We start from the raw sequence: 57,671 nt of genomic DNA, 5'->3' as shown, positions 1-57,671 counted from the left end.
ATGGACAACAGCTTTCGCAGCCGACCGCCGGCCTTCAACTTCAATCGGCCGCGCCGGTCCAGCGTCCAGCCGCCGCGCCAGCGGTCCTGATCCTCGTACCGGCGCGGATATCCCAGTCCCGGACGGGTTTCCACATTGTTGAACCAGGCGTACTCCATGCCGCCGCGATTGGTCCAGGTCTGTTTGCACGTCACCGAGCAGGTGTGACACCCGATGCACTTGTCCAGATTCATCACCATTGCCAGCTGCGCCATCGGTTTCATCGGTACTGCACCTCCTGGGAGCGGCGGCGGATCACGGTCACCTCGTCACGTTGATTGCCGGTCGGCCCGAAATAGTTGAACCCCCAGCACAATTGGGCGTAACCGCCGATGAGGTGGGTCGGTTTGAGCAGCAGCCGGGTCAGCGAGTTGTGTATCCCGCCGCGACGTCCGGTGCGCTCGGTGCGCGGGACGTTCACCGTGCGCTCCTGCGCGTGATGCATGTAGACGGTGCCCGCGGGCATCCGATGCGAGACGACCGCGCGGGCCACCACGACGCCGTTGCGGTTCACCGCCTCGATCCAGTCGTTGTCCGCCACCCCGATCGATTCGGCGTCCGGCGGCGACATCCAGATCACCTGTCCGCCACGCGAGAGCGAGAGCATGAACAGGTTGTCCTGGTATTCGGAGTGGATCGACCACTTGTTGTGCGGGGTGAGGTAGCGCACGGTGACCTGGCGCTGACCGTCGGGCCCGAGTTCGGGTTCGCCGAACAACCGGCTCATGTCCAGCGGCGGCCGATACACCGGCAGACACTCGCCGACCTCGGACATCCAGTCGTGGTCCAGGAAGAACTGCTGCCGTCCGGTCAGGGTGTGCCAGGGTCTGAGCTGCTCGACGTTCTGGGTGAAGGCGGTGTACCGGCGACCGCCGCTCTCACTCCCCGACCACTCCGGCGAGGTGATCACCGGGACGGGCGCGGACTGGGTGTCGGCGTAGTGCACCCGCTTGCCCTCGTGCTCGGCGGCCAGGTCGGCCATCGGCTGTCCGGTGCGGCGTTCGAGCGTGCGGAAACCCTGAGTTGCCAAGTGGCCGTTGGTGGTTCCGGACAGCGACAGAATGGCGTCGGCCGCGTGCACCGCGGTCTCGATGCGCGGGCGTCCCGCCGCCGGACCCGATTCGACCACGCCGTTGAGCGAACCCAGATAGGCGACCTCCGCGTCGGGTCGCAGGGCGATCCCCTTCACCGGCAGGCCGAGTTCCTCCACCAGCGGTCCCAGCGCCGCGAACTTGGCTCCGATCGCGGTGTAGTCACGTTCGACGACGGTGAGTGTCGGGAACGTGCGACCGGGCACCGGCGCGCATTCACCCCGCCGCCAGTCCCGCACCACGCCGCCCGGTTGCGCCATTTCCCCTGGGGTGTCGTGCTGTAGCGCCGTGGCCACCAGATCGTGCCGGACGCCGAGATGCTCGCGGGCCAGTTCGCTGAGCCGATCGGCCAGCGCGCGGAAGATCTCGAAATCGGTGCGCGCCTGCCAGGGCGGATCGACCGCGGGGGAGAACGAGTGCACGAACGGGTGCATATCGGTGGAGGACAGATCATGTTTCTCGTACCAGGTCGCCGCGGGCAGCGTGATATCCGACAACAACGTCGAGGAGGTCATCCGGAAGTCCAGGGAGACCAGCAGATCCAACTTTCCCTCCGGGGCCTCGTGGTGCCACCGCACATCTCGCGGACGCGATCGCCGGGGCGCCTCCTGCGCGGACAGCGAGGACTGGGTGCCCAGCAGATGTTTCGTGAAATATTCCGCGCCCTTGGCCGAGGAGCCGAGCAGATTGGCCCGCCACAGCATCAGCACGCGCGGCCAGTTGCGCGGGTCGTCCGGATCCTCGATGGCGAATTTCAAGGTGCCGGACAGGATTTCGTTGACGGCCCGGCCGACCGCGTGTTCCCCCTCGCCGAGTTCGAGCGGGTTGCGGTCGAAGGTCGGATAGGACGGCATCCAGCCCAGCCGGGTGGCCTGGGCCAGGCAGTCGATCGCGGTCATCCCCGCGAAACGTCCTGCGCCCAGCGGTGAGGCGAGGGTATCGGCGGTGAACCGGTCGTACCGCCACTGATCGGTGTGCACGAACCAGTGCCCGGTGCCGATGGCCTGGCGGGCCGGACGCGCCCAGTCGATCGCACCGGCGAGGGTGGCCCATCCGGTGAACGGCCGCACCTTCTCCTGGCCGACGTAATGCGCCCACCCGCCGCCGTTGCGGCCCTGACATCCGGTGAGCTGCAACAACGCCAGAAATGTTCGATAGATCGTCTCGGAGTGGAACCAGTGGTTGGTGCCCGCGCCCATCAGGATCATGCACCGGCCGCGCGATTTCTCCGCGGTGGCCGCGAATTCCCGGGCGATCCGGATACACGCCGCGGCCGGGACCGAGGTGTGTTCCTCCTGCCAGGCGGGAGTGCCGGGGCCGGCGGGATCGTCGTAGGACTCGGGCCAGTCGCCGGGCAACTCGCCGCGTCCGACGCCGTAGCCGGCCAGCAGCAGGTCGAAGACGGTGGTGACCAGCGGACCGTCCGGGCTCAGGCGGCGCGCGGGCACGCCGCGGCGCAGCACCTCGCCGCGACTCTGGGCGTCCGCGCCGCCGTCGGTGTCGAAGCGCGGCAACAACACCGGCACGCCGTCGCCGCGGCCGTACAGGGTCAGTACCGGGACTATCGAGCCCAGGTCCAGATTCCAATGTCCCGCACCGGATTCGGACCAGCGGAAGCCGAGCGATCCGGACGGTACCGCGGGTTCACCGGTATTCTCGTCCAGCACAACGGTTTTCCACTCCGCCTCCTCGCTGGTGTCGCCGATGTCGGCCGCGCGCACGAATTTGCCCGGCACCCAGGCATCCTCGTGTTCCTCGAGCATGACCAGGAAGGGCAGATCGGTGAACCGGCGCACGTAATCGGTGAAGAACGGGACCTGCCGATCCACGAAACATTCCCGCAGGATCACATGCCCCATCGCCATGGCCAGCGCGGCATCGGTGCCCGGATGCGGATGCAACCACTGATCGGCGAATTTCGCGTTGTCGGCGTAGTCCGGTGCCACCACGACGACCTTCTGACCGCGGTAGCGGGCCTCGGCCATCCAGTGCGCGTCCGGGGTTCGGGTGACCGGGACGTTCGAACCCCACATGATCAGATAGGCCGCGTCCCACCAGTCGCCCGATTCGGGGACGTCGGTCTGGTCGCCGAACACCTGTGGTGAGGCCACCGGGAGATCGGCGTACCAGTCGTAGAAGGACAGCATCGGTGCGCCGATCAACGCCATGAATCGCGCACCCGCCGCATGCGAGACCATCGACATGGCCGGAATCGGGGAGAATCCGGCGATCCGGTCCGGGCCGTACGTGGCGATCGTGTGCACATGTGCGGCGGCGATGATCTCCAGCGCCTCGTCCCACTGCGCGCGCACCAGCCCGCCCTTGCCGCGGGCCTGTTGATATTCCAGTCGCCGGGCCGCATCGGACTGGATCTCCGCCCAGGCCAGCACCGGATCCCCGGTGCGCTTCCTGGCCTTGCGATACATGTCCAGCAGGACGCCGCGGATGTACGGATAGCGCACGCGCGTCGGGGAATAGGTGTACCAGGAGAAGGACGCACCGCGCGGACAGCCACGCGGCTCGTACTCCGGGCGGTCCGGGCCCACCGACGGATAATCGGTCGCCTGCGTCTCCCAGGTGATGATGCCGTCCTTGACGTACACCTTCCAGCGGCAGGATCCGGTGCAGTTCACGCCGTGCGTGGAGTAGACGATCTTGTCGTGACTCCAGCGGTCGCGGTAGAAGACGTCGCCCTCGGTGCCGCCGCGATATACGACGCTGTGCAGATCGGGTGAGTTGTCGCCCCGATGGAAGTACTTGCCCGTCTCGAGAATCAGTGCGTCCGGTTCCGCCATGGTGTTGCGATCCTTTCGACCGTCGGGGCGGGCACCACCCCGACCGACTGTATCGTTCACGTGGCGAATATTTGGCAACTTTCCGGCGGCGGGCTGCGCGGCGGGCTGCGGATACCTCGTCGTCGCATGTCAGACTGGCGCGCGTGGATGAGTCGGACGACGACCGCGCCGCATCCCTGCGAAATCTGAAGCCCGCCTGGTTCGCCTCGGTGATGGCCACCGGCATCGTCGCGCGCGCAGTCTCGGGCGCCGGCTGGCAATGGGGCGGTGACGCACTGCTGATCATCGGCCTGCTGGCCTTCGCCGGACTGACGATCGCCATGATTGCCCGGGCGATTCGCCATCCGCGCGAGATGGCGGCCGACGCCGGGAATCCGTCGGTCGGATTCACCTATCTGACCTTCGTCGCCGGGGCCGGGGTGCTGTCCACCGGACTGAGCAGCCACGGCATGGCCGCCGCGGCACTGACTCTGCTGGCCGTGGCCACGATCGCCTGGCTCATTCTCTGCTATCTGATTCCGGCCGGATTCATGGTGCACCACAACACCGCCGTGGGGATGACCGGCGCGGACGGCACCTGGCTGCTGTGGGTGGTCGGCACCCAATCCCTCGCCGTGGCCGCCAGCGCCCTGCCCGCGCCGTGGGCGCACCGGTTCGCCACCCCCGCACTGCTGGCCTGGTCGATCGGCACCGTGCTGTACGGCATCGTGGCGGCGCTGGTGCTCGGCGCGCTGTTCGCCAAGGAGCTCACCCCCGCGACCCTGGTGCCGCCCTACTGGATCTTCATGGGCGCCACCGCGATCAGTGTCCTGGCCGCCGCAAAGCTCGTCGACCGCACATCCGATCACCTGGTCTCGCTGACCCACCCGGCGCTGATCGGCGCGGCTGTGGTGCTGTGGGCATTCGGCACCTGGCTGATTCCCGCACTGCTGATCGCCGGGGTCTGGCGATACGTGATCGAACATTTCCGCCGGGGATTCGATCCGGCGCTGTGGAGCATCGTGTTCCCGATCGGCATGTACGGCGTCGGGACCCGCGAATTCGGTCTGGCGGTGGGGGAATCGTGGATGGTCACGTTCGGGCGGGCCGAGGCGTGGGTGGCGTTGGCGGCGTGGGTCGTGGTCGCGAGCGCCACGGTCGGACAGTATGTGCCATTGTTTCGGCGGCGGGCCGTCCCGCAGGATTCTCTGTAATCGACATCAATCCAGGCGATCTCAGCGGATGTCGCCGAGATCGCTTGGGGTCGGGCCTGTTCCGAGGTGGACTTATGCGGCCGACATCACGCGTCGGCCGGGGCGAGGTCCTGTGGAGTCGGCGGGGGAGCGGTGCGGCGTTCCAGGGTGAACGAGACCGCGACCGAGGCGAGGGCGGCCAGGCCCAGGGCCAGGCCGATCCAGCCGATCGAGGGATAGCCCATGCCCGCGGTGATGGCCAGGCCGCCGAGCCAGGGGCCTGCGGTGATGCCGAGTACCGAGCCGATGCCGTAGAGCGCCGGGACGACGGGCACCCAGCGACTCAGAACTCCCCGGCGACGCCCAGAACCGTGCGACCCGAGTGCTGCCCCTCCCGGATGGCGCGCAGCACCGACTCGGCCTCGGTGATCGGGGCGTAGTTCTCCAGCTCGGACAGGTGCCCCGGTTTGAGGTCCTTGCCCAGGCGGGTCCACAGGGCGCGGCGCTGCTCGATCGGAAACTGCACCGAATCGATGCCGAGCAGCGCGACGCCGCGCAGGATGAAGGGCATGACCGTGGTGGGCAGGCCGGTACCGCCGGTGAGTCCGCTGACCGCGGCCGCGCCGCCGTATTCGATCGTGCTGAGTATGTAGGCGAGGGATTTGCCGCCGACGCTGTCCACGGCGGCGGCCCACTGCGCCTTGCCGAGCGGGCGGATCTTCGCCTCGGGATCCTCGGGCAGACGGCCGATCACCGACTTCGCGCCGAGTGCCGAAAGCCGCTCGCCCGCATCGGCTTTCCCGGTGGAGGCGACCACCTCGAAGCCGAGCCCGGCCAGGATGTCGACCGCGACGCTGCCGACGCCGCCGGTCGCGCCGGTGACCAGGACCGGACCGGTATCGGGGGTCAGGCCGCGATCCAGGAGCGCCTGCACACTCATCGCCGCGGTGAATCCGGCCGTGCCCAGCGCCGCGGCCTCGCGCGGGGTGAGGCTGTCGAGTCCGACCACCCATTCGGCCGGAACCCGGGCGTATTCGGCGAATCCGCCGTGGTGCGCGACGCCGATGTCGTAGCCGTGCGCGATCACCGGATCGCCTGGCGCGAACGCCGGATCCTCCGATGCGGACACCTCACCGATGATGTCGATTCCCGGGATGATCGGGTAGTTGCGCACCACCCCGCCGCCGGGCGTGATCGCCAGCCCGTCCTTGAAGTTCGCACTCGAATAGTGCACCTTGATCGTCACCGTGCCCGGCCCGAGGAAATCGTCGCCGACCTCCTCGCGCACCAGTGCGATCCCGTCGCCCGTCTCGTGTGCCACCATCGCCCAGAACGCCATGGGTCCGAGCATAGGGCGGCCACGCCCGTCGGGCGAGCATCGAAGGACAGCCGCACCCCTTCCCGTAGGACGCACTCCTTGCACCGGATAGACCCCGCAAACGGTGTGCGGAACCGGCGACAGCGCCACCGTGAAAGCACCCAAGAGGTCGCTGCTCAACGGGACGTCCACACGCGGACGCCGGACGAGCGATGGTCGCGGCGGCCCCTCGGGCTGCGAGTCCGCGCGAGGGTTCAGCGGGAATAGGAAGCGACGCCTACCGGACCGGCGCCCAGGCACAGATGCAAACCCGGTGTGGGAGCGCCGATTCGCAGCAGGGTGCCGCCGCCGATGACGCGGACGTAGACCGTGTTCAGGCCCCTGCGGACCGGGGCCACGATGGTCTCCCCGTGTTCCAGGGCGACGGTGATCTGTCCGTCGCGGCTGGCCAGGTAGTTGAGCTGAGCGGTCCAGGCGTTGTCGATCATCGGGCCGTCGAGCGGGATCGGGATCGGCTGTGCGCCGGATATCGCGTAGCCGCAACCGCGGACCGGACCGCGGTGGATTCCCCGGTTCCACCAGACCTGGGCGTCGACGATCCGGCCGTCATCGGTGATCATCCGCAGATGGGGCGTGGCGTGCGCGAACATCGTCGCGGGTGCGAGGGGGGACAGGGCCACGCTGATCCGGTTCAGCGGATATGCCAAGGGGTTCAGCACCTTCCACGGCACCTCCTGTTCGAGCAGGGGTGGGCCGCCCGCGGCCAGCTCGGATTTCACGGTGGTGAGATAGTCCCGGGTCGGGTTGACGGACCAGGATCGGCTGAAGGTGATCGTCGACCACAGACTGCTCACCACGAACGCCGCCACCAGAGCGACCACGATCGGCGGCCGCATCCCGGGCCGATCCGCCCGACGTCGCCCGGCTCGCAGCAGCAGGGCCCCGGCGACCGTCAGCGGAACGGCCAGATCCGCGAGGTAACGCAGCGATTGGGTCAGCTCGTCGGTGGTGTTCGGCCCGCCCCGGATCAGCGCCACCGGCAGCTGCGCGGCCAGCACGTAGACCACCACGGCCAGCCAGACCGGCCACACCCGGCGCCGGGTCCGGATCGAATACAGCACGACCGCGCCGACGATCAGCCAGGCGAGTACCACCGCCCAGGCGGGCGGCACCGCCCACGGCGTCGAGGGCACCCACCGCTCCCAACTCCACGGCCCGCCCACCAGCGCGGGCACGATGCCGCGCGATATCGCGTGATGCAGCAGCGCCCGCACCCCCGCCGGGGTGGTGCGCACCGCCGAGACGTGCGCCACCGTGAGATAGATTGCGCCCCAGCACATCAGCACCGCCGCGGAGCCGATCCACAACCGCGCGCCGCGCCGCGCGACCGTGCGGATCGCGCGATCGCCGCCGTCGACGTACCGGACCAGCCCCGCCACGACGAAGGCCACGAACGGCACGATCACCGACTTCTCGAAGAACAGCAGCGCCGCCACCAGCACCACACAGCCGGACACCGCGTACCGGGCCCGCCCGGTCCGGATCAGCAGCAGCGCATCCCCCACGAACCAGGCCAGCGCGATCTGCAGCGGCAGCGCGTTCAGCGCCGCGGACCACCAGGCGAACGCGGGCAACGTCAGGGGGCAGAACAGGTAGAACGCCAGCGGGATCAGAATCGTCCACCGAACGCGGCGAGCCACCCGGGCGCCACCCATCCCGTACTCGGGCGAGGTCAGCACCAGCAACATCCGCAACACCGCGGCCGAGGCGATCAGCTGCAACACCAGCATCGAGATCACCGGACCGGCCCACACATACGGTCCCAGCCGCGTGATCACCCAGGCGACGGCGAATGCCGCGGGCATGAAATGCCCGTCGTGGTCGTACAGCAGCAGATTCGCCGAGAACAGCGGAAACCGCCCCGCCCGGCCGGCGAGTATCAGATCGTCCCAGTAGAAGAAGCCCCGTCCGGCCACCCACCCGCGAACCGCCAGCTGCACCACGATGAGCCCGACAGCCGCCGCCAGCGGCCCGCGCACCCACCCTCGACGCACCGTATCGGTCACCTGCGATGTGGACACCGCCTCCGACGATCCGGCAGAAGCGACATCCATGGCAACCCACCCTAGTGGCGATTTCCGAATCCGTCGGTTGTGATCGATACCCACTACCGCGAGGCCGGATGCGTGCCCGCACGCGTCGTGCGGGCGCGCGGCTCAGTTGAACTTCGGGGCGCGTTTGTCCAGGAACGCGGCGATTCCCTCGGTGCCGTCGGCGTCATCGGCGACGGCGGAGATGAAGGAGGCTTCGCGAGCGAGCTGTTCCTCGAGCGTGTGGTCGGGGCTGACCAGCAGGAGTTTCTTGACATTGGCGTTGCTGTGCCGGGGGCCGGCGGCGAACTGGGCGGCCAGCTCCTCGACGGTGGCGGTGAGCTCGGCGTCCGGGACGACGCGGTGCAGCAGATTCCACTCCAGGGCCTCGGCCGCGGACAGGGTGCGGTTGAAGTACATCAGTTCCTGGGTGCGGCGCAGGCCGATCAGCCGGGGCAGGTAGTAGGAAGCGCCGCCGTCGGGGCTCAGGCCCGCCTTGGTGTAGGCCATGGTGAACGCGGCCGACTCGGCGGCGACCACCACGTCACCGGTCACCGCGAGGCTGAAGCCCGCACCTGCGGCGGTGCCGTTCACCGCGACGATCAGCAGCGCCTCCATCCGCGCGAAGGACGAGATCGCCGCGTGCAGATTGTCCGCCAGATGTTTGACGTAGGTTCCCGCGCCGCTCTCCTGCGCCGCCATCGCCTTCAGATCGCCGCCCGCGCAGAAGAACCGGCCCGAGCCGGTCAGCGTGACGACCTTCAGCTCGGGATCGTCGGCGATCAGGGATGCCACCTCCGCCAGCTCGCGGCCGAGAACATGATCGATTCCGTTGGCCGCCTTCGGCCGGTTCAGGGTGATCCGAGCGATATTTCCGGTGCGCTCGAACTCGATCGTCTGGTACTGGCTCATGAGGGCTCCCTCTCCATTGCGTCCACATCCAATGTGACATACGGCGCATACCGTGCGGAGAGTCGGGAGGGCTATTCCGGCAGCAGTTCCAGGCGGACACCGAGCAGGCGGATCGGCCGGTCCAACTCGAAGCGACCCAGGATCTCCAGCGCGGCCTGTCCGATCTCGGCCACATCGGTCGTCGGTTCGGGGAGTTTGCGCTGTTTGGTGCGGGTGTAGAAGGTGTTGGTGCGCACCGTGACTCCGACCCGCACGGTGACGCGTCCGGTCTCGGCGACCTCCTCGGCCACCGCGGTCGCCAGCCGCAGTACCGCGGCATCCAGCTCGGCGCGTTCGGTGAGGTCGTGCGGGAACGTCTCGGATTTGCTGTGGCCCACCGGAATTCGCGGCTCGGTGACCACGTCCGTATCGCCCGCACCGCGACCCAGCAGCCATAGATACGGTCCCGTGCTGGGACCGAATTCGGCGGCGAGCACCTGCCGGTCCGCCGCGGCGAGTTCGGCGACGGTGGTTATCCCCAGGTCGGCCAGCCGTTTGGCGATGCGCGAGCCGATACCCCACAGTGCGCTGGTCGGGCGGTGCGCCATCAGCTCGGACCAGTTCTCGGCGGTGAGCCGGAAAATTCCGGTTCGCGCATCGGAGACCTCCTGCGCCGAATCACCGCTCTTACCCACAGATTTGGCGAATCCGGTGGCGAGTTTCGCCCGAAGTTTGTTGTCCCCGATGCCGATTGCGCAGGTCAGATCCAATTCCTCGATGGCGCTGCGGATCTCGCGGGCCAACTGCTCGGGATCGTCGGTATCGGCGGCCAGGAAAGCCTCGTCCCAGCCGAGCACCTCCACCCGGACCGGGAAGGTGCGCAGCAGATCCATCACCTCCTCGGACGCCTCGGAGTAGGTGGCCATGTCCAGCGGGAGGAATATCGCGTCCGGGCATTTGCGGGCCGCGGTGCGCAACGGCATCCCCGCGTGCACCCCGTAGCCGCGCGCCGGATACGAGGCGCAGGTCACGACCTTGCGCGGTTCATCGGGATCACCGTTGCCGCCCACGATGACCGGACGGCCCCGCAGTTCCGGGTGACGGCGGAATTCCACCGCCGCCTGAAATTGATCCAGATCGACATGCAGCAACAAGCGCACCCCCGCCTCTCCGCGTCCTTTGCGTGTAGCTGGGTATTCACCCAGCCTAACGTCGTCGACCCCGGACGCAGCGGTATTGCCGCGGATCAGTATTCGTCGAGAACGCGCCGCCAGTCGGCGCCGTATTTCTGGCCGAGCACCAGGTCCTCCTCGGCGAGGGCGTGCCCCTGGTATTCGTCGAAGTCGTCCATGGACTGATGCTGCGCGTGGTGGATCCGGGCGCGATTGGTGACGATGCTCTGCAATCCGGCGCGCCTGATCCGGTATCCGTAGTCGTGGTCGGTGCCGTAGCCCATCACCATGTCCAGATCCCAGAATCCCAGCCGATCGATCGTCGAACGCTTGATGAGCGTCGCGGTCGGCTCGAGCAGGGGCTGGACGGCGGCGACCTCGTCCACGCGCTCCATGAATTGGTGCGTCGAATTGTGCTGCGGGGCGATCTGCGCGTAATCGTCCGAGGAGAACAGCACGTCGACGAGGTTGCGCAGGACGGCGTTCCCGTAATCGAAGCTCACATCGGAATTGAGCAGCCAGAACGCGTCGTAATCGTCACGGGCCGAGGCGATTCGGTATCCGGCGTACATTCCGTGCGCGAAGCCCAGGTTCCGCGGCAGTTCGTCGGTGGCGGACAGCGGTGGCTCGTCGGAGCCGTTGTCGATGACGTACACCCACTTCCGGCCGTAGGCGAGCCGGTGGTTCAGGTAGCCCGCGAGCTGGTTCGTCATCTCGGCGGTGTTGAAATTCAGGACGATGATCGCGATATTCGGCTCGTCGTCCGACTGCCGCGGCGGAACGGGCCGCAGGGTGCTGGGATCAATTCTCCCGCACGGGTTGCCCCCACCCGACGGGGTCGGCGCGGGCTGATCGTCCGGCGAGCCGGAATTCTCGTGGGCCCGCACCTCGTCGTCGGTGGCGAGTTTGTTCTCCAGGGCGAGCTGCCAGTAGCGCCGGAGAATCGGATGGTGGTGCAGTGCGCTCGCCTGTTTGCCGGAGGAGAGATGAGCGACCAGGAATCCCGGGTGGATACAGTGCCGACGTTGCAGGTAGGTGGGTATCTGGACGGACAGGGCGTGTTCGTCGTCCACCATGTTCGCGGACATGTAGGACAGGTCCCGGCCGAGCCAGGAGACGAAGTGCGTGGCCAGCCGGCCCGACCATTCGATCGGTGTCGGCGGAACCTGCTCGAACAGCTGCCGATTGTCGATGAAGTGGTGATGTAGCTCGGCCGCCAGGGTGGCGCTCTCCCAGAGCATGCCACCGAACCCTCCGGGCGGCAGTTCCAATTCCATCAGGCTCGGCGGAATCGCGCCGTGCTGCTGCTGGTGATGAGCGCACACATTGTTGTTGATCACGTTCGCGGACACCAGGAAATACTCCGGATGCGCGAGGCGGAATCGAAGGAAGTCCTCCAGCTTGTCGAGCTGGAGATACACGATGTCGTCGTCGCATTTCAGGAATACGGTGTCGGCATGGTGGTCGGCGCGGTCGGCGTAGAAGTGCAGCGCCTCGGCGAATCCGGCACGCCAGCGTTCGGTGCTGTGATAGAGGTATTCCTTCGTATCCGGCAGTCCGGTGAAACGCCATTCGCCGTCGGCGCCGTACCCGGTCTTCACGTGCACGTCGTATCCGTCGGTTGCGAGGTCGACATCGCATCGGAACATCGTGGCGCCGTCGATCGTCAGCGTCAGGCCCGACGGGTCGAGTGAGAGGCCGACGTCCCGGAATGTGTTCGCGGACAACACACCGGGGGTGAACACCTCGGTCAGCACCTCGTGCGGGTGTGCTCGATCGCCATCGTCCCGCACCAGGAGTTCGGCGGTGTCGACCTGCCGGAGCTGGGTGCGCTGGTTCTCCCACCCGCCGATCACGATCTCCAGGGACGGGGCGTGCTCCTGCCGGGCCCGCAGGCCGAGGTGCACGTCGTGACCGGCGCGCACCCGCGCACCCCACTGTCCTGCCGTCGGATCGATACCGCCCGCGGCACGGTATTCGAGGTCGTCCGCGGTGCGGCCCGGATGCGGGAAACGGGAGTGCAGCCAGTCCCCGTCGAGATCGTCGCGGGGCAGGCTCCACACGTGCCATTCATCCACGAGCTGCCGGTTCATTGCCTCCCGCACGTAGCGGGCCAGCAACTCCATTCGATCCCGCCGACCGCCGAAGGTGACCAGAACCACGGACCGCCCGTCGATGATCGACATACCGCGATCTTCTCCCAACGACCTGCCCGTCACAACTCGGATTCGGGTCGGCCGACCGAAGAGACCGTGGTCCGGTCAGACAGACTGCACCGGAACATTCACTGCTGCATCGGCTTTCGCGGGGAGGCCGGTGATCGCACGGAGCATGTCGGTGAGTGTCGCCGGAGTGAGACCGGTGCCGGAGCGGGCGGCGACGTGCATATCGGGCCGGACCAGGAGTGCGCCGCCCGGCGGCAGGTCGGTGCGGGCGGTCCACTGGTCCTGGGGGAGAGCGTGCACGGCGAGTTCTGTTCCGGTGTCTCGCTGGGCTCGGGCGGCAGCATCTCGCCAGGGGGCGGAGGTTCCCGCGACGAGCAGGGCGAAGCCGGGTCCGCACAGATCCAGGGTCGAGACGGTTTCGGCGGCGTCGATCCACAGGTGCGGGATGCGAGTTCCGTTCTGTCCCTTCAGCTCGCCCACGTGCAGCGGTGCGGTGGACTCGGCGGCGACGGCGGTCGAGGAGTAGCGGTACCGCACCATCACCTCGCCGATGTCGAGGCGTTTCGCCAGATCCTCGGCGTTGTCGGGGGTTTCGATGCCGTAGCGCGTCCGGAAATCGGTGCCCAGCCGGGCCTGCTCGGCCGCGACCAGCGCTCGCGGGCGACGTTCTGCCACATAGGAATCCAGCAGCGCCGGACCGGCCACGCCGGACAGCACGGCCGCCAGCTTCCAGGTCAGATTGTGCGCGTCGGCGATTCCGGTATTGCCGTTGAAACCACCCCAGGGCGCATGGCGATGAGCCGCGTCACCGGCCAGGAACACCCGGCCGCGCCGATAGTCGTCGGCCACGAAAACACCGGTGTCCCAAGCGCTCCGGGCGAGCACCTCGACCTCGAGCTCCGGTACGCCGACCATCTCGCGGATCAGCTCGACACAGCGCTGCTCCGGATAGTCCGCGAGCGTCTCGGCGTTCGGATCGTATTCGATGTGGAAGGACCACTCGTCGGTGTTGTTCTTCGACAGCACCAGCCCCCGCACCCGTTCGCCGGTGATCTCGCACTGGCTGAAACTCTGTCCGTGCAGGATGCCGGTCAGATCGGTGCGGGCGAACACGTTGATCAGGTGATGCGTCGGCGGCAGTTCCCAACCGCCGATGCCCAGCGCGCGACGTACGGTGCTGCCCGCGCCGTCCGCGGCGATCAGATAGTCGGCCCGCAACGTCGTCGATACCCCGTCGGCCGCACGCAGTTCCGCCGAAACGCCGTCCCCGTCGTCCCGGAATTCGGTGAGTTCCACACCGAATCGCAGGTCACCGCCGCGATTGCGGGCCAGATCCGCCAACACCGGTTCCAGCAGCACCTGCGGCAGGAACAGGAAACGCGACGGACTCGGATCGGCGGCGGCCATCGCCGCGGCGACTCGCGAGATGTCCAGCGGCTGGGCGTCGGTCAGCACCGACCCTTGCCAGGCCCCACCGAACTGCCCCTTGGCCAGGGCGGTCGCGGCGACCTGTTCCAGGCGCGGTCCCGCGCCGATCTGCCGGTAGATCTCCGCGGATCGGGTGTGCAATCCGCGCGAACGCGGCAGCACCGACATCGCCGTACGGCGTTCGACGAGAACATAGGGGACACCGTGATATTCCAGGAGCAACGCGGCCGAGAGGCCGACCATGCCGCCCCCGGCGATCAGAACCGGAACATGCTGTGCAGTATTCATACGGCGATCGTGTGCGCCCCTGCTTGCACGGACCTTGCACCGCGGTCACATGGCGAAGGGGCCGTGCGACTTCCGGAGAAGTGCGCACGGCCCCTCGGGGTCACCGATCAGGCCGAAGCGGCCAGCGCCTGGTAGGCCGGTTCGGCGACCGGCTCGATCGCGTAGGCCAGGATCTCGGCCACATCGGCCACCGGACGCACGTCCAGTGCGGCCAGCACCTCGGAGGGGACGTCGTCCAGATCCGGCTCGTTGCGGGCCGGGATGAACACCGTCTTCAGTCCCGCACGCTGGGCGGCGAGCAGCTTCTGCTTCACCCCGCCGATCGGCAGCACCCGGCCGTTCAGCGTGACCTCGCCGGTCATGCCGACATCCGAGCGGACCTGCCGGTCCAGCGCGAGGGACACCAGCGCGGTCACCATGGTGACACCCGCGGACGGGCCGTCCTTGGGCACCGCGCCCGCCGGGAAGTGGATGTGGATGTTGCGATCCAGCACCGCGGGCTCTATCCCGATCTCCTCGAGGTGCGAGCGGACGTAGGTCAGCGCGATCTGCGCGGATTCCTTCATCACATCGCCCAGCTGACCGGTCAGGGTCAGCGAACGCTCGCCCTCGGCGGCATTGGCCTCGATGTAGAGGACGTCGCCGCCCGCACCGGTCACGGCCAGACCCGTCGCGACACCGGGGACCGCGGTGCGTTCCACCCCGTCGGGGGTGAAGCGCGGACGGCCCAGGTAGTCCTTCAGGTCACCGAGCCCGATCACCAACGCGTCGGAATGAACTGCGGCCGAATCGGATTCGGCCTCGTAGCCCAGGTCCTTGTCGTACCCGAGGCTCTCCGGCACGAATTCGCCCTTCTCGACCAGACTTTCGGCTCCCGCCAAGTCCGCCGACCGGGACAGTTCGGTCGCGGCCTTGCGCAGCGCCTTGGCGATCAGACGTTCCATCTGCCGCACCCCGGCCTCGCGGGTGTAGTTCGCGGCGATCTCGCGCAACGCCTCGTCGGTGATCGAAACCTCCTGTGCGGTCAGCGCATTGCGCTCGAGCTGACGCGGGATCAGGAAGTCGCGGGCGATGGCTACCTTGTCGTCCTCGGTGTAGCCATCGACCGTGATCAGCTCCATGCGGTCCAGCAGCGGGCCCGGGATCGTGTCCATGACGTTCGCGGTCGCGATGAACAGCACGTCGGACAGGTCCAGATCCAGATCCAGGTAGTGGTCGCGGAACGTGTGGTTCTGCGCCGGATCCAGCACCTCGAGCAGCGCCGCGGCCGGATCACCGCGGAAGTCGGAGCCCACCTTGTCGATCTCGTCCAGCAGCACAACGGGATTCATCGATCCCGCCTCGTTGATCGCGCGCACGACCCGGCCGGGCAGCGCGCCGACGTAGGTACGCCGGTGACCGCGGATCTCCGCCTCGTCGCGCACGCCGCCCAGGGCGACGCGAACGAACTTGCGGCCCAGCGCCCGCGCCACACTCTCACCGAGCGAGGTCTTGCCGACACCCGGAGGGCCGACCAGCACCAGCACCGCGCCGGAGCCGCGTCCGCCGACCACCTCCAGTCCGCGCGCGGCTCGCCGCGCCCGCACCGCCAGGTACTCGACCATGCGGTCCTTCACCTCTTCGAGGCCGTGGTGATCGGCGTCGAGAACGTCGCGCGCGGCCGAAACATCCGTCGAATCGGTGGTTTTCACCGTCCACGGCAGTTCCAGCACGGTGTCCAGCCAGGTGCGGATCCAGCCCGCCTCCGGGCTCTGATCGCTGCCGCGTTCGAGCCGGTCGACCTCGCGCAGCGCGGCGGTGCGGACCGTCTCGGGCAGATCCGCGTTCTCCACGCGGGTGCGGTAGTCGTCCGCGCCGTCGGGCTCACCCTCGCCAAGCTCCTTGCGAATCGCGTTGAGCTGCTGGCGAAGCAGGAATTCGCGCTGGGACTTCTCCATTCCCTCGCGCACATCTTCACTGATCTTCTCCGCGACCTCCGCCTCGGCGATGTGGTCCTTGGTCCAGCCGATCAGCGTGGTGAGACGTGTTGTCACGTCCGGAGTTTCGAGTATCTCGCGCTTCTGTTCGTCGGTCAGGTACGGCGCGTACCCGGCCGAGTCGGCCAGCGCGGAGGGATCGGTCAGCCGGTTCACCGCGTCGATCACCTGCCACGCCTCGCGACGCTGCAGTACCGAGACGACCAGCTTCTTGTATTCGGCGGCGAGTTCCTTGGTGCGGCCGTCGGCCTCGGGGATCTCGACCGGTTCGGCCTCGACCCACAGCGCCGCACCCGGCCCGGTCACCCCGTGGCCGATCTTCGCGCGCCGCTCGGCCTTCAGGACGGCCGCCGGTGCGCCGCCGCGCATCCGTCCGACCTGCTCGATCGTCGCCACCACGCCGAAGGACGCGTAGCCCTCGGCCAGGCGGGGCGCGAGCAGCACGGCGTCGCGGCCCGCTGCCCGAGCGGCATCGATGGCGGCCTGCGCCGACTCGTCGAGCTCGATGGGCACCACCATGCCCGGCAGCACGATCGGATCGGTGAGGAACAGCACCGGCAAATTCTGTGGTGTAGTCACGTTCGACCCTTTCCAAAGTTGAGCGATACCTACTCAACCCCGAGTCTTCCGGTTCTGTTCCGTTCTCGCGTTCACTGCTCGCGAACACGGACACAACCCAAAGTTGAGCTTACTGCGCTCAACAACGATCGGTCGGAGATTGTTCCGATTCGAACATCCGAGCCGTGCGGACCGGCCTCACCGACGTCCCGGAACAGCGCGCGACAACCACGTGAGCCACGCCGGAGATATCGGGTCAACGCCCGGTCAGCTCACCTGATGTGATGTGCGCACCCAATTTCCACCACTCCACGAGAAGGTGTCGAAGACTCGGAGAGAGGGACAGCACATCGCATCCTGGTCACCGAATGCCCGGGAGGCGATCTGAATCGTGTCTGCCCGAACTGCGATGGACGCTACCCGCAATCCCATCGACCCTGGTCCGTCGTCAGGACCGAGAAGAACCCCCAACCGGCGAGGATGCGCCGGATCCGCGTCGTCGAATACGTACACGGTGTCCGGCCAGCTCGAAGTAGGTCCGCTGCAGGCCGCGGCGACCACACTCGTCGCGGGTGCTCGATCCGATGCCGATGTGGATACCGCCGCATCGATCTGGATCCCGAGTCCCGCCCGATCGCATTCGTGATCGACAATGATCTTGCGCCAATCGATTCCGGTCGTATCCGTTTCGACCGGCCGACACGAAGAAGCGTTCCCGCACTGCAGATAGATTCCGGACAGCCGCGCTTTCTTGAAAATCAATGACACAACACCCGCTGAGGCCGCGAGCGAATCACCGATCCTACCGAGCGGCTTTTCCAGTGCACTGACGATATCCCTCGATACGGCTTCCGACGACCCCGAACCCGCCAGTAGTCCAGCCAGCTCACCGGGCTCGTGCAGTCGGCCGTCGTCGCTGGTGAAGGCAACGTCCACCTGCATGGACAGATCAGCCATATCCTGCCGACAGGCCGCATCGTGTATCGAAACCATCTCGTAGTGGAGAGTGAGATCCGGCGTATCGGTCACATCCCTGCATGCGATATCCGTGCCGGGGGGCAGCATCGATACTCTCGTACCTAACCCGGATCCGAGGCGTGCATCAATATAATTCGTCAATTGGCCGGCTAGATCGATGAAGCTGCCGGACTCGATGCTGTTCGATTGCAGGTGCAGTATCCATGGACCGGAGAGCACATACAGATCAACACCTGAAGGATAGAATTTGCCGGCGGAGGCTCCCGAGGATGTGACATCGGCCGATGTTATTCGGTATTTCACGGAAACTTTCCCGAACGACGGTCCGGCGACCCGGGTTCGGATATCGCGACTACCCGATATCGTGCTCGAGTCCCTACAGTATGCACGCATGCCATCGAGCATCACCTCGGCTCGCCCCACATCAGAATTTGCGAACCGACCGAGAGTCGCGGCGACCTGCACGCCATCTTCGATGGTGTAGGTGCTCGTCGCCCGAGCGGCAAGCGGAACCACATTCGCGATATCGCCGGGAAGACAGCCGGCCGGAGGAAGCACCTCGACGGACCGCGCCTTGTCTTCATCGCCTGTCACGACCTTGACTATGGAACCAGCGGCAGCATCCGGCAGCGCTCGGCTCATTGTCGCGAAACTGTTGACATCCACCGGAGTGGTCGACTCGGACGAGCTGTGCCAGTAGAAACCGACGCCGATCGCGAGACCGATCACCATGGCAGCGGCGATCTCTCTCCGCGTCGATCCGAATATCTTGATATTCATATTCCGGATCTCGGCTTCGGGCACATGGACGCATCGCCGCCCAGCTTCCACTCCGAACTATAGTTCAGATAAACGCGACCGTACGACGGAGCACATCCGGTCAGTTCGACCGGATGACCTGCCATATCGATGGTTATGGTCTTCGATTTGCCGCCATCGAGGATATCCATCTGGAGATCCCAGGTGAACGTTGTGCGACTCGCACGGACATCCACGCTGATGGACTGCGTCTCGCCGCGATTCAACGTGATCGAATTACCTTCGAAATACCTGTCCGCCAACTGACCGCGTTCGTTGATCGATCGGGCACTGGGATTCAGATCATTCAGATCGATCCCCACCCGCAGCAAAGGAGAACTACCCTGCGGAATGGCATACAGCAACGTTCCGGAAACCGGCGGAGCAGTACTGAATATTCGAGCTTTGAGGTTGGTGATGATCACCGGTTTGGAATGTCCGCCGACGACGGTGATCTTGACACCCTGTTCCTCGACTTTGACCGCATCGAACCGCCTCGGCGAAACTCCGAAGAAGTTGCTGGGCGGAGACATGTTCGAACCGGGGATGTCGACATTGTTCCGAAGCGCCCACGAGTAGTTCTCGCCGAACTGATCCGGCCACTCCGTAGAGATACTCACCGGATCGGACAGGCGATCTCGAATCGCATCGGTGATCATGGGTCCGGCGAACTGCCACACGCCCAGCGTCGCCAGCACGACGCTGACCATTTTCACCCCCTTCCCCACCCTGGCGGACCATGTGCGCGGAGGTTGGGCATCCGGCGTGCTCGAGCGGTCGCGTCCAGTCGTAATTTTCGATCCACGACCTCGATCCACACCGGAGCTCACCCGCACAACCCGCCGCCGCGCCGGGACGACTTTGTCGGAATCTGCCACCCTCGCCCCCCGTCGAATGCCCCTGCTGATCTGGATCCTAATGCGACAACACCTGGCCGTCAGGACAATTGGTCGCCACCGAGATCAGCGGTGCACGGTTGTGAGCAGTTCAGGGCGGGAAATCACGACCCGGGTTCCGGACGTTAGGTTGGGGGTATGTCCCCACGATCCGGCCTGACGACAGAGCGCGTGGTGCGTGGCGCGGCCGAACTCGCCGATGAGATCGGCTTCGAGAAGCTCACGCTCTCGGCGGTCGCGCGGAAATTCGGGGTGAAGGATCCGAGTTTGTATGTCCACGTGCGCAATCTGCACGATCTGCGGGTTCGGGTGGCGCTGTTGGCCAGTGCGGAGTTGAACGAGCGGATCGGGGCGGCGGTCGCGGGACGCTCCGGGCGGGACGCGCTCGTCGCCTTCGCGGACGCGTACCGGTCCTACGTGCTCGATCATCCGGAACGTTATGCGGCAACACAGATTCGGATGGATCCGGCCGAGGTGGGCGAGGACCCCGCACTGCTGCGCAGTATCGAACTCACCGCGGCGGTGCTGCGCGGTTACGACCTGGACGAGACCGCGGGACTGGACGCGGCTCGCTTGTTGCGCAGCACTTTTCACGGCTTCGCCACGCTCGAGGCGTCCGGCGGATTCGCGCACTCCCGTCCCGCCGCGGATTCCTGGCCACATATCGTCGAAGCGCTGCATCACACGCTGTCGCACTGGCCGCACGACTGACCGCGCCGCCGCACGAATATCCCCGCCGATCCGGCTCTCTCAGCACCGGCCCACCGGGATCGATGCGCGCGATCCGGGGGAGGTGAACGGGATCCGAGCCGGACCGCATGTCGTGTTGCTCCTGGTCGCCTCGCGTATGTACTTCTATCGTTGGCTAGCGGTGCCGGTCGCCGGGACGGTGGGTGTGCCGAGAGGAGCGGGCGTGTGGGCACAGGACGGGACTGGCGACGGGCCGGGGTGATCATGGGAATCGTGGCGGCGCTGCTCGTGGTGCCCGCGGCGTTGACAGCGCTGGTGCCCACGCGCGAGACGCCGGTGAGTCACGGCGCGACGATCCGCCTCACCGCACCGGGTTCAGCACCCGACACGATCGAGTTCGCCGGCGTGGACGGCTGGCGTCAACGGCCGACCGGCGACCGCACGACCGCGGTCCTGGACGGCCCGAACGGGCGGATCCTGCTGGTGAGCGTCGTCAACGGGGTCACCGATTTCGACTCCGCGGCCCAGTGGCGGCGAAAAGTGCTGGGGGCACAGGCATTTCCGGTCCGCGAGGACGGCGGCAAGGTCGCCAACACGTACGGATTCACCGGACCGACCTGCCGGGGCGAGACGCGGGCGGGCGTGTGCGCGATTCTCGGCAATCACAATCTCGCGGTATCGATGCTGCTCAGCGGGACCGATATCGACGCCGATCTCCAGCCGATCGTGTACACGCTGCGGGTCACGTCATGAGCTGGTTCCGGCCGCGTTCGGCGCTGTGGTGGACGTACTGCCTGATCTGCCTGGGCGGATCGATCGCACTGGTGCTGCAACTGCTCCCGGCCGCGCTGCTCACCTGGTCCGGCATCCTGGTCGGGCTGCCGTTCATGGTCGTGACGCTGCTGGTGGTCGCCGCACTCCTGGTGTGGCTGGACCTGTTCCGCGACCATGTGCGGATTCGCGTCGCGCTCGCGATGGGCTTCGTGTGGGGCGCCCTGGCCGGGCCCGGGATCGCGATCTTCGGCAACGACAACGTCATTCACGCCATCGCGAATCTCGCCGGTGACGCGTTCGCGGTGGACTGGCAGGCCCCGATCTCGGCCTCGATCATCGAGGAGGGCATCAAGGGCACCGGGGTTCTGGCGGTCGCCTGGCTGTTCCGGTCGCAGCTGAGCAGACCCATGCACGGGCTGCTGCTCGGCGGATTCACCGGACTCGGATTCCAGCTCACCGAGGATGCCACCTACCAGGCCAATGCCGGATTGCAGTCCGCGCAGGGCGATCTCGGCACCGCGCTGCTGGTGGCGATTCTGCGGCTGCTGACCGGCGTCACCTCGCACTGGATGCTCACCGGGATCGCCGGCATCGGCATCGTCACCGCGGTCGGTGCGTCGGGCTGGTCGCGCGGGCGGCGGGCGGCGGCCCTGGCGGTGTTCTATCTGCTCGGCGCCGCAATGCATTTCGGCTGGGACGCGCCGATGTCGGGCAGTACCGGATTCGGCAGCGTCGTACGCCGGACCATGCTGTACGTCGTCGTATTCATCGCGGTCTACCTGTGGGTGGTCCGCATCGAGACGCGCTGGTTCCGATCGGTGGTCGACTGGGCGGTCGCACAGCATCTCGCCCCGCCCGGCGAACTGAACACGCTGATCTCCCGCCGCAGCAGACGGCAGGCCCGGCGCGCACTGCGTCTGCCGCACCGGATCGCGGTGTTGCGCCGACACGAACTACTGGATTGGGTGCAGATCGTGGATGCCCGACTGACCGGTACCGACGGTGCGATACTCGGAGGATCCGCCGGGCCCGCCATCGATCACGGAACCGGCTGAGGCCGAGCGCACCACCGACAACCGACCCGCGAGGAGTGGACGATGCTGGCAGCGCGACTGCATCTGGGACCCGAACGTCATCTGTCACTCGACGAGGTGCCCGTTCCCGAACCGGGCCCGGATCAAGTACTGATCGAAGTGGCCGCGGCGGGGGTGTGCCTGTCCGACGTCCATCTCATCGACGGCACCCTGACCCCGCTGTTCCTGGACGGTGACGTGGTCACCCTGGGACACGAGGTCGCCGGGACGGTGCACACGCTGGGCCCGGGGGTGACCGCGGCGAAGGTGGGCGACCGGGTGCTGCTACAGGCCGGTGAACAGCGCAACGGCGCGGTGTTCACCCGCGGCGTCGACTACGACGGCGGCTGGGCCGAATACACCCTCGCCCGCGTCGACACCCTGGTCCCGATTCCCGACGATCTGCCCTTCGAGCAGGCCTGTTTCATCCCGGACGCGGTGTCCACACCGTGGGCTGCGATCACCGCGACCGCACAGGTGCGCCCGGCCGAACCGGTCGGCGTCTGGGGTGTGGGCGGCCTGGGCGCACACGGCGTACAACTGCTGCGGCTGATGGGCGCCGCGCCGATCATCGCGATCGACCCGCTGCCCGCCGCACGGGAACGCGCCCTCGAATTCGGCGCTGACCTGGCCCTGGACTCGGCCGATCCCGACCTGCGCAGCCAGGTGTTCGCCGCGACGAGCGGTACCGGACTGGCCGCGGCCTTCGACTTCGCCGGCGTCGCCGCGGTCCGCGAACAGGCGATCATCTGCCTCGGACCAGGTGGGCGCCTGGTGCTGGTCGGGCTGACCGACAAACCGATCACCATCACCGGCGGCACCGCGTTCAGTTTCTTCGGGCAGCAGTTGCGCGGACACTACGGCTCGACCCCCGAACACGTCACCGAACTGGTCAAACTCCAGCGCCTGCACCGGGTGGACTTCGCCCGGTCGGTCAGCGCCGTACTGCCGCTGGCCGATGCCCCGAAGGCAGTGGCCGCACTGGAGTCCAAACAGGGCAACCCCATCCGGATCGTGCTGAATCCCTGATATTCCTAGTATGAGAGGGTTGGTGCCTCGAGATATCAGCACCGGTACCGCACAAGGGGGCCCCAGACGATGACGTCACTCGGCAGCGGGGTGTTCATCGACTGGGAGAACCTGACCCACCAGTCCAAACTGGTCGTCGATCTGGTCAGCTTCTCGATCTTCAGTGGCGTCGCGGGCTGGCTCACCAACTGGACCGGCGTGCTGATGTTGTTCTGGCCGTTGCAGTTCCGCGGTATTCGCGTGCCGGGCCTCAAGGTGCTCTACCCGTACTTCCCGCGCCGGGTGCAGGTGCTGCCGACGTTCTCCGGCGACGGCAGCCGGATCGGCTTCCAGGGATTCATCCCCGCCCGCGCGGAGAAGATGGCCAGTATCTGCGTGGATATGGCGATCATGCGGATCGGCAGTCCCCGGGACTTCATCCACGAACTGGATCTGCAGGGCATCGCGGACTACATCGCCGAGGTCGCCCGCCCGCAGCTGCCCGAACTGGTCGACAGCGTCATGCAGCGGGAGAATCCGGAACTGTGGCGGGCGGTCCCGCGCGCGGCTCGCCAGCTGCTGTATCAGCGGGTGGAGCGGGAGCTGCCCACGATGTGCCGCCGTGCGTTCGAGCAGCTCGGGGACAATGTCGATCAGCTGATCGATATCAAGATCTTCGTCATCCGCTACCTGCGCGAGAATCCGCACATCCTCAAGGATCTGACCACCACGATCGCCGCGCCGGAGCTGAAGTTCATGGTGCGCATCGGCCTGCTGGGCGCGCCGTTCGGACTCCTGCTGGCGCTGGGCATGTATGTGCACGACAACACTCCGGTGCTGAACCTGATCCCGGGCTGGTTGATCATCCTGGCCGTGACGGCGGCGATCGGTGTGCTGGTGAACGTCATCGCGATCAAGATGGTGTTCGAACCGGGCGATCCACAGCCGCGCTACCGATATCTGTGGAAGCAGGCGCTGCTGGCCAAGCGGCAGCCGCAGGCCGCGGGCGATCTGGCGCACATTCTCGCCTATCAGGTGCTCACGCTGCCGAATCTGGCCAACGAACTGCTCGCCGGGCCGAACGGTGACAAGACGTATCAGATCGTCCAGGCGCTGATCTCCGAGGAGATCCACCGGCAGCTCGGTCCGACCACCGGCATGGTGCGAGTCGCGTTCGGCCGCAGGCAGTTCGACAATCTGAAGGTGGGCGCGGCCGGCGCGGCGGTGGGCCTGGCCCCGACACTGGTGGCGGACGAGGAGTTCGCGCTGGAGCAGGCGAAGAAGATCGACGATTTCGCCGCGCGCAAACTGCAGCAGCTCACCCCGGGTGAGTTCATGGAGATGTTCTACGCCTCGGTCGAGCAGGACGCCTGGCTGCTGTATCTGCACGGTGCGGCGCTGGGGCTGGTCGTTGGCGCGGTGCACATGGTGTTGTTCGGCTGGTAGCCCGAACCGTTTCGTCGCCGACGGGCTCCTGTCGGTCGATAACAAGCACGCATGCTTGCATTTTTCCGAGGTTGTTTGCCATGCTGAACCGCATGGTGGACGTGGCAGCACTGCTGGAGGATTTCGCGGCGGAATGCGCCGATCTGGACCGGATCCTCGGACCGCTGCCCGCGGCGGAGTGGTCCCGCGCCACACCCGCGCCCGGCTGGACCATCTCCCATCAGATTGCCCATCTGACCTGGACCGACGACGTCGCCACCCTGTCCGCGACCGATGACGCGGCATTCGCCGAACTGGTCCGGGCGGCGCTGCCGCGCGCGGCGACCTTCGTCGACGAAGCCGCGGCCGAGGCCGCTACGACCCCGCCGGGAGAGCTGCTCGAACGCTGGCGGCGCGGTCGCGCCGCTCTGGCCGAGGCCCTGCTCGCGGTGCCCGCGGGGACGAAGCTGAGCTGGTTCGGGCCGCCGATGAGCCCGGCGTCGATGGTCACCGCACGACTGATGGAGACCTGGGCACACGGACAGGACGTCGCCGATGCGCTCGGTGTGACCCGCACCCCGACCGCACGACTGCGCACCATCGCCCATATCGGCGTGCGCACCAGGAATTTCGCGTACGCGGTGCACGACCGGCCCGTTCCCGCCGAGGAGTTCCGCGTCGAGCTGACCGCACCCGACGGCACGGTGTGGAGCTGGGGGCCCGAATCGGCGAGCCAGCGCGTCACGGGACCGGCGGTGGATTTCTGTCTGCGGGTGACGCAGCGGCGGCATCTGGACGATCTGGCGCTCGAGGCGAGCGGTGCGGATGCGCGGGAATGGCTCACGATCGCACAGGCATTCGCGGGGCCCGCGGGCTCGGGACGTGCGGCGGGACAATTCGCCTGAATCGGTGAGGACCGCTGGTGCGGCGGCCGATGGAGCGGGCGAGCGCCAACTCGAGGATCGCCGTGGCTGATGCCCGACCGGACGCCGTTGGCCGGAGGTCTCTGTGTTGGCAGTCCAAGCGGACGCTCGCCAGCTGATTTCCTGATTACCCGTTCGATCCCGCCCGGAAACGTCGCGGCGAGACATTCTCCCGGACTTCACGACCTGTGATCTTCACCTCCGCGTCCCGAATCGGTAACTCACCACGCAGTAACCTGGACAAGCGTACGACTTTCAACGGTGCGGGTCGGCGCGGCAGGGGAGGACCAGGGACAGGGAGAGGTACGCACCGTGACATCGCAGATCCTCCGGCACACCGCCGTCGTGCTCGCCGGTATGGCCAGCATCGGATTCACCGTGGCGGCCGGAACGTACGTCGTCAACCAGATGGGCGCCGATCAGCACGAGGCCGCTGGAACCCCGCAACCGGAAGTCGGTGCGGCCGAACCGATTCCGCCGCTGCCGCAGCCTTCGACCGAACCGGACGTTCCACGAACGTCCACCGCCGCAGTGCGATTCATCGCGGAGACTCGCGAGCTGCCCGTCGCCGTCCAGATCCACCGGCCCATCGCGGCCGTCCCGGCGCCCGCCCTGCCGAGCATCCCGGCCACCGCAGCCGTGCGCGCGGACGCCGATCCGAGTGCCCGTCTGCCGCTGCTCGGCGACCTCTACATCGGCGCGAATCTGACCAGTCCCCAACCTGATTCGCTGTCGATAACCCTCGACACGAATCTGTTCGCCCCGCTGATCGACGCCACCGCGCCCGGCAGCACCCAGCTCCGCACCGACCTGGACGTTCGGCACGGTCAGATCACCCTCGCCGTGTCCGATCCCTCACTGGGGAACCGATCGGTCCAGATGTCGCCCCGTCACGCCGATCCGGCGCCCGACCCGGACGCCGATATTGCGGACCCGGCGCAATCCACACTCCCGGATCACGAACTCGCCACCACCTAGCGAACCCGCCGGTCGTCGAAGCGACACTACCGCTTCACCTTCCGTGAGCAGCGCGAGTTCGTCATCGGGCGATCGCGTCCCCCGGCACCGCGCGTAGCCGAATCCCACGGCACACCACAGGCGGCGAATATCCCAGGGCGGCAGCATCGTACGAGCCGACCAGCTCGGAACCGGTAGTAGCACAATCACGTACGGTCAACGGACCGTGTACGAAAATCCCCTCCCAGCCGAATCACCCTGCGGCGCAACGCAGGGAAGTACCGATGTTTCACGATGAACAATGACCGCGAGACCGGGTCGGGGTGTGCGGGGTTGCCTGTTGCGACACTCGGGTAGTCGCATGATCATGGGCGAAGCACATCCGCGCCACGCTCCGACTTCCGAACCATCTGCCGATAACCGTTCAATAAAGAGGATGTCTGTAGTATTTTTATCGGCAGCCGTGGAACAGGGAGCGCCTATGGGCCACATCAAGTACGCGAGCGACGTCGGAGCACCGGTGGAGGTCGCGTTCACGTATACGGACACTCCGATGTTCGTGCCGGAGTGGATGGTCGGCATCGCAACCTTCGAACCGGCCGACGACGCCGGTTACGGGTCCGGAGCCGTCTACGCCGCGACACTGCGGCTGGGCCTGTGGCACCCCACGGTCGAGTGTGAGATCACGCAGTACCGCCCGAACGCGGTCATCGGATACACACTGCGCAGGCGCCGCTCGGGGAAGGCGGCGCCTGCGGACTCCGACCCGGCCCACACCCCTGCCGAATGGTGCACGATGACCCTGCATTTCGACCCGCTCGGCTACGGTCGCACCGTGCTGACCTCGGAAATCGAGTACCCCCAGGCGCATCGACTGCCCGGCCGCCTCGGCGCGCCGTCGGTGCAGGCGACCCTGCGCTGGGCACTGCGTCGCACCGAATCTCAATTGCGAAGAGCTATAGAGGAATTCCACGGTACAGATCTTGTCGGCCGGATTGCGTAGGGTACCTGCCATGATCATCGTGAGCACCGACGGATCCTGCCTCCGCAATCCCGGTGGCGCAATCGGCTGGGCCTGGGTCAACCACCAGGGCACCTCCGGCAGTGGAGGTGCCGCATCGGGCACCAACCAGGTGGCCGAGCTACGCGCGGTGCTCGAGGCGGTCGTCTCGCATCCGGGCGCGGAACCGCTGTTCATCGAGAGCGATTCGCTGTACGCGATCAAATGCGCCTCCGAGTGGATCTCCGGGTGGCGGCTGAACGGCTGGCGCACCTCCACCGGCGGCCCGGTCAAGAACGTCGAACTGGTCCGGCACATCGACCAGGCCATCGCCAGCCGCCCCGGGCCGGTGCGTTTCCGCTGGGTGCGTGGACATGTCGGCAACTACTTCAACGAGCAGGCCGATCAGCTCGCCGGTGCCGCGGCCCGCCAGGCCGCGGCGGCCCCCGACGCCGCCGCGACCGGAAGTTCCGATCTGCCGGCCCTGGCGATGCCCGATCCGACCACCACCGATCCGACCGAACCCATCCCCGTCGTCGAGCCGGTCGATCCGACCGAACCGATTCCGGTGGTGCCTGCGCGCCCCAAAAAGGTTGCCGCACCTGCACAATCAGCTCACGCCAAGACCCGTAAGGCCGACGCGTTGACGCTGTTCTGAGCACGGCCGCCGTACTGTGCCCACGGCGGCCCGCAAGCCTGGCGGCAGTGGTGGAACGAACCCACTGCCGTCAGGCGCCCCGCGAGGTCGCCGAACTCAGTTGCCCGGCTGGGTACCGCTGTTCGGCGCCGGCTGCTGGGTTTCCGCACCCGGGGCCTGCGCCGTACCGGCCTGCATATCGTTGGTCATCGGCGACTGGAAGTTATCGACCATCCACTTGCCGTTCTGCTTCTCCAGCGAGGCCACTACGCCGATGGTCAGCGGCTGCGGTGTGGGGGTCGCGGCCTTGGACTGGTTCTGCGTGATCAGCATGACCACCGACGCCTTGTTCGCATCGCCGGACTCGTAGGCGCAGTGGATCTCACCGACCGTCGAGCGGGCCTGCGCCTGCTGGGTGATCTGCTTGAGCGCGGTCGAGGCGCCGTCGAACTGGGTCAGCCAGTCGCCGGCGGAACGATCCTTCACCCGCTTGATGTAGTCGTCGAAGTTCTTGGCGTCGTAGGTGCCGACCTGATGACCGAAGTCGCAGGCCGCGGCCACCGCCGAGTCACGAGCGTCGAGCTTGTCACCCCGATCGCTGGCCTGCTTCCAGAACACGACCACCGCGGCCGCGGCGGCGACCACCACGACGCCCGCGGCGAACGCGGCCACCATCGGCACCCAGTTGTTGCTCTTGCTCTCGGCGGTGGCCGGCTGCGGCGGGACGGGCGCGGCGGCCTGCGCGGCAGGCAGCTTCACGGTCGCATCGTCGTCCGAACTCGACTTCTTCACCGTCGCGTCCTCGGACTTCGCCGACTCGGCGGCCTCGTCCTTCGAATCCTGCGCGGACGCGGTCGACAGCTTCACCGTCTCGTCGGCGTCGCTTTTCGCACCCCCGCCGTCGGCCACCGTCGCATCGGCGTCCTTGGCATCGGTGTGCTTGGCGGGCTCGTCCTTCACGGGCGCGTCCTGCTCGACGGTCTTGTCCGTCGCGGCCGTCTCCTCCGCCTTCCCGGTCGTCTTGTCGGTGGCGGCGTCGTCATCGGACATGAATGAATCTGTCACTTTCCCGGTACGCCTGTACGCACCGTATTGCCGGATCGGACCAGGCTACAAGGCCCGGACCACGCGGGACACCCGCCGAGTGTAGGGACTCGCCGACGGGATCGCCGCCGTGCCGGTGACCACTCACCGCACCGGTGGCAAGGTCCGGGCATTCGGATCGACTCCCGCGGGCATCTGCGCACCGTTGTTCGGGATGGCGGGCCGAGGAGCATTCGCCGAACCACGAATCTGCTGATCCGGCGGGGGGTTGGTGCAGTAGTTGTACTTGTTGAGCGTACCGTCGCCCACTCGCCAGGGAGCGCTCAGCGGGTGCGCGTACGCGCAGTACGGCCGCGGCCAGATGTCCACGATGGTGTAGAACTCGCCGTCGTGGGCGGGAACGCCGATCGCGGAACTACCGGTGACCAGAGCCGGGAACAACGCCCGCAACGCGGGCAGGCGCAGCGAGGCGGCCTTGGTGATGGCCGAGAAATTGCTCGCCAGCTTGGTGATCGGATCGGCGGTCTTGTCCAGCACCGCACCCAATTCCTGCATCTGGCCCGGCGCCTTGTCCAGCACCTTGGTCAATTCGTCGTTGGCGTTGTTGAACTGCTTGAACAACGTGGACGAATTGTTGGTCAGCGTGCCCAGATCAGGTTGCGCCTGCGAGGTGGTCGCCGCGATCGTGCGCAGGTTCGCCAGCAGGTTGGTGGTCTGCGGCAGCAGACTGTCCAGACCCGCGGTGACCAGGCTCAGCGCATCGATCATGCTGCGCAGCTGATCGGGACCGCCGCTCAGCGCGGTGTCCATCTCCTTCAGGATGCTGCTGAGCCGGGCCGGATCGATCTGCTTGAAGAAGGAGCTGGAATTGTCCAGCACCGCCCACACCGGCGTCGGGGTGTGGATCCGGTTCGCGTCGTACTTGATCACCGAACCGTTGGACAGGTACGGCGCCTGGTCGGTCTTCGGGCGGAAGTCGATGTACTGCTCACCCGCGCCGGACAGCGCCTGCACCGCGACCTCGGTGTCCGAGGGAATCTTGTACCGGGAGTCGATCGAGACATCGGCCCGGATCGCATCGCCGGCGTTGGTCAGGGTGATGTCCTGCACCTTGCCGATCCGGTAGCCGCGCAGGGTGACGTCGTTACCGGGCTGCAGTCCACCGGACTGGTCCAGATCCACCGTCACCGCGTACGTGCTCTGCAGCGGATTCACCCGCATCACACTCACCAGCAGATACGACGCGCCGATCGCCAGGGCGATCACCAGCGCGACGTTCGACACCAGCATCTTGTGCCGCCGCACCCAGTTCATCGGTGACCCCCTTGCAACCGGCCCTGGACGACCTGCAGCACCTGGATCAGGCTGCCGGTGAAGTCCTGCGCGTCGCGCAGATCCCAGAGTTTGCTGTGTGCCGGATCGGTGATCAGGCCGACGTCGAGGTTGGTCAGCGTCGCCGCGACGGCGAGGCTGTTGCCCTTGAACGAGGCGTCCACCCCGGGCCGCACCAGATGCAGCGCATCGAGCATGGGGCCGAAGGACTTCTGCGACTGGGACAGCGCCGACATCAGCTTGCGCAGGTTGTCCAACAGACTGGACAACTGATCCGAGGTGGTGTTGGCGTAGTCGCCGAGGGCGGCGCTGGTGGTGGAGATCTTGGTCAGCAGGTCGCCGAGCGCCTTGTTGTTCTCGGCGATGGTGCCGATCATCGAGGGCAGCGTATTCGCGACCTGGCCGAGCTCGTCGTGATGCTCCTGGATCGTGTTGGCCAGCGTGTCGAATCCGTTGAGCACACCGTCGATTCGCGCACTGTCGGCGTGCAGCGTGGTGGTGACGGCGGTCATCTGCTTGAGCAGATCCGCCAGCTGCTGCGGTCGCCCGCCCACCACCGAGTCCAGCTCGCCGGTCAGTTTGGTCAGCGCCGAAATACCACCGCCGTTGAACAGCATCGACACCGACAGCAGGAGTTCCTCGACGGTCGCACCGGCCGAGGTGCGGTCGATGCCGATCGTGTCGCCACTCTGCAGCGGCGGCTGACTGGCCGCGTCCTTCGGCCTGCTCACCGCGACGAACACATCGCCGAGCGGAGTGGCCTGGCGCAGTTCGGCGGTGGTGTCCTTGGGCAGGTCGATGTCCTTGCGGATGGTCAGGTCGACCACCGCCTGGAAGTTCTTGGTGGTGATGTGCGAGACCGTGCCGATATCCGAGCCGCCGATCTTCACCTTGGCCTGATCGGGCAGATTCAGCGCGTTGGAGAAGACCGCGTGCACGGTGTAGGTATCACCCCGGGTGCCGGGTTTGGGCAGCGGCAGGGATTCCACCGTCAGCCCGCATCCCGAGGCCAGGACCAGCACCGCCGATGCCGCAGTAGCGGCAATAACGGTGCGGCTCAGGCGTTTTCGCATCAGTTGGATCATTTCGTCAATCCCAACATTGCCGCGGTCAATCCGAAGTCGGGACCGAGATCCTGCACCTTGCCGGTCCGGCAGCCGTCCGCGCGCATCTGGATCTTCTCGCAGAACGCGCTGACCACCTCACCGTCCAGGACGGTGCCGATCAGGGCGTGCAGCCGCACGAAGTGGCGGCCGCGATCCATCGAGTTGTCCACGTTCTGCAACAGCATCGGCGCGACGTCCACGACCTCGATCAGGCCGGCGGCGTTGGTGCGCAGCTGATTGGTCACATTGGTCAGCCCGGTCAGGCTGGAGGCCAGCTGATCCTGATACTGGCCGAAGGTGCCGCTGGTGTTGGACAGGAACGCGTTGAGCTGATCCAGCGTCCCCTGCAGACCCGGCGCCTGCTGGGCCAGCAGCGTGGACATCTGGGTGACCTTGTTGCTGAAGTCCCGCACCGACTTGTCGTTGTCGGCCAGCATCGTGGTCAGCTCGTTGAGCTTGATGATGATCTCCGAGATCGCGTCCTTGTTGTTGACGCCGATCTTCAACGCGCCGGACAGGGCGTTGAGGGTGTCGCGGATCTTCTCGCCCTGGCCGTTGACCATGTCGTAGAGCAGCGTGCCGTCCAGCGGACCCGATTTACCGTCGGTGCCCGGCGCCGGCTTCAGCGAGGCGGTGAACTGGTCGATGGTCTTGATCAGGGTGTCCAGTTCGACCGGGGTGCGGGTGGACTCGATGGTCAGGTGCGAATCGTCCGGCAGGGTCGCCCCGCCGGTGTACACCGGGGTCAGTTCGATATGCCGATCGGTCACGATGGACGGCGAGATCAGCGCCGCGGTCACGTTCTTCGGTATCTTCACATCGCTGTCGATGGTCATGTGGACCTCGGCGTACTGGCTGTGCGGGACGATCTTGTCCACCTTGCCGACCTCGAGGCCCAGCACGGTGATCGGATTGCCCACGAACATGCCCGCGACATTGCGGAAGTCGGCGGTGATGTGCGTACTCGCCCCGACCGTGTCCTGCACCGAGAGCGGCATTGCCGAACAGCTGCCCACCGCGACGGCCACGGCGCCGATGCCGATGCCCTTCGCGATCCGCGCGATCGCCCGTGCGGTCGGTCTCATCCCTGGCACCCCTCGATCACTCGGGCGAAGCACAACCAGTTGTCCGGGAACAACCACGGCAGGGCGACCTCACCGTAGGGGCCGTTGCCGAAGGCATTGTTCAACTGCCGCAACGCGGGCGGCATGATCTGCAGCAGCCGGTCGAGGTTGTCCTTGTTCTTCTGCAGACCCGCGGCCATCGTGTCGAGCTGGGTGATGGTCGGGCCGATCTGGTTGTTGTTCTGCGCGCCGATCTGCTGCAGCTGTCTGGTCAGCGAGGCGACGTTGTCCAGCAACTGACGCAGCAGCTGCTGGCGCTCCATCACCCGGTTGGCGATCGCCTCGCCCTGGGTGATCACCAGCAGCACGCTGTTGCGGTTGTCGCCGAGGATCTTGGTGACCCGGTCCAGGTTCTTCAGCAGGCCGTCGACCTGGTCCTTGCGGTCGTTGATGGTCTTGGCCAGCGCGCCGACACTGTCCAGCGCCTGCGCGGTCAGCTGCGGGGATCCGTCGATCTGATCGCCCAGCACCTTGAAGGTCTGCGTCAGCTTCTGGGTGTCCAGGGCCTCGAACTTCGGGGTGCCGATCTGGATCACATCGGACAGGTCGTACGGAACCGTGGTGTTGTTCTTGTGGATCCGGCCGTCCTTCAGACCCGAGCCGTCGCCCGGATCCAGGCTGACGTACCGCGCGCCCAGCAGCGTCGCCATCTTGATCGCGGCCTTGGCGTCCGCGCCCAGCTTCAGATCGCCGTTGACCTGCAACGTGATCAGCACGTGGTCGCCCTCGAGCTTCTGCGAGGACACCGTGCCGACCGGAACACCGGCCACGTCGACCTTGTCACCGGTCTTCAGACCGGCGGTCTGGGCGAATTCGGCCTTGATGTCCTGCTTGCCGACGCCGAGCTTGCCGAAACTGGAGGAGACCACCAGCAGCAGCACCACCAGCGCGGCACCGACGATGCCCAGCCAGAAGTAGCGGTTCGCGTTGAAACGTTCCTTGAGCTTCGTCATGGGCGGCACACCGCCGAGTGCGAGGGTCCGCCGATCTGGTTGAGCAGGCCGCGAGGCAGCAGTACGCCGTACAGCGAGATGTCCAGGGTGCACACGTAGGCACTGGCGTAGGCGCCGTCCTGGGTGAACTTACCGACATCGGACATGATGTTCGGCAGGTCGATCGCCGCCTGGTCGAGTTTCGCGCCGTTGCCGATCAGCATGGTCAGCGCGCTGGTACTGGCGTTCTGCGCGGCCGCGATCTTGGGCTGCACGCCGCCGAGCATCTTCACCATCGCCGTGGTGGCGTCGGCGATCTTGACCGTCGAAGTCTGCAGGGACTGGCCCTGTTGGTACAGCCCGCCGATCAGCGCGCGGGTCTGGGTCACCAGCGTCTCCAATTCGTCGCCTCGTTTCGCCAACCCCGCCATGACGCCCGACAGGTTGGTGATCACGTCGGACAGGATGGCGTCGCGGCGCTGGAAGTCGCCCGCGAGTGCTGCGGCCTGAGTGATGAACGCGCTCAACGAGACTCCGTCACCCTGCAGCGCCTGGATGAAGGTGTTGGACAGCTGGTTCACCTGTTCGGGCTGCAAGGTCTGGAACAGCGGTTCGAAACCGTTGAGCAGTCCGGAGATGTCGAAGGACGGTTCGGTCTGGGCCAGCGGGATCGAGCCGCCGTCGTGCAGGGGAGCCGCGACGCCCTTGGTTCCGGGCGCCAGCGCGACGTACCGCTGGCCGATCAGGTTCTGGTAGCGGACCAGGGCCTTGGTGGTGCCGTACAGCGTCTGATCGCTCTGCACGATGAACGTGACGACGGCGTGGTGCTGTTTGTCCAGGTCGATCTTGTCGACCTTGCCCACTCGCACACCGGCCATGCGCACGTCGTCGCCGGGCCGCAGGCCCAGCACGTCGCTGAAGGTGGCCGAATAGCTGGTGGTGGACCCACTCACGCTGCGCGCCAGCGTATTCCAGATGGTCACCGTCACCAGGACCGAGACGATCGCGAAGACGCCGAAACCGATCAGGGGTTTACGAATGTTCATCGGCCTGCACCGTTATCGGTCACTTGCAAGGTTCCACCCCTCAGGATCGAGCTCAGCAGCACGTATTCGGCGACGGTCGGGCGGTGGCCCAGCAGTGCGGTGATGGCGGCATCACCGGTGTAGTCGGTCGTCCCGGCGATCGGCGCCGCGACGGGCTTGTTCGGCAGCTGCGCCGAGGCGGGCTTGTTCGGCGTGGCCGCCGCGGGGGCGGTCAGGCCCGGAATGCCGTGCGGGAAAAGGTTCTGCAGCGGGTTTCCGGCGAACGGGTTGGCCGCGTTCGGCGCGTTGTTCTGCGGGGCGGCGGTCTGCGCGGTGAACCCGGGGATCGCGGGCAGGCCCGGAATCGCGGGCAGCTTGGGCAGCCCCTTCGCCGAATCCAGCGCTCGCGGCTTGAGCGCGTTGGGCAGCGTGCCCGGATCCGAAACCGCCGGCGCCGTACCGCAACTCGGTCCGGCCATGGCGCCGTACCGCGGGCAGTCGCTGCGGTCGTACGGCTTGTACGGGGTGAAGGTCAGGCCCATGTTCCAGACCATCTGCTTCTGCGGACCCCAGTGGAATGTGGTGTTCAGCTGACGAATCGAGCTGTTCAGGTTCGCGATGGCGATCGGCAGCGCATCCGGCTGGCTGGTCAGCGCGCCGAACAGATCGCCGGTGCCGACCGTGAGCCGCTTACCGGCGTCACCGTTGGCGGCGAACAGCGCGTTGACCTTGTCCACGGTGCTCTCGGTGCCGGTGATCAGGCCCGCGACCGCGGCACGCTTGTCCGAGATGGTCTTCGCGGTCTTCACCGACTCGGCCAGCGAGCCCATCAGTTCGGGCGCGGACTGGTTCAGCGCGTGCATCGACGCGGAGAAGTTGTCCAGCGTCTGCCCGACGTCCGGCACGGCCTTGCGCAGTTGGGTCAGCACGTTGTCCAGGCGCTCGACCGTGGAACCCGGTACCCGGCTGCCGCTTTCGAGTCCGTAGGACAGGGTGCTGAGCACCCGGCCCAGCTGCACCGGGTCGATCTTGTCGAGGATGGTGCGCACGGTGGTCAAGGTGTCCTGCAGGGCGATGGTGCCCTGGCTGCGGTCCTCGGCGATGGTCGAGCCCGCGCGCAGATGGGACTGCGCCGGACCGTTGTAGACCAGTTCGACCGAGGTGACGGCGAACAGGTTGCTCGGGACCACGCGCGCGGTCACGGTGGACGGGATGTTGCCGACGAAGTCCGGCTTCATCTCGATGTGCACCTGCTGCTGCGCGCCCTTGTCGGCCACCGCGACTTCCTTGACCGAACCCACCAGGATTCCGCGGAACTTCACGTCGGCGTTGTCGGGCAGGCCGTCACCGGTGGTGCTCAGATCGGCGGTGACATCCACCTTGGGGTGCAGGATGTATCCCTTGTAGCGGGCCATCAGGAAACCCAGGATCAATGCGAAGACGATCAGGCCGGACGCACCCGCGACCAGCAGTTGCCGCATTGTCGGTCCGCGGCCACTCGGATCGATGATCATGTGCCCGCCCCCCTATCCCGAGATCCTGATGCCGGGGTTGACGCCCCAGACCGCCAGCGTGATGAACAGGTCGGCGAACACGACCGCGATGATGCAGTACTTGATCGCCCGGCCGGCCGCGACGCCGACGCCCTCGGGACCGCCGGAGGCGAAGAACCCGTAGTAGCACTGGATGAACGTGGTGATCGCGACGAACACGATGGCCTTCAACAGCGACCACAGCACGTCGTGCGGGACCAGGAATTGGTAGAAGTAGTGCTGGAAGGTGCCGCTCGCGGTGCCGCCGTACAGGCCGACGGTCCACGCGCAGGTCAGGTAGGCGAACGGCAGCGCCAGGCAGTACAGCGGGACGATCGCGATCATCGCGGCGATCATCCGGGTGCTGACCAGATACGGCAGCGGCCGGATGGCCTGGGATTCCAGGGCGTCGATCTCCTCGGCGATGCGCATCGAGCCGAGCTGCGCGGTGAATCGGCAACCGGCCTGTGCGGCGAAGGCGACCGTGGCCAGCATCGGGCCGAGCTCGCGAGTGGTGGCGAAGGCCGAGATGGCACCGGTGATCGGGCTCAGACCCAGCAGGTTCAGCGAGGTGTAGCCCTGGATGCCGACGGTCATACCGCCGAACGCGCTCAGGATGAGCACCACGCCGATGGTTCCACCACCGACGATCAGGCTGCCGTTACCCCAGGTGACGTCCGAGAGCAGCCGCCAGACTTCCTTCGGATAGTGCTTGAACGCCAAGGGGATCGAGCCGAGCGACCGCAGGAAGAAGAAGACCTGATGGCCGATGCGCGCGAGCCAGTCGCGGGGTGCGCCCGCGGAGTGCTTGATGCGCTCGAGTGGCCGCAGTAGCGGCGGGACATAAGTTGACGACACCGGCTCAGACCATCTGTGCGGGGAACAGGGTGTTGTAAATCTGCGTGATGATCAGGTTGACGCCGAAGAGCATCACCGCCGAGAGCACCACCGCCGTGTTGACCGAGTTGGCGACGCCACCCGGGCCGCCGCGCGTGGTGAGTCCGGCATCGCAGGCGATGATCGCCGCGAGCAGTCCGAAGATCAACGACTTCACGAGGGCGACGAGCAGGTCCGTGGTCACGGCGAACGACGCGAACGTGCCGATGTAGGAACCCGGCGTACCGCTCTGCGCGAAGATGTTGAACACGTAGCCGGTCAGGAAACCGACGAAAACCACGAAGCCACACAGCAGAACGGACACTAACATAGCGGCGCCGAGCCGGGGGGCGACCAAGCGCCGCAGCGGGTCGACGCCCATCACCTTCATCGCGTCGATCTCCTCGCGGATGGTGCGCGAGCCGAGGTCTGCGCAGACCGCCGAGCCGACCGCACCGGCGATCATCAGCGAGGTGACCAGCGGTGCGCCCTGCTGGATGATGCCCAGTCCGTTCGCCGCGCCGATGAACGAGGTCGCGCCGACCTGCTGGGCTACCGAACCGACCTGAATCGAGACGATGACACCGATGGGGATGGCGACCAGGAGTGTCGGCGCGGCGGCGACACTGGCCATGAACGCGCATTGCCGAACGAATTCCGCAAATGGAAAGCGTCCGCGGAAGATGCTGACGAACAGCTCACCGACGGCTTCGATACCCATCGTGATCTGGCGGCCGAAGGTCTCGATCGACCGTTTCGGATGATCCTGCCAATAGCCTCTGCCCCAGTCGAGCGCACCACTCATTCGTGACGCTGGGCGTACGGCCTCCGGCCCGCCCGGACGGTCGGTGGTGAACTGCACTGGCTAACCCCTCTCGACGTCGGTTACCCGCCCCGACGACTGTTTGCTTGAGGCACCTTACTACGGAGTTAGGAAAAACACACCACCATCAGTGACTGCAGTCATTGACCCAGATCACAGCCGCTAAATGGCTGTGACTCGGGACAAGCGGTTGGTAAATACCACAAAAAGACCGATTGCTTTCTAGAACACGTTCTACGTTCTTGAACGCCCGTCCAACTTGGGTCCGCAGTCCGGCTGAATACCCCGGATTACGTTTATCCAAAACCAATCGCTGTTTTTCGATGCGCGATGAGCGTAACTCTCGGGCGAGCCGATCCCGGACGTATCACACTCGTGTCGTAGCGGCGACTCGCCGGTCACCACCTGACTCCGTGGTAATGGCAACCGCACCGTCACACTCGGTTCACCGGCATCGATCCGGCAAACTTGCTTGTCACACCGCACGCGCGGGCGCGACGATACTGACAGGATGTAGTACGACATGGATTGATATCGTGCGGGCTTCCGACGTCTCTGGAGGGACATGTTCAACACACTCGCCAAGGCGGCGCGCACCGCCTTCGCCGTGGCCATCGGCGCGGCGCTGCTCGGTACGGGCGCGGGGGTCGCGCACGCCGCCGGCGGTGCGCCGGTGATCGGCGGCGGTTCCGGAATCATCATTGACAACCAGTTCGAATGCACCGTCACCACCATCGGTCACGACCGAGGCGGGCGACTGGTCGGACTGACCGCCGGGCATTGCGGCGAAGCAGGCGCGCAGGTGTGGGCCGAACAGGCTCGCGGAGCCGGAGTGATCGGTCACTTCGTCTACTCCAACCACGATCTGGACTACGCGGTCATCCAGTTCGATCCGGGCAAGGTCACGCCGACCAACCACATCGGCAATGTGACGATCACCGGTGTGGGCGCGCCGGCCATGTTCCCCAACATCGTCTGCAAGGAGGGCCGGACCACCGGCAACACCTGCGGCATCGCCTGGGGCGACATCTTCCAGACCGATGAGACCTGGAGTCAGATGTGCGTGGTCGAGGGCGATTCCGGCGCGCCGGTCGTCGTCGGCACCAAACTGGTCGGCATGGTCAACGCCTATCTGGCCGTGGCCTGCTTCGGCCCTGAGGTCGGCACCAATATGAACGCCATCCTCAACGATCTCAATCATCGCGGCGGCGTCGGCTCGGGCTACAACCCGATCTGATCCGACCGTCCGAACCACTCGCCGCGGGGCGGTGATCCGAATCCGGATCACCGCCCCGCGGCATGTCCGGGGACATCCGGTTGTACGGCGGGGCCGCTCATCCCGCACTGCGGCATCGTGTCGACCGCGCCGGGCTCGCGGCGCGGTCGCGGTCCGCCCAGCAGTGCCGCGGCGATCGCCGATCCGATCAGCAGCAGTCCCGCGCAGATCCACATGGCCACCCCGAACCCGTGATCGATCGCGGCCGCGTCGGTGACCGATCCGGAGATCCCGGCCAGACCGGGCAGCGCGGCCACCGCGAGCAACTGCGCGGTCCGGGCGACGGCGTTGTTGACCCCCGAGGCGATGCCCGCCTCGGACGATCCGGCCGCGCCCAGCACCGCCCCGGTCAACGGAGCCACCAGCGTGGACAATCCCAGACCGAACACGATCACGCCCGGCAGCACGTCGCGCAGATAACCCCCCACATGTCCGGAGCCGGGGCCGATGCGCAGCAACAGGACCAGTCCGGCCGCAGCCAGCAGCGGTCCGACCGTCATCGGCAGGTGCGGACCGTGCCGCTGGGCCCATCGACCGGCGGGCGCGGACAGCGCCAGCATGATCACCGTCATCGGCAGGGTCGCGACCCCCGCGACCAACGGCGAGAAGTGCGCGACCTGCTGCAGTTGCAGAACCAGGAGGAAGAACACCCCGCCCAGGGCGGCGTACACGGCCAGCGTCACGAGATTGGCGGCGGTGAAGACCCGGGAGCGGAACAACGCCGGCGGGACCAGTGGATGATCGCTGCGCAGTTCGATCACCACGAACACCGCCAGCAGCACCACGCCGAGGACCGCGAGCAGCGGGATCTTCTCGATCAATCCGAAGGTCAACGCGCCCAGGGCCAAAGCGACCACCAGTGCGCCCGGCACATCCGCCCGGCGCGCGGCCCCCGGATCCCGGCTCTCGGGCACATGCCGCAGCGCCACCGCGACCACGATCGCGGCCAGCGGCACGTTGATCAGGAATATCGACCGCCAGGAGGCCACCTCGATCAGCCAGCCGCCCAGAAACGGCCCGGCCGCGCTCGCGATACCGCCGAACCCGGACCACAGCCCGATCGCGGCCCCCTGATCGCGCTCGTCGATGGAGGAGGAGATCAGCGCCAGACTGCCCGGCGTCAGCAGCGCGCCCGCCACTCCCTGCACGATCCGCGCGGCCACCAGCATCTCGATATTCACCGCCGCGCCGCACAGCACCGATGCGGCCGCGAAACCGACTGTGCCCCAGACGAGTACCTTGCGTCGCCCGAGCCGATCGCCCAGTGACCCGCCGAGCAGGATGAACGACGCGAGCGTCAGCGTGTAGCCGCTCAACGTCCATTGCAGCCCCGCCACCCCGGTGTGCAGCGCATCCCCGATCCGCGGCAACGCGATGTTGACCACCGTGGCATCGAGCGAGGCCACCGCCGACGCCAGCACGGTCGCCACGACTATCCACCGCCCGGTCCGCGACCGCAGCCGCGGCAGTTCGGCCGCACTCACGCCCGAGCTCTCATCACTGTTCGTCTCGGTCACGAGCGCCACCTCGTTTCCCTGTTCGCGCCACGCACTGCCACGTCCTCAGGCTACGATCCGCGGCCCGCCCGTCTGTGTGATTTCCCCGCCGGAAGAGAACAGAACACCGGGACTGTCGCCGCCTCGGACGCCCGCACCACCGACCCCACAGGGGTACGCGGTGCGCGAATCGTCGCGAGTTCCAGTGCCGCCCTCGTGACCGAGGGCACCGCACCCGCGACGGATCCGACGTCCCCGCGATCGCTGCGTAACCCATGCGCCAGCACAGAGCTGGGACTTCGATTTCCGGAGCGCGGCAGGTTCCGGGCAATCGGGGCCACCCACCGAACTGTGGTCCGGTGGCAGTCACTGCTTCCACGAAGACATGAGACGGTGGGGATGGCCGGACATGGGGGCGCGGGAAACGTTCACGTGCCCGATTCCTCCTCGTAGCAAATCTTCTGGGTATGGTGTGCAGGTAGGCCAGGAGGGAGCGAACGGTGAAGGTGATCAGCGTAGTTGGAGTTTCAGCCGTTGCGGTCGGCGTCTACCTCTGCTCCACTGGCAATGCATCGGCAACCCAGGTGCAGTGCGATTCCGACGGTGGGCGGGACATCACGGTGGTGGCCGGTACCACCGCGTGCCGCGCCACGGCCGGCGATTCCGGGCACGCGCGCGCCGCCGGGTACGACGGTATCGGTTTCGCGCAGGCCGACGCCGGGGCGATCGCGCTGGGGCTGGGAGTGTCCGGTGGGATCGGGGCGAGCGAGGGTTCGGAAGGGATGCCGATCGCGATCGGTGTGGGGCCGCAGGCGTATGCGTTCACCTCACTGCACGACGCGACCGGACCCGGTGTGAGTTTCGCGATGAACGGCTCACTGGCGCAGGTGATCTCGGACAACCACAGCGTCACCTGCCTGGGTTCGGCCGCGCTGGCCTGGGATTCCCGCAGCGGCACGAGTTGCCTGGCCACACCCCTGGGGGTGTGGCGCACCGCCGCACCGGACCGCTGATCCGGACCGGGAACCGAACCGGATCGGGCCCGGTCTCGTATCTCTGACATGACTGCCGTGACTTCTGCCGACGGTGGGCTGCGGGCGCCGCGGCCGATGCTGGTGCACGCCCTGGCCGCGGGCGTCGATTTCGAGCGGTACTTCCGGTGGCGGCGGGGGCGGGACGGGGATCCGTTCGCGGTGCGATTTCCCGGATTCGGGGGTGCGGTGTTCACCGGGACGCCCGAGGGGGCCGGTGAGTTCTTCCGCGCGCCGGTGGAGTTGCTGACGCCGCCGCTGCCGAATCCGATCGAACCGCTGGTCGGGTCGGCCTCGCTGATCCTGGCTCGCGATCCGCGGCATCGCCGCGAACGCGCACTGCTGACGCCCGCCTTTCACCGGTCGCATATTGCGCACTACGCCAACGTCATTCACGATTCCGCGCTCGACGAGCAGAACGGTTCGGGTGCGGGCCCGGCATGGCGGCCCGGTGTCCGGGTGGATGCGCGAGCGGCAGCGCGGGCGATCACTCTGCGGGTCATTCTGGAGCTCCTCTTCGGCGACGGAAATCGTTCTCGCCGTATGGAATACACCGATGCGGTGGTGCGGTTCCTGAATGCCTTCAATGGGCCGCTGATGTTGCTTCCGGCCTTGCGGCACAGCGCTTTCGGGCATGCGCCCTGGGATCGGTTCCTGGCCGCCCGCGATCGGCTGGACGCACTGATCAGCGCCGAGGTCGCCGCGCGGCGCGCGGCGGGCGCGGATCACTCCGGCAGCGACGTGCTGTCCACGCTGCTCGCGGCCCGCCACGACGACGGGTCCGCGATCGAGGATGCCGACCTGCGTGACCAGTTGCGCACCCTGCTGGTCGCCGGGCACGAGACGACCGCGACCAGTCTGGTCTGGGCGCTGTACCGGCTGCACCGGCATCCCGAGACGCTGGCCCGGCTGCGCACCGAACTGGCCGATCTCGATCCGGACGGCGATCCCGCCGAACTGTCCCGGCTGCCGTATCTGGACGCGGTCTGCCAGGAGACGTTGCGGCTACACCCGCCCGTGCCCATCGTGTTGCGCCGATTGACAGGACCGTTCACCTTGCGCGGCGCCGCGATGGACGCCGGGGACACGATGGGCATCGCCGTGCCGTTGCTGCATTCGGATCCGCGGGTGTGGCCGGATCCCGAACAGTTCCGACCGGAACGTTTCCTGGACCGTCGTTACGGCCCAGCCGAGTTCGCGCCGTACGGCGGCGGGCATCGGCGCTGTCTGGGATCCACCCTGGCGGACTACGAATTGCGCATCGTGCTCGCGACCCTGCTCATGCGGACCGAACTGGCACTTACGCGCCATTATTCGCGAGGGCGGATCCCGATGTCCGTGCCGCACAACATCGCTACGGGACCGCGCTCCGGGATTACCTTCATTGTCGTGTCTCATCAAGGACGCGTTCGTGATTCGCATCACAATACGATGTGACGTGACATCGTTTCGGTTGTTGCTGGGTACTGCTCCAGGTCGGCCCCGCGCCCCCCGCGAACGGCGATTACGCCCCGAATCACAGGCCTGTCAGTACACCGGTGACACATCACACTGCGATCGGAACTGGTCAATGACAACGGATCTGCGATTGGCCGAAGCCGTTCGGAAATGTAGTAATGGATGCCGGGCCGGGGACGACATACATCTCGTTGTGCATCGTGAGCGAGATCTTCCGCGCATCTTCGCGCGTGAGTTGATGATTGAGAGGACGTACGGCTTTGCGCACCACCACCTGTCGGAAGCCCGCACGGGACAAGGCAACACGGGGCACGCGGATCGGCGTCCTAGCCCTGGCGGTCAGCGCCGCCGGAGCGCTCGCCGTGGCCCCTGCGGCCGCGTCGCCGCTGTGGCCCGGCGGCCCCGATGTGCCGGGCGCACCCGCCCTGATGCAGAGCCCGCAGCCCGAACCGGGCGCAGCGCCGATGAAGAGCCCGCCGCCGATGCCGCAGGCCAACTTCGCCGCTCCCAGCCTGAGCCCCGGTGACGGCGACGTCGTCGGCGTGGCCGAGCCGATCTTCGTGAACTTCAAGGCGCCGGTCACCGATCACGCCGCCGCGGAGAAGGCCATTCGGATCACCTCCTCGACGCCGGTGAAGGGCCACTTCTACTGGTACGGCGACAAGCAGGTGCGCTGGCGGCCGGAGAACTTCTGGCCCGCCCACGACGAGATCACCGTCCAGGCCGGAAACATCCACGTCGCGTACAAGACCGGCGACGAGGTGATCACCACCGCCGACGACGCCACCCACCAGATCACCATCACCAAGAACGGCCAGGTCGTGAAGACCATGGCGACCTCGATGGGCAAGAAGGGCCACGAGACGCCCAACGGCACCTACTACGTGGGTGAGAAGAACCGCAAGATGATCATGGACTCGGCCACCTTCGGCGTGCCGAACACCTCGCCCGAGGGCTACAAGACCCCGGTCGAGTACGCCACCCGGCTGGCCAGCAACGGCATCTTCCTGCACGCCGCCCCGTGGTCGGTGGCCCAGCAGGGCAACTCCGACGCCAGCCACGGCTGCCTCAACGTCAGCACGGCCGACGCCAAGTGGTTCTTCGACAACGCCCAGAAGGGCGACCCGGTCGTGGTGAAGAACTCCACCGGCGCCGCCAGCCACAGCGACGGCATGGGCGACTGGGACTGAAGGTAAGCTCGTCCGCCTCCCCGCGACGCCGTACCGCCTCCCCGCGACTTCAGCGTGCCGTTGAGCGCGGGGAGGCTCGGACGTCGGGCCGACGGTCGAGTGCGGAAGTACTTTCGGGCGTTCCCGGGGAGTTACCCATGTGCTCCCGAAATCGGTTGGCACCTCCCCGTGTTCGACCTACCGCCGCTCGATGACGTACGACACATGCATCGGCGCACCCGAAACCCCCCTGATATTCATCGTCGATTTGCTGTTGGAGCGGGGTGTGCGCCTTTACGATTCGGCGCATGTCCGTTTTGCCGCAGGGGGAGGGTTCGGCCTCCGCTGAGCCCGCACACAGGGGGATGGGCGGGATCGGTCGAGTGCTCAGCCGCACTCGTCGTGGCGGCGCGGTGCGGGCGAGTCCGGAACGGGTGCTGCCGCAGGCCCGGGGGCGCGGGCTGCGCGGGCGGCCGTGGAGTGACTACGCGTTGTTCCTGGTTCTGGTGGTGCCGAATCTGGCGCTGCTGGGGGTGTTCGTCTACCGGCCGCTGATCGACGACATCCGGCTGTCGTTCACCGACTGGAATCTGGCCGATCCGCTGGCGCACTACATCGGGTTGGAGAACTACCGAGAGTGGTGGGGGCGCAGCGATTCCTGGCAGATCGTGGGCAATACGGTGATCTTCACCGTCGCCGCGGTCGCCGGAAGTATGCTGCTGGGACTGGCACTGGCACTGCTGCTGGATCGGAAGCTGTTCGGGCGCAACATGGTTCGCTCGGTGATCTTCGCGCCGTTCGTGATCTCCGGCGCGGCGATCGGGGTGGCGTTCCAGTTCATCTTCGATCCCAGCTTCGGCCTGATCCAGGACGTGCTGCACCGGCTCGGTGTCACGAATGTTCCTGACTTCTACCAGAATTCGCACTGGGCGCTGTTCATGGTGACGGTGACCTACATCTGGAAGAACCTCGGCTACAGCTTCGTCATCTATCTGGCCGCACTGCAGGGGACCAGAGCGGATCTGATGGAGGCCGCCCGGATCGACGGCGCGGGCGCGTGGACCAGGTTCAGTCGAATCCTGTTGCCGCAGTTGCGTCCGACGACGTTCTTCCTGTCGATCACGGTCATGCTCAACTCGCTGCAGGTGTTCGACATCATCAACGTGATGACCCGCGGCGGACCGCTGGGCACCGGCACCACGACCATGGTCTACCAGGTCTACCTGGAATCCTTCCGCAACTTCCGGGCCGGCTACGGCGCGACGGTCGCCACCATCATGTTCGTGGTGCTGCTGATCATCACGCTGGTGCAGGTCCGGGTCATGGATCGGGGAGAGCAGTGAACGCCACGTACCAGCGCCGCAAACTCGCGGCCACGCTGCTGGGTTACGCCGCGATGGTGTGCGTGCTGATCATCGTCGGGGTGCCGCTGTTCTGGATCGTGATCACCTCGTTCAAGGCGCGCCCGGACATCTACACCGCGCCCGCGGTGTACTGGCCGCACAGCTGGCATCCGGAGAACTACCGCGAGGCGACGACCACGCTGCCGTTCTGGCAGTTCCTGCGCAATTCGCTGATCATCACCGCGATCATCTCGGCGGTGAAATTCGTGCTCGGCATCATCAGCGCGTACGGGCTGGTGTTCCTGCGGTTCCCGGGCAAGAACCTGGTGTTCCTGGTGATCATCGCGGCGCTGATGGTGCCGAATCAGATCACGGTGATCTCGAACTACGCCATCATCGCCCAGCTCGGCTGGCGAAATACCTTCCTGGGCATCATCCTTCCGCTCTGCGGCGTCGCATTCGGCACCTTCCTGATGCGCAATCACTTCCTGTCCCTGCCCGCCGAGGTGATCGAGGCCGCGCGGATGGACGGCGCGGGCTGGTGGTCGCTGCTGACGCGGGTGGTGCTGCCGATGTCGGGGCCGACCATGGTCGCGTTCGCGGTGGTTACGCTGGTCAACGAGTGGAACGAATATCTGTGGCCGTTCCTGATGGCCGACGATGCGCGGGTGGCCACCCTGCCGGTCGGCCTGACGCTGCTGCAGAACACCGAGAATCCCAGCGTCACGAACTGGGGTCCGGTGATGGCCGGAACCCTGCTGACCATGGTGCCGATCCTGCTGGTGTTCCTCGTTCTGCAACGGCACATGATCAAGGGCCTGACCTCCGGTGCCATCAAAGGTTGAGCCCGAGAAGGAGAATCCCGTGTCCGATGCTGTCACCCGTAGCGTCGCCGGAACCCGCAGAGCGTTGTCCCGGCGCGGATTCCTGGGCCTGTCCGTGGCGGCGGCCGGGGCCGGGGCCGCGGCCTGCGCCGGCATGGGCGGCGGCGGGGTGCAGGGCGGCGATCCGAACAACATCACGTTCTGGTCGAACCATCCGGGCACGTCCAAGCGCCGGGAACTGGCGATGATCGACGCCTTCCAGGCGGCGCATCCAGGTCTGCGGGTCACCCTGGTCGACGCGGGCAAGGACTACGAGGAGGTGTCCACGAAGTTCAACGCGGCACTGATCGGCGGCCAGCTGCCCGATATCGTCGTGCTCTCGGACGTGTGGTGGTTCAATTTCGCGATCAACAAGGCGATCACGCCGCTGGATCAGTATTTCGGCGATGCCGGTGTGCGACTGGACGATTACGTGGACACCTTCGTCAACGACTACAAATTCCAGGGCAAGCACTACGCGCTGCCGTATGCCCGGTCGACGCAGATCTTCTGCTACAACCAGGATGTATGGGCAAAAGCCGGTCTGCCGCAACGGGGTCCGCAGTCGTGGCAGGAATTCGACGAGTGGGGCCCGAAGATCCAGAGCGTGTTGGGCCCGAACAAGTGGGCGCACGGGTGGTACAACGCGACCAACAACCTGTCCTGGACGTTCCAGGGTCCGATGTGGACCTTCGGCGGCGCGTACTCCGATGGCTGGAACCTGAAGTTCACCGACCCGGCCACGATCGCCGCGGGAAATGCGCTGCGCGAGATGATCAACGTCAAGCGGTACGCCAGCATTCGCCCGCAGGCGGCGACCGATTTCGGCACCGGGGTCATCGCCTCGGCGATCACCTCCACCGGGGACCTGGCCGGTATCAATGCCAACGCCAAGGGAAAACTGTCCTTCGCGACGGACTTCCTGCCGCATCCCAGTGGTCCCGGCTGCACCACCGGCGGGGCCGGACTGGCCATTCCCGAACGTATTTCCGATGAGCGAAAGGTGAACGCGCTCAAGTTCGTCGAATTCATCACCGATCCCGCCAACACGGCCACGTTCGCGCAGTCCACCGGATACATCCCGGTGCGCAAATCCGCGCAGCAGGATCCGTCCGAGGTGGCTTTCCTGGCGAAGAATCCGAATTTCCAGACCGCGCTGAATCAGCTGCCGCTCACGAAATCCCAGGACTACGGCCGCGTTTTCCTGCCGGGCGCCGATCAGATCATCGGCACCGGACTCGAGCAGATCGGGCTGCGCAATCAGGACGTGCACTCGGTCATGTCGAGTGTGCAGAATCAGATGCACGGGATCTACACCCGGCAGGTCGCACCTAAACTGCCGAAATAGTCACCAGATGCGCACGCGCTCTTCGGGTTCCAGGTACAGCTCATCGCCGGGACGCACGTCGAACGATTCGTAGAAGTCGTCGATGTTGCGGACCACGGCGTTGCAGCGGAATTCGTTGGGTGCGTGCGGATCCGCGGTCAGGCGTCGAATGGCCTCCTCGGGACGCACCTTCGCACAACGCATCCGGGCCCAGCCCATGAAGAACCGCTGCCCGGCGGTGAATCCGTCGATGGCCGGGGGTTCGGCGCCGGCCAGCGAGATCCGGTACGCCTTCATCGCGATCGACAGCCCGCCCAGATCACCGATGTTCTCCCCGATCGTGAACTCGCCGTTGACGGTGTACTCGTCGGGCAGGTCCCGCGGCGAGAGCACCGCGTACTGATCGATCAGAGCCTTTGTCCGCCGGTGGAATTCGGCGCGGTCCTCGGCGGTCCACCAGTCCACCATGGTGCCGTCGCCGTCGTGCGTGCTGCCCTGATCGTCGAAGGCGTGCCCGATCTCGTGGCCGATCACCGCGCCGATCGCGCCGTAGTTCACCGCGTCGTCGGCGGCCGGGTCGAAGTAGGGCGGGCGCAGATATCCCGCGGGGAAGGTGATCGCGTTCATGCCGCGGTGGTAGAAGGCGTTGACCGTCTGCGGGGTGGTCAGCCATTCGGCGCGATCGACCGGACGCTCCAGCCTGCGCAGCGCGAAGTCGTGTGCGGCAGCGTATCCGCGCCGATAGTTGCCGACCAGATCGTTCGGATCGATGTGCACGTCGGAGTAGTCGCGCCAGTTGTCCGGATAGCCGATCTTGGCGACGATCTTCTCCAGTTTGGCCGTCGCCGCGACCTTGGTGTCCGGCCCCATCCAGGGCAGGTCCGCGATGCTGCGCCGGTAGGCCTCGCGCAGGTGGGTGACCATCTCGGACATCTTCACCCGGGCCTCGGGCCCGAAGTGCTCGGCGATGAAGATCTTCCCGACCGCGTCGCCCAGCAGTTCCTGGACCAGCGCCACACCACGCTTCCAGCGATCCCGGATCTGCCGCGCTCCGGTCAGAGTGCGGCCGTAGAACTCGAAATGCCGGTGGGCCACCTCGTCGGTGAGATACGGTGCGCGCCTGCGGATCACCTGCCAACTCGTCCACGCCTGCCAGTCCGCGAGCGGGGTGTCGGCCCACAGCCGGGCGAAGGCGGTCAGGTAGTCCGGCTGCCGCACCACCACCTCGGCGTGCACCTCGGGCCCCGGCCGCCCGACCCCTTCGGTGAGGGCGGAAGTCCAGCTCGACCAGTCGAATTCCGGGCACTCGGCCCTGAGCTGGTCGAATGTGCGCAGGTTGTAGGAGGATTCGGCGTCGCGGCGGCGCACCACGTCCCAATGTCCGGCGGCCAGAGCGCGTTCGAGCTCGAAGATCCGCTTGCCGACGCCGTCCAGGTGCTCCGGCAGCGACGCCCGCAGTGCCGGATCGGCGGCGAACAGGGCGAACATCGCGTCGACATGCTCGACGTAGGCTGTGCAGATATCCGCGAATCCCGCTGTGCGGTAATAGGATTCGTCGGGCAAGCCCAGGCCGGACTGGGTCAGGTGAACCAGATTCCGGCGTGCGTCGTGACTGTCGCCGCTCACGAAGATCTCCACCGCGCCGCTCACTCCGGTCCGCTGCAACCGGCCCAGCAGGGCCGCGAGTTCGGACCGGCCGGTGGTCGCGGCGATGTCGGCGAGTTCCCCGGCGATCGGCCGCAGACCGGCGTCGGCCACCGCGTCCAGATCCATGAAACTCGAGTACAACTCGGCGATGCGGCGCACTTCCTCACCCGCCGAGGCCGGTGCGGTGACCGCGGCCATGATGATCGCCTGCACATCCAGTTCGGCCTGATCGCGCAGGTCCGAGACCGAACCCGAATGCACACGGTCCGCGGGGATCTCACAGGTGTCCAGCCAGGCGCCGTTCACGTAGCCGTACAGATCGTCCTGCGGCCGCACGGCAGTGTCGATGCGGGACAGATCGATACCTGACACAGGGCTCTGCTCGGCAGTCACCTCTACCAGTATGCCGTGCCGGGTCCACCGATTCAGGCGAATCGGACCGCCCGCCCGCCGGGGACCACCGGCGAGCGGGCGGGCGAACTACCAGATCCGAACGCGCTGCGCGGGTTCCAGGTACAGCGCATCACCCGGCTGCAGTTCGAAGGCCTCGTGGAAGGTGTCCAGATTGCGAACCACGCCGTTGCACCGGAACTCCGCGGGGGAGTGCGGATCGATGGCCAGACGGCGGATGGCCTCCTCGTCGCGCGCCTTGGTACGCCAGACCTGCGCCCAACCGAAGAACACCCGCTGCAGACCGGTGAGCCCATCGATGACCGGAGCGGGCGCCTGGCCCAGGGCGATCCGGTAGGCCACCAGGGCGATCGAGAGGCCACCGAGATCGCCGATGTTCTCGCCGATCGTGAACTCGCCGTTGACCTTGTGGTTCTCCGCCAGACCCTTGGGGGTGAACTCGTTGTACTGGTCGATCAGGGCCCGGGTGCGCTTACCGAATTCGGTCCGGTCCGCATCGGTCCACCAGTCGACCATATTGCCGTCGCCGTCGTATTTGCTGCCCTGATCGTCGAAGCCGTGACCGATCTCGTGACCGATCACCGCGCCGATACCGCCGTAATTGGCCGCGTCGTCGGCGTTCATGTCGAAGAACGGCGGCTGCAGGATCGCCGCGGGGAAGACGATCTCGTTCATGCCCGGGTTGTAGTAGGCGTTGACCGTCTGCGGGGTCATGAACCACTCGTCGCGATCCACCGGGCCGCCGAGTTTGTTCAGGTCGCGGTCGTGCTCGGCGGCGTAGCCGCGACGGTAGTTGCCGACCAGGTCGGCCGGGTCCACGACCACGGCGGAGTAGTCCCGCCAGCGGTCCGGATAGCCGATCTTCGGGGTGAACTTGTCCAGCTTGGCCAGTGCGGCCTCGCGGGTGTCGGGGCCCATCCACTCGAGCTCGGCGATATTGCGCCGGTACGCCTCCTGCAGATTCGCCACCAGCTCCTGCATGCGCGCCTTGGCCTCGGGCGGGAAGTGCTGGGCGACATAGAGTTTGCCGACCACCTCGCCGAGCAGATCCTCGACCAGCGAGACGCCGCGCTTCCACCGCTCCCGGTTCTCCTGGGTGCCGGTGAGCGTGCGGCCGTTGAAGTCGAACGCCTCCTCGACGATCTCGGCGGTGAGATACGGTGCGCGACCGCGCAATACCCGCCAGCTCGCCCACGCCTGCCAATCGGCCAGCGATTCCGAGGCCCAGAGCCGGGCGAAGGTGCGCACGTAATCCGGCTGGCGCACCACGATCTCGGCGAACAGCTCCGGACCCGATGCCGAGACGCCCTCGGCCAGGCCGGAGGTCCAACCCGCCCAGTCGAATTCCGGATTCTCCGCGGCCAGATCGGCGAAAGTGGTGAGGTTGTAACTCAATTCGGCGTCGCGGCGACGGACCACGTCCCAATGCCCCGCGGCCAGCTCGGCTTCCAGCTCGAATACCCGCTGCGCGTCGAAGTCCAGCCCGGCCAGCGCGAACATCCGCCCGATGTGCTGCACGTACTTCGTGCGGATCTCGGCGTAATCGTCACTGCGGTAGTACGACTCGTCGGGCAGCCCGATCCCGGCCTGACTGGCGTGCACCAGATAACGCTGGGAGTTCTTGTCGTCGGTGTCGACGTAGAACCCGAGCGCACCGCCGACGCCGACGCGTTGCAACCTGCCCAGCAGCGCGGCGAATTCGGCGCGATCGGTGACGGCGGCCACCGCGTCCAGTTCGGCGGCGATCGGGGTCAGTCCCGCCGCCTGGACCGCGGCCTCGTCCAGGAAACTGGTGTAGAGGTCGCCGATCTTGCGCTCATCGGTTCCGGGTGCGGCATCCGAGGCCGACGCGGTCTGGATGATCGTGCGCACATCCCGCTCGGCCTGGTCGTAGAGCGTGCGGAACGCGCCGTCGACCGCGCGGTCCGCCGGAATCTCGTACGTCTCCAGCCATTGCCCGTTGACGTGCGTGAACAGGTCGTCCTGCGCCCGCACGGCGTCGTCGCGATAGGTCAGATCCAGGCCGGAGGAACTCGTCAGATCAGCAGTCACGCTGTCCAGTATGCCGATGCGTGGCCGGGGTCGCCGCAAACGCCGTCGGCGGCGCTCAGCGAGCCGGGGTGGGAGTGTTCTCCAGGCTGGAGCGGAACTGATCGGCGCACTGCTGCACCTTCGCCTGATCACCGTTCGCCTGCCTGGTGCAGTCCAGATAGGTGCGACCGCCGTGGTCGGCGATCCACATACCCTCCACGACGCCGATCACGATCCCGGCGATGATGCCGAGGGTCGCCAGGGACAGGCCGAACCACGCCATGACCCCGCCGCCCGCAGTGCCCCGGCGGGCCTTGACCACCGCGATGATGCCGAAAACCAGTCCGAGAAGTCCGAACAGCACACCGCCCAGCACCGTCGGGCAGCTCAGAATCGCCAGAATGCCCAGTACGAGCGCGGTGATCGCCAGCCCTCGGCCCTGTCCCTGCGGCCGGTACGGCTCGCCGGGTGGCGCCGGGTAGTCGCTCGGCGGCGGCGGTGGATAACCGCCCGTGCTCGACGGGGGCGGGTACTGGCCGGGCGAGCGATAGCCGCCCTCGGGCGAGGACGGCGGTTGCTGACCGGGCGGGGGATACTCCGTCATGGCTGTCCTCTCGTCATTGTCCACCCAGGCGCGCGTGCATCTCCCACACCAGGATCTCCGCAGGAAGATTCGCGGTGATGCGCTGACCGCCGCTGCGGGTCAGCCGCACCGCGTCGCCCGCGTAGAGGGTGCCGGTGCCGGCCATGTCGACCTCGCCGTGGGCGATGAACAGATGTAGGTAGGGCGCTTCGGGCAGATCCACCGCGGTCGGCTGACCGGGCAGACCCAGGCGCGCGACGTGCAGCGCCGAATGGCTGCTGTTGATCTTGATGGCCGTGCGATCGCGATACCGCGGCAGTCCGGAGGCCACCGTCACCAGGCCGCCCGCGGCCAGTTCGGTATCGATCTCGAGCTGCTGATAGCCCGGCTCCAGACCAGGCTCGTCGGGCACGACCCACATCTGCACGAAATGCACCGGCTCGCTGTGCTCGGCCGTGCCGCCCTGGTCGGGGGGCAGATGCCAGGAATCGTTCTTCTCCGAGTGCAGGATTCCGGTGCCCGCACTCATCCGCTGCGCCAGGCCCGGATAGATGATGCCGCTGTGCCCGAGCGAATCCTGATGGACCAGAGAGCCGCGCAGCACCCAGGTCACGATCTCCATGTCCCGATGCGGATGGGTCTCGAAACCCTCCCCGGGGCGCACCACGTCCTCGTTGTTGACCAGCAGCAGCCCGTGGTGGGTGTTGTCCGGATCGTAATGCTCGCCGAAGGAGAACGAATGCTTCGAATCCAGCCATGCCACACGGGTTTTCATGCGGTCGCCGCCGCGGTGGACATCGATGTGGGGGGTCGTGAGTGTGGACACCGTGGTCCTCCTCTCGGGCCGGGCGTCGAAAAGACAGTTCCAGCGTGCCACAACATTGCCCGCATCCGCCCGGTGGACGCGGCGATCACACCGGCACGCACTGTACCAGCTATTATGCGGCAAATATGCTGTGCCCCATCGTCCACCCGGGATATCGGCTCCGGCGTCGCAATCGGCTAACCTCGCGGGGTGGCCGCCCCCAGCCCCGATGACGTTCCGTCCACACCGGGTCGACCGGCCGCGCGGCGAGATCTGCTGCGCCTGCTCTGGCGTTCGGGTGCGGACCTGCGACGACTGTCGACGGTGCGGTTCGCGGGGCAGTTCGGCGACGGGATGTTCCAGGCCGCGCTGTCGGGCGCGATTCTGTTCAATCCGGAGCGGCAGACCGATCCACCGGCCATCGCGGCCGGATTCGCGGTGCTGCTGCTGCCGTATTCGGTGATCGGGCCGTACGCCGGCGCCCTGCTGGACCGCTGGGATCGGCGCGCAGTGCTACTCGTGGCGAATGTGTTGCGCGCCTTACTGATCGGCGTGGCGAGCCTCGCTCTGGCGACGGGTATCGCCGAGACGCCGCTGCTGCTGCTCGCCCTGTCGGTGGTGGGCGTGAGCCGATTCGTGATGGCGGGCGTCTCCGCGGCGTTGCCGCATGTGCTCGAACCACGATGGCTGGTGCCGATGAATTCGGTGCTGGCCACGGTGGCCTCCGGATGCGCGGCCGCCGGCGCCGCGGCGGCGGTGGCGATCATCGGCGCGATCGGGGCGGGCAACCTGGCCGGGGCTGTCGCGGTGGCGGCCAGCGCCGCCGGATCGGTGATCGGCGCGGTGTGCGCGGCCCGATTCGCCCCGCGGACGCTGGGCCCCGGCGACGAGGGTCCGGCGGCGGACCGGGCGGTGAGTTCGGTGCGGGCCATCCTGACCGGACTGCGCACGGGTGCGCGAGCGGTTCTGGAATCCGCGCACTGCACGATCGCGATGATCGGCATCGGCGTGCACCGGATCGTCTTCGGCGCGGACACCCTGCTCATGGTCCTGGTGCTGCGCCGCTCCGCGAACGACGGCGACACGCTCAGCCGCGGCCTGGTCGGATTCGGCGTGGCGATCGCGGCCACCGCCGCCGGAATGCTTTTCGCTGCGGTCCTCGCGCCGCTGGTGATACCCCGGCTCGGGCGGCCCCGCACCGTCCTGGTGGGTCTGCTCACCGCGTTGGTGGTGCAGACAGCGCTGGTCACGCCCATCACCGTGACGCACGGCGCGAACACGGACATCGCGCATCGGCTGCTGCTGGCCGGGGCGTTCCTGCTCGGCCTGGCCGGGCAGACGATCAAGCTCACCGGCGACGCCACCATGCAGATCGATATCGACGACTCCCGCCGCGGCCAGGTGTTCGCCCTGCAGGACACGGTATTCAACATCGCCTTCGTGCTGGCCGTGGCCGCGGCGGCACTGGTCGTCCCGATCGACGGACGCTCGATCGGTGTGGTGCTGGCCGGATCGGCCTGCTACGCGGTGGGCATCGTCGCGGTCGCGGTGATCATGGCCGGATCCGCTCGTCCCAGGTCCCCGGTCCGCTCGGATCGGTGAGTCGGCTCATCTGCGGGTTCCCGGCGAATCGAGCCCGTTTCGGCGGCCGCGGGCGATTCGACCTGCGATGCGAGGATTCGGTCCGCTAGATTGAACGGGCTGTGCCCGGCTCCACTCGAGCGAGTGATTTCGTTGTGCGATGTCATCGCGGTACGGCCCGTGCCCGGAACAGAACCGAGAGAGGCCGTAGGGTTGCTGGCGAAATCCGCGCTGTTCGGCGTTCTGCTGACCGGCGCGCTGGTAGTGCCCGCCCCGGCCCGGTCGGCCCCGTTGCCCTGGCAGCCGCCACCCGAGAATTCCTGCGGGGAAACAGGTTTCGATCCGCGAGCGCGTGAACCCGATCCGCACGCAAAACCCGGGCCACTGCTGCCGCCCACCATCGACATTCCGGTGCCGGTCCCGAAGATCACGCCGGTGCCGGTGCCCGGTCCGCCGCCGAACAACACCCGGATCACTCCCGCGCCGCTGCCGAAGGATCCGTGCCGCAATCCGTGTCCGGACGTTCGCGATACGCCCAAGCCGCCGCCGCCCGCGACGAAACCCGAAAATCCTGCCCCGGCACCCAATTCCGGATCGGCAGCCGGTTCCGGAACCGGATCGGGCACCGGGTCCGGAACCGGATCGGGGCAGTTCAACCTGCCCAACATCCGGATCAAACCCGATATCGAGCCGATTCCGATTCCGGTGCCCGGCGGTCCCGCGCCGTCCCCGCAGAAGCCGCCGCCGACGGTGGTGCATCCGGCCGCGCCCGGTCCGGTCGCCGCGCCGCCCGCGCCGCGGACGGTGAGTTCGGTGGATCTCGTCGACCAGGTCACCGGTCACGGCTCGGCCAACCGCACCGATATGCGCTGGCAGGTCGACGGCACCGATCTGGGCATCATGTGGCAGACCAAGCCCGGACAGGTCGCGGTCCTGTTCGGCGACAGCTTCGGCAAGGGCTGGACCGGCGGCGGAGCGGGCGGCGACGATCAGGACTGGCGCAGCAATGTGCTGGGCTACAGCAGCAATCACGATCTGTCCGAGGGTCTGAAGATAGACACCATGGTGCAGGACAGCCGCTGCCACGCCGCGGAACTGCTGGACAGCCGCAAGATCGTCAACTTCGAGACCACCGTCATCCCGACCTCCGGATTCGCCCTGGGCAAGCGGCAGTACGTGAGCTACATGTCGGTGAACCACTGGAGCAAGATCCCCGGCATGTGGTGGACCAACGACGGCGGGCTGGCCTACTCCGACGATGACGGCAAGACCTGGGTCAAGGACCAATATGCCAAGTGGAACAACATGTTCGGGGTGGACCGGTTCCAGGTCGCGACGATGGTGCCGCACGGCGACTACGTCTACATGTTCGGCACGCCCAACGGGCGCATCGGCGTCATCGGACTGGCGCGGGTGCCGAAAGCCCAGGTACTCAACAAATCCGCGTACCAGTACTGGGTGAACGGGACCTGGGCCCCGGCGCAGGAGAACCTGGCCACCCCGCTGGTTCCGGGCATCGCGGGCGAATTGTCCGTGCGCTACGACGAATCCAGCCAACAGTGGCAGATGGTGTACCTCGATTCGCTGCGGCGCGCCATCGTGCTGCGCACCGCGCGGGAGCCGCAGGGCACCTGGACCGACGGTGTGCCGCTGGTGAACACCGACGACTATCCCACGGCCTACGGCGGTTTCATCCATCCGTGGTCCACGGGCAAGGATCTGTACTTCACCATTTCGGCCTGGAACAGCTACAACGTGTACCTCATGCACGCGACGCTGAATCAGCCGAAGGGGAAGTGATCAACACGGATAGACCTGTACCTCACCGGCTTTCACGGTGAAATACACCTCCTCGCCGGGGGTCAGGGACAGTTCGGCGACCGCCGCGGGGGTCAGATCCGCGACCACTCCGGGGCCGTCGGCCCGGTCCGCGGCGTGCACCCGGATCACGCCGCCACGGTCGGTGAGTTCGGCGATGCGGACGCGAAAGACGTTGCGCGGACTGCCCTCCGGACGTTCTCGATAGACCGCGACGGCGGCGGGGGAGAAGACCGCCGCGGCCCGCACGCCCGGCGTCCACGGTGCTCGGGCGCGGCCCTGGATCGTATCCGGACCGCAGCGCACGATGCCGATTCCCGAATCATCCAGGGATGCGGGCGCTTGCGCGGTGCCGATCATGAGATCGACGCCCGCGATGCGCGCGGCGAAGGCGCTGCGCGGCCGGGACAGCACCTCGGCGACCGGACCCTGCTCGACGATATGCCCGGATTCGACGACCAGGACGCGATCGGCGAGCGTCAGCGCGTCGACGATGTCGTGGGTGACCAGGATCGCGCTGGGTGCGGGACCTGCTCGCCTAGAGGACATTTCGGCATCGCGCAGGGCGCGACGCAGCAGGATGCGCATCGCGGGTGCGGCGGCCACGTCGAGTGCGGCCATCGGCTCGTCCAGCAGCACGACGCGCGGCTCCACGGCCAGCGCCCGAGCCAGCGCCACCCGTTGTGCCTGGCCGCCGGACAGCTCTCCCGGCCGCCGCCCGGCGAATTCGATCGCATCGACCGCGCGCAACCACTCCCGCGCCACCGCCGCGGCGGCCCGCGAACGCATTCCGCGACTGCGCGGCCCGAACGCCACATTCGCCGTCGCCGTCAGGTGCGGAAACAGCAGCGCGTCCTGGGCCAGCAACGACACCTGCCGCCGATGCGCCGGAACCG

At 66.9% G+C, this 57,671-nt stretch carries 46 protein-coding genes (2 of these 46 only partly in view); 19 read left to right on the top strand and 27 right to left on the bottom strand.

Annotation, left to right across the window (positions count from 1 at the left end):
• Positions 1 to 263 carry the 5' end (the start) of a nitrate reductase subunit beta gene (gene narH, locus K7711_RS20690; RefSeq protein WP_222971070.1) on the bottom strand. Its footprint begins 1,330 nt before the window's first position, so the window shows 263 of its 1,593 coding nt (coding positions 1-263); the start codon lies at positions 261 to 263; its stop codon lies beyond the left edge, outside the window.
• Positions 260 to 3,925, bottom strand: coding sequence for a nitrate reductase subunit alpha (locus tag K7711_RS20685; protein ID WP_222971069.1), 3,666 nt, complete (start codon positions 3,923 to 3,925; stop codon positions 260 to 262). Before K7711_RS20685 ends, narH begins: the two co-directional genes overlap by 4 nt.
• 143 nt (positions 3,926 to 4,068) lie before the next feature.
• Here K7711_RS20685 and K7711_RS20680 point away from each other — a divergent pair, with 143 nt between their 5' ends.
• Positions 4,069 to 5,118, top strand: a complete 1,050-nt coding sequence (locus K7711_RS20680) for a tellurite resistance/C4-dicarboxylate transporter family protein (RefSeq protein WP_222971068.1) — start codon at positions 4,069 to 4,071, stop codon at positions 5,116 to 5,118.
• Positions 5,119 to 5,204: 86 nt separating this feature from the next.
• On the opposite strand, the gene K7711_RS20675 is transcribed toward K7711_RS20680, so the two are convergent.
• The 10 genes from K7711_RS20675 to K7711_RS20630 all read right to left on the bottom strand — a co-directional run bounded on the left by K7711_RS20675 (position 5,205) and on the right by K7711_RS20630 (position 19,418).
• Positions 5,205 to 5,432, bottom strand: a complete 228-nt coding sequence (locus tag K7711_RS20675; RefSeq protein ID WP_222971067.1) for a hypothetical protein — start codon at positions 5,430 to 5,432, stop codon at positions 5,205 to 5,207.
• An 8-nt stretch (positions 5,433 to 5,440) separates the two neighbouring features.
• Positions 5,441 to 6,436 (bottom strand): acrylyl-CoA reductase family protein, encoded by a 996-nt coding sequence (locus tag K7711_RS20670; RefSeq protein WP_222971066.1) that lies wholly within the window; start codon positions 6,434 to 6,436, stop codon positions 5,441 to 5,443.
• Between the two features lie 233 nt (positions 6,437 to 6,669).
• Positions 6,670 to 8,529, bottom strand: coding sequence for a hypothetical protein (locus K7711_RS20665; RefSeq protein WP_235747510.1), 1,860 nt, complete (start codon positions 8,527 to 8,529; stop codon positions 6,670 to 6,672).
• A gap of 102 nt (positions 8,530 to 8,631) precedes the next feature.
• Complete coding sequence (locus K7711_RS20660; protein ID WP_222971065.1) at positions 8,632 to 9,417, bottom strand: enoyl-CoA hydratase/isomerase family protein; 786 nt, start codon at positions 9,415 to 9,417, stop codon at positions 8,632 to 8,634.
• A gap of 71 nt (positions 9,418 to 9,488) precedes the next feature.
• Entirely contained in the window at positions 9,489 to 10,556 is a 1,068-nt protein-coding gene (locus K7711_RS20655; RefSeq protein WP_222971064.1) for a DNA polymerase IV, read from the bottom strand.
• Positions 10,557 to 10,642: 86 nt separating this feature from the next.
• Positions 10,643 to 12,754 (bottom strand): hypothetical protein, encoded by a 2,112-nt coding sequence (locus tag K7711_RS20650; RefSeq protein WP_222971063.1) that lies wholly within the window; start codon positions 12,752 to 12,754, stop codon positions 10,643 to 10,645.
• Positions 12,755 to 12,829: 75 nt separating this feature from the next.
• A complete protein-coding gene (locus K7711_RS20645) occupies positions 12,830 to 14,449 on the bottom strand; it encodes an FAD-dependent monooxygenase (RefSeq protein ID WP_222971062.1) in 1,620 nt (539 codons plus the stop codon).
• Between the two features lie 107 nt (positions 14,450 to 14,556).
• Positions 14,557 to 16,944 (bottom strand): endopeptidase La, encoded by a 2,388-nt coding sequence (gene lon, locus K7711_RS20640; protein WP_235747567.1) that lies wholly within the window; start codon positions 16,942 to 16,944, stop codon positions 14,557 to 14,559.
• A gap of 306 nt (positions 16,945 to 17,250) precedes the next feature.
• A complete protein-coding gene (locus K7711_RS20635) occupies positions 17,251 to 18,741 on the bottom strand; it encodes an LppP/LprE family lipoprotein (RefSeq protein ID WP_222971061.1) in 1,491 nt (496 codons plus the stop codon).
• Complete coding sequence (locus K7711_RS20630) at positions 18,738 to 19,418, bottom strand: hypothetical protein (protein ID WP_222971060.1); 681 nt, start codon at positions 19,416 to 19,418, stop codon at positions 18,738 to 18,740. Before K7711_RS20630 ends, K7711_RS20635 begins: the two co-directional genes overlap by 4 nt.
• Positions 19,419 to 19,793: 375 nt before the next feature.
• On the opposite strand from K7711_RS20630, the gene K7711_RS20625 reads away from it, so the two are divergent.
• The 9 genes from K7711_RS20625 to K7711_RS20585 all read left to right on the top strand — a co-directional run bounded on the left by K7711_RS20625 (position 19,794) and on the right by K7711_RS20585 (position 28,163).
• Positions 19,794 to 20,366 carry a TetR/AcrR family transcriptional regulator gene (locus K7711_RS20625; RefSeq protein WP_222971059.1) on the top strand — a complete coding sequence of 191 codons (573 nt, stop codon included), beginning with the start codon at positions 19,794 to 19,796 and terminating at the stop codon, positions 20,364 to 20,366.
• 204 nt (positions 20,367 to 20,570) lie between these two features.
• Complete coding sequence (locus K7711_RS20620) at positions 20,571 to 21,098, top strand: hypothetical protein (RefSeq protein ID WP_222971058.1); 528 nt, start codon at positions 20,571 to 20,573, stop codon at positions 21,096 to 21,098.
• Positions 21,095 to 22,174: a PrsW family intramembrane metalloprotease gene (locus K7711_RS20615; RefSeq protein ID WP_222971057.1), complete on the top strand. Its 1,080-nt coding sequence runs from the start codon at positions 21,095 to 21,097 to the stop codon at positions 22,172 to 22,174. The genes K7711_RS20620 and K7711_RS20615 overlap by 4 nt, the downstream gene beginning before the upstream one ends.
• Before the next feature lie 42 nt (positions 22,175 to 22,216).
• The gene (locus K7711_RS20610; RefSeq protein WP_222971056.1) at positions 22,217 to 23,221 is read left to right on the top strand and encodes a zinc-binding dehydrogenase; all 1,005 of its coding nucleotides are present in this window, start codon (positions 22,217 to 22,219) and stop codon (positions 23,219 to 23,221) included.
• Between the two features lie 69 nt (positions 23,222 to 23,290).
• On the top strand, positions 23,291 to 24,646 hold the full coding sequence (locus K7711_RS20605) for a DUF445 domain-containing protein (RefSeq protein ID WP_222971055.1): 1,356 nt from the start codon (positions 23,291 to 23,293) through the stop codon (positions 24,644 to 24,646).
• A 92-nt stretch (positions 24,647 to 24,738) separates the two neighbouring features.
• The gene (locus tag K7711_RS20600; RefSeq protein WP_222971303.1) at positions 24,739 to 25,530 is read left to right on the top strand and encodes a TIGR03084 family metal-binding protein; all 792 of its coding nucleotides are present in this window, start codon (positions 24,739 to 24,741) and stop codon (positions 25,528 to 25,530) included.
• Between the two features lie 330 nt (positions 25,531 to 25,860).
• Positions 25,861 to 26,526: a hypothetical protein gene (locus K7711_RS20595; RefSeq protein ID WP_222971054.1), complete on the top strand. Its 666-nt coding sequence runs from the start codon at positions 25,861 to 25,863 to the stop codon at positions 26,524 to 26,526.
• Between the two features lie 460 nt (positions 26,527 to 26,986).
• Positions 26,987 to 27,508, top strand: a complete 522-nt coding sequence (locus K7711_RS20590; RefSeq protein WP_222971053.1) for an SRPBCC family protein — start codon at positions 26,987 to 26,989, stop codon at positions 27,506 to 27,508.
• A 10-nt stretch (positions 27,509 to 27,518) separates the two neighbouring features.
• Positions 27,519 to 28,163: a ribonuclease H family protein gene (locus K7711_RS20585; protein WP_222971052.1), complete on the top strand. Its 645-nt coding sequence runs from the start codon at positions 27,519 to 27,521 to the stop codon at positions 28,161 to 28,163.
• 96 nt (positions 28,164 to 28,259) lie between these two features.
• Here K7711_RS20585 and K7711_RS20580 read toward each other — a convergent pair whose 3' ends face one another.
• The 9 genes from K7711_RS20580 to K7711_RS20540 form a co-directional block, all read right to left on the bottom strand.
• Positions 28,260 to 29,192: a hypothetical protein gene (locus K7711_RS20580; RefSeq protein WP_222971051.1), complete on the bottom strand. Its 933-nt coding sequence runs from the start codon at positions 29,190 to 29,192 to the stop codon at positions 28,260 to 28,262.
• A gap of 138 nt (positions 29,193 to 29,330) precedes the next feature.
• Complete coding sequence (locus K7711_RS20575; RefSeq protein ID WP_222971050.1) at positions 29,331 to 30,500, bottom strand: MlaD family protein; 1,170 nt, start codon at positions 30,498 to 30,500, stop codon at positions 29,331 to 29,333.
• Positions 30,497 to 31,603, bottom strand: a complete 1,107-nt coding sequence (locus K7711_RS20570; protein ID WP_235747509.1) for an MCE family protein — start codon at positions 31,601 to 31,603, stop codon at positions 30,497 to 30,499. Before K7711_RS20570 ends, K7711_RS20575 begins: the two co-directional genes overlap by 4 nt.
• A complete protein-coding gene (locus K7711_RS20565; RefSeq protein ID WP_222971049.1) occupies positions 31,600 to 32,709 on the bottom strand; it encodes an MCE family protein in 1,110 nt (369 codons plus the stop codon). Before K7711_RS20565 ends, K7711_RS20570 begins: the two co-directional genes overlap by 4 nt.
• Entirely contained in the window at positions 32,706 to 33,701 is a 996-nt protein-coding gene (locus tag K7711_RS20560; protein WP_222971048.1) for an MCE family protein, read from the bottom strand. The genes K7711_RS20565 and K7711_RS20560 overlap by 4 nt, the downstream gene beginning before the upstream one ends.
• Positions 33,698 to 34,726: an MCE family protein gene (locus tag K7711_RS20555; RefSeq protein ID WP_222971047.1), complete on the bottom strand. Its 1,029-nt coding sequence runs from the start codon at positions 34,724 to 34,726 to the stop codon at positions 33,698 to 33,700. The genes K7711_RS20560 and K7711_RS20555 overlap by 4 nt, the downstream gene beginning before the upstream one ends.
• On the bottom strand, positions 34,723 to 36,186 hold the full coding sequence (locus K7711_RS20550; protein ID WP_235747508.1) for an MlaD family protein: 1,464 nt from the start codon (positions 36,184 to 36,186) through the stop codon (positions 34,723 to 34,725). The genes K7711_RS20555 and K7711_RS20550 overlap by 4 nt, the downstream gene beginning before the upstream one ends.
• A gap of 45 nt (positions 36,187 to 36,231) precedes the next feature.
• The gene (locus tag K7711_RS20545; RefSeq protein ID WP_040829250.1) at positions 36,232 to 37,095 is read right to left on the bottom strand and encodes an ABC transporter permease; all 864 of its coding nucleotides are present in this window, start codon (positions 37,093 to 37,095) and stop codon (positions 36,232 to 36,234) included.
• 4 nt (positions 37,096 to 37,099) lie between these two features.
• Positions 37,100 to 37,918, bottom strand: coding sequence for an MlaE family ABC transporter permease (locus K7711_RS20540; protein ID WP_040829399.1), 819 nt, complete (start codon positions 37,916 to 37,918; stop codon positions 37,100 to 37,102).
• Between the two features lie 583 nt (positions 37,919 to 38,501).
• On the opposite strand from K7711_RS20540, the gene K7711_RS20535 reads away from it, so the two are divergent.
• On the top strand, positions 38,502 to 39,173 hold the full coding sequence (locus K7711_RS20535; RefSeq protein WP_222971045.1) for a S1 family peptidase: 672 nt from the start codon (positions 38,502 to 38,504) through the stop codon (positions 39,171 to 39,173).
• A gap of 47 nt (positions 39,174 to 39,220) precedes the next feature.
• Here K7711_RS20535 and K7711_RS20530 read toward each other — a convergent pair whose 3' ends face one another.
• Positions 39,221 to 40,696: an MFS transporter gene (locus K7711_RS20530; protein WP_222971301.1), complete on the bottom strand. Its 1,476-nt coding sequence runs from the start codon at positions 40,694 to 40,696 to the stop codon at positions 39,221 to 39,223.
• A gap of 512 nt (positions 40,697 to 41,208) precedes the next feature.
• On the opposite strand from K7711_RS20530, the gene K7711_RS20525 reads away from it, so the two are divergent.
• From K7711_RS20525 to K7711_RS20500, 6 genes are all read left to right on the top strand, one after another.
• Positions 41,209 to 41,721, top strand: a complete 513-nt coding sequence (locus K7711_RS20525) for a DUF6764 family protein (RefSeq protein ID WP_222971044.1) — start codon at positions 41,209 to 41,211, stop codon at positions 41,719 to 41,721.
• A gap of 48 nt (positions 41,722 to 41,769) precedes the next feature.
• Positions 41,770 to 43,176 carry a cytochrome P450 gene (locus tag K7711_RS20520; RefSeq protein ID WP_222971043.1) on the top strand — a complete coding sequence of 469 codons (1,407 nt, stop codon included), beginning with the start codon at positions 41,770 to 41,772 and terminating at the stop codon, positions 43,174 to 43,176.
• 281 nt (positions 43,177 to 43,457) lie between these two features.
• Positions 43,458 to 44,387, top strand: coding sequence for a L,D-transpeptidase (locus K7711_RS20515; protein ID WP_308014851.1), 930 nt, complete (start codon positions 43,458 to 43,460; stop codon positions 44,385 to 44,387).
• 392 nt (positions 44,388 to 44,779) lie between these two features.
• Positions 44,780 to 45,709, top strand: coding sequence for a carbohydrate ABC transporter permease (locus K7711_RS20510; RefSeq protein WP_222971299.1), 930 nt, complete (start codon positions 44,780 to 44,782; stop codon positions 45,707 to 45,709).
• A 53-nt stretch (positions 45,710 to 45,762) separates the two neighbouring features.
• Entirely contained in the window at positions 45,763 to 46,554 is a 792-nt protein-coding gene (locus K7711_RS20505; protein WP_222971298.1) for a carbohydrate ABC transporter permease, read from the top strand.
• A gap of 19 nt (positions 46,555 to 46,573) precedes the next feature.
• On the top strand, positions 46,574 to 47,920 hold the full coding sequence (locus K7711_RS20500; protein WP_308014850.1) for an ABC transporter substrate-binding protein: 1,347 nt from the start codon (positions 46,574 to 46,576) through the stop codon (positions 47,918 to 47,920).
• Here K7711_RS20500 and K7711_RS20495 read toward each other — a convergent pair whose 3' ends face one another.
• The 4 genes from K7711_RS20495 to K7711_RS20480 all read right to left on the bottom strand — a co-directional run bounded on the left by K7711_RS20495 (position 47,921) and on the right by K7711_RS20480 (position 53,397).
• A complete protein-coding gene (locus K7711_RS20495; protein ID WP_222971042.1) occupies positions 47,921 to 49,939 on the bottom strand; it encodes a M13 family metallopeptidase in 2,019 nt (672 codons plus the stop codon).
• Positions 49,940 to 50,026: 87 nt separating this feature from the next.
• Positions 50,027 to 52,009 (bottom strand): M13 family metallopeptidase, encoded by a 1,983-nt coding sequence (locus K7711_RS20490; protein ID WP_308014849.1) that lies wholly within the window; start codon positions 52,007 to 52,009, stop codon positions 50,027 to 50,029.
• A gap of 55 nt (positions 52,010 to 52,064) precedes the next feature.
• Positions 52,065 to 52,592, bottom strand: coding sequence for a DUF4190 domain-containing protein (locus K7711_RS20485; protein WP_222971041.1), 528 nt, complete (start codon positions 52,590 to 52,592; stop codon positions 52,065 to 52,067).
• 13 nt (positions 52,593 to 52,605) lie between these two features.
• Positions 52,606 to 53,397, bottom strand: coding sequence for a pirin family protein (locus tag K7711_RS20480; RefSeq protein WP_222971040.1), 792 nt, complete (start codon positions 53,395 to 53,397; stop codon positions 52,606 to 52,608).
• A 189-nt stretch (positions 53,398 to 53,586) separates the two neighbouring features.
• Here K7711_RS20480 and K7711_RS20475 point away from each other — a divergent pair, with 189 nt between their 5' ends.
• On the top strand, positions 53,587 to 54,978 hold the full coding sequence (locus K7711_RS20475; protein WP_372460168.1) for an MFS transporter: 1,392 nt from the start codon (positions 53,587 to 53,589) through the stop codon (positions 54,976 to 54,978).
• A gap of 159 nt (positions 54,979 to 55,137) precedes the next feature.
• The gene (locus tag K7711_RS20470) at positions 55,138 to 56,757 is read left to right on the top strand and encodes a glycoside hydrolase family 183 protein (RefSeq protein ID WP_372460167.1); all 1,620 of its coding nucleotides are present in this window, start codon (positions 55,138 to 55,140) and stop codon (positions 56,755 to 56,757) included.
• Here the strand turns inward: K7711_RS20470 and K7711_RS20465 are convergent, their stop codons facing one another.
• A protein-coding gene (locus K7711_RS20465) for a sulfate/molybdate ABC transporter ATP-binding protein (RefSeq protein ID WP_222971039.1) crosses the window boundary here: on the bottom strand, positions 56,758 to 57,671 show its 3' portion. 217 nt of this gene lie beyond the right edge of the window; only the last 914 of its 1,131 coding nucleotides appear in the window; its start codon lies off the right edge, out of view — the gene reads right to left on this strand; it ends in the stop codon at positions 56,758 to 56,760. It abuts the gene before it with no gap.

This window comes from Nocardia coffeae, assembly GCF_019890715.1.
GTDB classification, from domain to species: domain Bacteria; phylum Actinomycetota; class Actinomycetes; order Mycobacteriales; family Mycobacteriaceae; genus Nocardia; species Nocardia jiangxiensis.
This window is presented reverse-complemented; position numbering and strand designations above follow the sequence as displayed.

Bases quoted from the DNA above. Each gene is read 5' to 3' on its own strand.
- K7711_RS20685 (WP_222971069.1), bottom strand. From the start codon at position 3,925: ATGGCGGAACCGGACGCACTGATTCTCGAGACGGGCAAGTACTTCCAT.
- K7711_RS20505 (WP_222971298.1), top strand. From the start codon at position 45,763: ATGGTGTGCGTGCTGATCATCGTCGGGGTGCCGCTGTTCTGGATCGTG.
- K7711_RS20615 (WP_222971057.1), top strand. From the start codon at position 21,095: ATGAGCTGGTTCCGGCCGCGTTCGGCGCTGTGGTGGACGTACTGCCTG.
- K7711_RS20605 (WP_222971055.1), top strand. From the start codon at position 23,291: ATGACGTCACTCGGCAGCGGGGTGTTCATCGACTGGGAGAACCTGACC.
- K7711_RS20560 (WP_222971048.1), bottom strand. From the start codon at position 33,701: ATGACGAAGCTCAAGGAACGTTTCAACGCGAACCGCTACTTCTGGCTG.
- K7711_RS20540 (WP_040829399.1), bottom strand. From the start codon at position 37,918: ATGAGTGGTGCGCTCGACTGGGGCAGAGGCTATTGGCAGGATCATCCG.
- K7711_RS20550 (WP_235747508.1), bottom strand. From the start codon at position 36,186: ATGCGGCAACTGCTGGTCGCGGGTGCGTCCGGCCTGATCGTCTTCGCA.
- K7711_RS20575 (WP_222971050.1), bottom strand. From the start codon at position 30,500: ATGAACTGGGTGCGGCGGCACAAGATGCTGGTGTCGAACGTCGCGCTG.
- K7711_RS20670 (WP_222971066.1), bottom strand. From the start codon at position 6,436: ATGGCGTTCTGGGCGATGGTGGCACACGAGACGGGCGACGGGATCGCA.
- K7711_RS20535 (WP_222971045.1), top strand. From the start codon at position 38,502: ATGTTCAACACACTCGCCAAGGCGGCGCGCACCGCCTTCGCCGTGGCC.
- K7711_RS20520 (WP_222971043.1), top strand. From the start codon at position 41,770: ATGACTGCCGTGACTTCTGCCGACGGTGGGCTGCGGGCGCCGCGGCCG.
- K7711_RS20485 (WP_222971041.1), bottom strand. From the start codon at position 52,592: ATGACGGAGTATCCCCCGCCCGGTCAGCAACCGCCGTCCTCGCCCGAG.
- K7711_RS20570 (WP_235747509.1), bottom strand. From the start codon at position 31,603: ATGATCCAACTGATGCGAAAACGCCTGAGCCGCACCGTTATTGCCGCT.
- K7711_RS20650 (WP_222971063.1), bottom strand. From the start codon at position 12,754: ATGTCGATCATCGACGGGCGGTCCGTGGTTCTGGTCACCTTCGGCGGT.
- K7711_RS20665 (WP_235747510.1), bottom strand. From the start codon at position 8,529: ATGGATGTCGCTTCTGCCGGATCGTCGGAGGCGGTGTCCACATCGCAG.
- K7711_RS20610 (WP_222971056.1), top strand. From the start codon at position 22,217: ATGCTGGCAGCGCGACTGCATCTGGGACCCGAACGTCATCTGTCACTC.
- K7711_RS20660 (WP_222971065.1), bottom strand. From the start codon at position 9,417: ATGAGCCAGTACCAGACGATCGAGTTCGAGCGCACCGGAAATATCGCT.
- lon (WP_235747567.1), bottom strand. From the start codon at position 16,944: ATGGTGGTGCCCATCGAGCTCGACGAGTCGGCGCAGGCCGCCATCGAT.
- K7711_RS20555 (WP_222971047.1), bottom strand. From the start codon at position 34,726: ATGAACATTCGTAAACCCCTGATCGGTTTCGGCGTCTTCGCGATCGTC.
- K7711_RS20565 (WP_222971049.1), bottom strand. From the start codon at position 32,709: ATGAGACCGACCGCACGGGCGATCGCGCGGATCGCGAAGGGCATCGGC.
- K7711_RS20625 (WP_222971059.1), top strand. From the start codon at position 19,794: ATGTCCCCACGATCCGGCCTGACGACAGAGCGCGTGGTGCGTGGCGCG.
- K7711_RS20630 (WP_222971060.1), bottom strand. From the start codon at position 19,418: ATGATCACCGATGCGATTCGAGATCGCCTGTCCGATCCGGTGAGTATC.
- K7711_RS20585 (WP_222971052.1), top strand. From the start codon at position 27,519: ATGATCATCGTGAGCACCGACGGATCCTGCCTCCGCAATCCCGGTGGC.
- K7711_RS20580 (WP_222971051.1), bottom strand. From the start codon at position 29,192: ATGTCCGATGACGACGCCGCCACCGACAAGACGACCGGGAAGGCGGAG.
- K7711_RS20600 (WP_222971303.1), top strand. From the start codon at position 24,739: ATGGTGGACGTGGCAGCACTGCTGGAGGATTTCGCGGCGGAATGCGCC.
- K7711_RS20590 (WP_222971053.1), top strand. From the start codon at position 26,987: ATGGGCCACATCAAGTACGCGAGCGACGTCGGAGCACCGGTGGAGGTC.
- K7711_RS20645 (WP_222971062.1), bottom strand. From the start codon at position 14,449: ATGAATACTGCACAGCATGTTCCGGTTCTGATCGCCGGGGGCGGCATG.
- K7711_RS20635 (WP_222971061.1), bottom strand. From the start codon at position 18,741: ATGAATATCAAGATATTCGGATCGACGCGGAGAGAGATCGCCGCTGCC.